The following is a 41,174-nucleotide window of genomic DNA, read 5'->3' on the forward strand; positions in this document are numbered from 1 at the left end:
CCCCGCTGCCCCGGCCACGCCGGCTCCGCAGCCGGGTGCGTCCTACGCCACCCCGGCGGCTGCCACGGAGAAGTCCGACCAGCCGACCCGTACCGAGCAGGCCGCACAGCCGGCGGCCTCGACGGCCACCACCGCCCCCGCCGCCGCCCAGGCGACCGGTGAGGACGCAGCCGGGTACGTCACCCCGCTGGTCCGTAAGCTGGCCAGCCAGCACGGCGTCGACCTGTCGACGGTGACCGGCACCGGTGTCGGTGGCCGGATCCGTAAGCAGGACGTGCTGGACGCAGCGGAGCGGGCCAAGAAGGCCGCCCAGCCGGCACCGCAGGCTGCCCCGGCGGCAGCAGCACCGGCAGCCGCACCGGCCGTCAAGCCGCAGCCGAGCCCGATGCGGGGCCGTACCGAGAAGCTGCCCCGGATCCGCGCCGTCATCGCCCGGCGGATGCAGGAGTCCCTGCACGAGATGGCGCAGCTGACCACCGTGGTCGAAGTGGACGTCACCAAGGTGGCGCAGCTGCGGGCCCGGGCCAAGGACGCCTTCCTGCAGCGGCACGGCGTGAAGCTGTCGTTCATGCCGTTCTTCGCGCTGGCCGCCGTCGAGGCGTTGCAGACCTACCCGATCGTCAACGCCCGGATGGACCTCGACGCCGGAACGATCACCTACCCGGAGGCGGAGCACCTGGGCATCGCGGTCGACACCGAGCGCGGGCTGATGGTTCCGGTCATCCACAACTCCGGTGATCTGAACCTCGCTGGCATCGCCCGGCGGATCGCGGACCTGGCCGACCGTACCCGGACCAACAAGATCAGCCCGGACGAGATCGCGGGCGCGACCTTCACGCTGACCAACACGGGCAGCCGGGGCGCGCTCTTCGACACCCCGATCGTCCCGTCGCCCCAGTCGGCGATGCTCGGCACCGGCGCGGTGGTCAAGCGCCCGGTCGTCGTCACCGACCCGGAACTCGGCGAGGTGATCGTGCCGCGGTCCATGGTCTACCTGGCCCTGTCGTACGACCACCGGCTGATCGACGGTGCCGACGCGGCCCGCTTCCTGGGCGCGATCAAGGAGCGGCTGGAGAGCGGCAACTTCGAGGCTGAGCTCGGCCTGGCCTGATCCGTCGCGTACGCCTGACGAAGGGCGCCCCGGTCACCGACCGGGGCGCCCTTTCGCACCTCACAGTGCACTGGTGCCAGCCGGAGACTCGGCCGCCGTCACGGCTGCCCGTGCGGCCCGGACCCTAGCCCTTGCCGGCGACGGCGGCCGGGGTGGTACGGATCCCGGCCGCGAACCGGAGCAGATCCGGTTCGGTCACCGTGATGTTCGGCGGTACCTGGATGGTGACGGCCCGCTGGTCAGGCTGCTGGACCGAGAGGATCGTGTAGTCACGCTCCCGGCGGAGCACCCCCCGCAGCTGGCCCACCTGTACGGTGCGACCGGGCGTCGCCGCGAGCCGCTCGTCGAGTAGGACCGTCAGCTTGAACTCCGTGCCGGCACCGGGTGGTACATCGACGGGTCGAAACGTGACCATCGACGGTACGACGTTGTCGACCGTCAGGTTGGCCGGCACGTGCCTGAAGGTGAAGGGTTGGACCACCGGGGCCGAGCCGCGCGTCACACCTGCCACGTAGGCCAGCAGATGGTTCACACTGATCGCCTCGGCGCCCCGAACGGTCACCCACTGGCCGGCCCGCTCCGGCCACCACAGCAACCACTCGTCGTCGCCGCTCGACTGTCGGGGTACGTACCGCACGGTTCGCCCGCGTACCTGGAAGGTCTGGGCTGCGCTCACCGACACCTTCGGCTCGGCGGCACCGACCGACACGGTCACCCACCGGGCATCGTCGGTCGGACCGCCATAGCTGAGCATCGGGACGCCGGCCGAGAGCAGCACGGTCTGGTGCAACCCGGGCAGCCCACGGGTCGGTTCGAGGGGGAACGCGTCGACCGTCGGCGGGCCCGGTCGCAGGGCCAACGTGATCGGCGACGGCACCTCCGCCGACGGTGACGGTGACGGTGACGGCTCGATCGATGTAGCGGTGGGTGTCGGCAGAACCGGCGTGTCAGCCTGCTGATACCCGACAGCGGCCGGGGTCTGCCCACCTGGCCACCGCTGCACACCGACGACCACCATCCCGAGTACCACGGTGAGCCCGCAGGCGAGCGCCGTCAACTGCCGTCGCTGCCGTCGGTGGGCCCGGGCCTGAAGTCGGTACAGGAGCTGACCACTGGGTGGTGCCTCCTCGGCGTGCCGGACCAGTGTCCGCTGGAGGAGTTGTTCGAGATCATTCATGACGGACTCCCGCCGTAACCGCCGGACTTCTGGTCAGCGCGGTGCGCAGCTTCGCCAGTGCCTTGAACGCGTGCACCCGTACCGTCGCCCTGGAACAGCCGAGCAGCGCGGCGATGTCGGCATCGGAGAGATCCTCGTAGTAGCGCAGCACGACGACGGCACGTTGCGCGCGTGGCAACTGCCGCAGCAGCAGCCACAACTCGTCGCGCTCCACGACGGCGTCGGTCGGCTGATCGGGCCCCGGCCGGTCGGGCAACTCGGCGAACGGAGCCTCACTGCTCGACCGGCGGCTGCGCCAGGACAGGTACAGGTGGAGGATCGCCTTGCGGACGTACGGCTCGGGGTTGTCGGTGCGCTCCACGGCGGACCATCTCCGATGCGACCGCAGCAGGGCCTCCTGCACCAGGTCCTCGGCGAGGTACCCGTCGCCGGTGAGCAGGTACGCGAACCGGATCAGGGCACGGCCACGCGCCACCACGAACTCCTCGAAGTTGGCCTGCATTCCCATCCTTCGCCACGGCTTACGCAAGATGGACATGCTGGCCCGGGCCGCCTGTTTACCGGCCCGTCGGAGAGTTCAACCGGTCACACCCGGGGCACCGGATCGTCGTACGCGCCGGACCGGCCCGCGTACCGGCTTCCGTCGACGTACGGCCAGGCGTTGGCAACACAGCCGTGCAGGCCCAGCGTCTGCTGCTGCATCACCGGAGCCAGTCTGCCCTTTCCCGGGCACAGCTCGTGGCCCTGCCAGAGCCGGTGCCCGACCTCGTGGTTGACCATGTACGCGCGGTAGACGTCGAGGTCCGCACCGTAGTGGGGTACGCCGACCGCCCAGCGGGCCACGTTGAGCACCACCCGGTCGCCCTTTCGGCAGGAGGTGTACCGGTCGTATCCGTCGGCGCACAGGGCATCACGGGTCGCCGGGGTAGCCAGGTAGACCGTGAAGTCCCGGGGCTCCCCGGGCCCCACCCGTTGGAACCGGAACCCGCCGCCGGCCGTCCAGCCCCGCGGGTCGCCGAGTGTCGCGAACACCTGCGCGGCGAACTGCACTGCGTCGACGCCGCTGATCTCCTTCTCCACCGCCACCTGGAATCGCATCAGCCGCCCGGCCCGCCCACTGATCGTGGTACGTCCGGTGGCGATCGTCCATTTCCCGCCGCCGGCCTGCGGGTAGCTGACCTCCGGTCGGGCCGTCGTCGGCATCGGCTCGGGGGCCGGTGAGGTGGTCCGGCGGACCCCGGTCGGCGTATCCGAGCCGGATACCGACGGCGCGTCCGAGACGAACGGGTCCGGTCTGGCCGCCGCAGAGCCGGACGGATCTCGGAACAGGTCGACCAGTCCGACGGTGGTCACCCCGACACCGAGCAGCAGTACGCCGAGTAGACCCATGATCAGCAGCCGTTTCACCGACATCAGAACCTCGAACCCGTTGAAGCATCGCGAATTGGGCAGGTCGGGCACCCACTGATGAAGGACTCGTTGACGGCATGATCTGTTTATCCGTGCCGTACCGGATCGTCGGTGTGTCCGTACCGGCCCGGTGTCGGGGCCCACGTCGGTGACCGGCCCGGTGTCGGGGCCTACGTCGGTGACCGGCCCGGTGTTCGGCCCGCCGTCGGTGACCGGCCCGGGCGCGGCGGCCAACAAACCGGCACCTGACGGCTAGGTCGGTGCCGGGTGATGGGCGGCGTGGGCGAAGATGGGGCCATGCGGATACTTACCGCCGGCGCGTCCGGCTTTCTCGGCACCCGGCTGTCTGCTCGCCTCCGCTCCGACGGGCACGAGATCACCCGACTGGTCCGCCGTCCGGCCCGGGGCCCCCACGAGGTCCAGTGGAGTCCGTCCGCCGGGCAGCTCGACCCGGCGGCCCTGAGCGGCATCGACGCCGTGATCAATCTTGCCGGCGCCGGTGTCGGTGACAAGCGGTGGACCGCCGGTTACAAGAACGTGCTGCGGTCCAGCCGGGTCGACACCACCACGACCCTGGCCAAGGCGATCGCCGGACGGCCGTCGGACGACCGTCCCGGCGTGCTGATCAACGCCTCGGCGATCGGCTGGTACGGCGACACCGGCAACCGTCCCGTCGAGGAGGACGCCCCGGCTGGCGACGGTTTCCTCTCCGATCTGTGCCGGGTCTGGGAGGCGGCGACCGGGCCGGCGGAGGATGCCGGGGTACGGGTCGTCCGGCTACGCACCGGCCTTCCCCTGCATCGGGACGGTGGACTGCTGAAGCCGCAACTGTTGCCGTACAGGTTGGGCATCGCGGGTCGGTTCGGCAACGGCCGGCAGTGGATCCCCTGGATCTCGATGGTCGACTGGCTCTCCGCCGTGGTGTTCCTGCTCGAACGGGACGACATCGACGGGCCGGTCAACGTGGTCGGGCCGCAACCGGTCACCAACGCCGAGTTCACCCGTGAGCTCGCCGCCGCCCTGCACCGACCGGCGATCATCCCGATCCCGGGCATCGCGCTGCGGATCGTGCTGGGCGAGTTCGCCGTCGAAGCGCTCAGCAGTTCCCGGGTGTTGCCCGGGGTGCTGCAACGGGCCGGCTTCAACTTCCAGCACTCGGATCTGCCCTCCGCGCTGCGCGCCGCCCTTTCGGGTTAGGAAGGGCCCCTTCCACGGCAGAAGCCGACAGAAGGAGCCCTTCCCTACACCTCAGCAGTCGCGGAGTTCCGGTGACTGGTTACGCAACTGGGCCACTGGCGAGATGAAGCGTCGGTAGGTGTCCCCACCGACCGCAGGCAGTTTGAACGCCGCCACCCGGTGGCAGTTCTGGAAGGCCAGCTTCACCATGAAGTGGCGTTCCAGGGCACCCCGGATGGCGTCGCTGGCCAGGGCACGGAGCAACTGACCACGCTCGGCCTCGCTCGGTGGCGGCACGGAGTGGTCGGCGAAGTCGGCGGACGTCGTACGCGAGCGGTTCGCGACCTCGGACACCACTGCCCAGGCGTACGGCAGGGACTGTCGGACGCAGTCGACGAACTCGGCGTCGTCGACCTGTCCGGTCTCGGCTCGCTCGAGCAGGTCAGCGGATACGTCGAGGGACATTCTTCTCTCCTTTGTCACGGGTACGGGTCAACGGACCAGCGGCTCTGGTCCGAGTACGAAGTCCGGATCGACCTGATCGGCGAGGTTCTCGCCGACCCGGTCGTTGGCCCAGGCGGTGGAGTTGCGCAGGTGGAACTCCACCGCCTGCCGGGTGTAGGTGGCCCAGTCCTTGTCGACCGCGTCGACGGTCGCCCGCATGAGTTCGAGGGCGTTCCGGTTGGCCGGCTCCAGCGCGGTGACCGGCTGCGGCGCACCGCGCTCGGCGGCCTTGACGTAGCCGGAGCGGCCGATCCAGGTGAGCAGGTCGGCACCGACGTGGCCGCGCAGGAACTCGACGTCCGAGTCGTCGTCCACCTTGTTGCCGACCACGTACACCCGGACACCGAAGTCACGGGCGTAGCCGACGTACTGCCGGTAGACGCCGACGCTGCGCAGCGTCGGCTCGCACACCAGGAAGGTCGCGTCGAAACGGGTGAAGAGCCCGGAGGCGAACGAGTCGGCGCCGGCGGTCATGTCGACCACGACGTACTCACCGGGTCCGTCGACGAGGTGGTTGAGGATCAACTCCACCGCGCCGACCTTGGAGTGGTAGCAGGCGACGCCCAGGTCCTCGGCGGCGAACGGCCCGGTGACCGCCAGCCGGACGCCACCCACCTCGCGGACCAGCGCGTCGTAGATCGGGTTGGCACCGGTGACCGACAGCAGCCGGGATCCCCGACCCGGCGGGCTGGTCTTGATCATCGCTGCTGACGAGGAGATACGCGGGTTGTCGCCGCGCAGGTAATCCTTGATCTCGCCCAGGTGGTCGCCGAGCGCGGGCAGCCGGGCCGCGTGGTCCTCGCTGGCACCGAGCGCGGTGGCCAGGTGCTGGTTGATGTCGGCGTCGAGGGCCAGCAGTGGCACCGAGCCGTCACTGCCCGGTGGAGCCGTGGCCGCCAGGTGCCGGGCGAAGAGTGCGGCCAGCGTCGTCTTGCCACTGCCGCCTTTTCCAACAAAAGAGATTTTCACGGTACGCGTCCTCCAAGGCGCTCCGAGCTTCAATAGAATTGGTAGTCATTTTCAATAACCTCGTCAAGTTGGGCCATGACATGGGCGTGTCGCCCGACTGTTGGTAACCTCCGGCCCGTGCCGATCCCGCCGTCCCAGCTCGCCAAACCGTCGCCCGAATCCTCGGACGTCCCGGCCACCCCGCCGTGGAACCGCCGGATCGACCTGATCGCCGTGGTCGCGGCCATCGTCCTGGCGCTCTGGGTGACCAGTGGGCTGTGGAGTGCCCCGAACCAACGGGCGATCACCGTCAACTCCAGCGACCAGGCCCTGTTCGAGTGGCTGCTGGCCTACGGGGCACACGCCCTGACCCACGGCGAGAACCCGCTCTTCACGTACCTGCTGAACGTCCCGGACGGGGTCAACCTCGCGGTCAACACCTCGATCACCGTGTACGCCGCGGTCTTCGCGCCGCTGACCTACCTGATCGGCCCGCCCGCCACCTTCCTGGTGGTCCTCACCCTCAACCTCGCCGGCACCGCCCTGGCCTGGTACTGGCTGCTCTCCCGGCACCTGCTGCGCAGCCGGCTGGCCGCGCTGCTCGGCGGGCTGTTCATCGGCTTCGCGCCGGGCATGGTCGCGCACGCCAACGCCCACCTGAACTGGACCGCCGGCTGGCTGGTGCCGATCATCGTCTGGCGGGTGTTCCAGCTGCGGCAACCGGGCCGCTGGCTGCGCAACGGACTCGTACTGGGCGTGCTGATCGCCGTCGCGTTCTCCATCGCCGCCGAGGGGCTCTTCTTCACCGCCCTGGCCCTCGGGGTGTTCCTCGGCACCTGGGCGCTCACCCGGGCGCAACGGGCCGAGGTACGCGCCGCCCTGCCCTGCTTCCTACGCGGTCTCGCAGTCGCGGCAGCCGTGGCGTTCGTCCTGCTGGCGTACCCGTTGTGGTTGCACTTCTTCGGCCCGCAGCGGTTCCACGGCACCGGCTTCGACCCGATCATCCATGCCGAGGACATCGCCGCGTACGGCGCGTTCCCGCAACGGTCGCTGGCCGGTGTGGCCGGGCTGGACACCTCGCTGGCCCCGAACCCGACCGAGGAGAACTCCTTCCTCGGGCTGCCGCTGCTGGTGCTGGCCATCGTCTGCTTCGTCCTGCTGTGGCGCGCCGCTGATCCCGGCCGGCGCGCGACGCTACGCGCGCTCGGCGTCACCGCGCTCGTCTTCACCGTGCTCTCCTGGGGGCCACGCGTGAAGATCTTCGGTGAGCACACCGAGGTGCCGCTGCCGTACGCGCTGCTCGGAAAGCTGCCGGTCTTCAACGCCGCCCTCCCCTCCCGGCTCGCCCTGGTGGTGACCCCGGTGGTGGGGCTGCTGCTGGCGTACGCGGTGGACCGCCTCATCGCCACCGGACCACGCTCCCGCCCGGTCCGTCTCGGCTGGGCAGCCGCCTTCGCGCTGGCGCTGCTGCCGCTGCTGCCCGTACCCCTGCTGACCATCCAACGTGAACCGATCCCGACGTTCATCACCTCGGGCACCTGGCGGGAGTACGTCTCGCCGGGCGGCGCACTGACACCGCTGCCACTCACCCTGGACGTGACACCCGACGGGCAACGCTGGCAGGCGTACGCGCTGGCCCACCGGCAGGGCGAGTTCGCCATCCCGTCCGGGTTCTTCCTCGGGCCGGGTGGTCCGGACGGCCGTGGGCAGATCGGACCGGTGCCGCGCTACACCGACTCGGTGCTGCTGCGGGCAGCCCAGACCGGCATCGTGCCGACGATCACCAACGCCGACCGGGCCGAGGCGCGGGCGGACCTGCGCTACTGGCGGGTCGAGGTGGTGGTGCTGGCCGATCAGGTACACGGCGCGAAGTTCCCGATCCACCTGACGGCGCTACGGGACACCGCCACCGAACTGTTCGGCCAACCCGAACGGGTCGGCGACGTCTGGCTATGGCGGGTCCCACCGGCCTGACCGGGGCACGACCCGCCGGTGACCGTCGTCACCGGCGTCCGTGCCTGTGAACGGGGCTAGGCTGGGCGTCGTGACCAGCACGATTTCCGGCCTGGCGGCCGTACGACTCGGGGTTGTCGAATATCAGGCCGCGTGGGACGAACAGCGCAGCCTGCACACGGCGGTGGTGGCTGGGGAACGACCCGACACCGTGCTGCTGCTGGAGCACCCGAGTGTCTACACGGCGGGCAAGCGCACCGAACCGTGGGACCGACCGATGGACGGCACGCCGGTGGTCGACGTCGACCGGGGCGGCAAGATCACCTGGCACGGCCCTGGGCAGTTGGTCGGCTATCCGATCATGAAGCTCCCGGGGGCGGACAGCGGACAGCCGGTCGACGTCGTCGCCTACGTACGCCGTACCGAGCAGATGCTGATCGACGTCTGCGCCGAGGTGGGCCTGACCGCCGGACGGGTCGAGGGCCGCAGCGGGGTCTGGGTGCCGGAGGACGACCGGGGGCCGGCCCGCAAGGTCGCCGCGATCGGTATCCGGGTCGCCCGGGGCGTCACCCTGCACGGCTTCTCGATCAACTGTGACTGTGACCTGACCGCCTTCGACCGGATCGTCCCGTGCGGGATCCGCGACGCTGGCGTCACCTCGCTCACCGCCGAACTCGGCCGCCCGGTCACCGTTGCCGAGGTGCTGCCGATCGTCGAGCGCCACCTCCCGACACTGGCCGGCTAGCCCAGGATCAGCCCGCCGACGCCGAGTACGGGCCGCCGTTCGATCCGTTCGTGGACAGGGTGGCGGCGCGTCGGTCGGAGCGTGGGGGCGGCGACCGCAGCGCCCGATGCGGACGCCGCACCCCTGGTCGTGGCGGGCGAAACCTCGTTCGGACAGCCCTCACCCGTCCCCGCCGGCACGGTTGCGGTTGCCCGCGTCCCGGCATGGTTGCGGTTGCCCGCGTCCCGGCACGGTTGCGGTGCCCACGTCGCGCACCGCTCGGTCAGCCCGTCCTGTCCATGGGGCGAGGTATGTTCGCCACTTCGGCGGCGTACGGGCCCGGTATCTCCCCCGAGCCGCGCTCGACGAGCTTCGTCGGAACCCTGAGCGTCTCCAGTTCGAGCGGCTTGCGCGCCATCCGCGCGAGTAGGCGCTCGGCCGCGAGCTCGCCCAGGCGATGTGGGTTCTGGGCAACGACGGTCACGCCCGGATCGAGCAGGTCGAGAAGCTCGACATCGTCGAACCCGACCATGGCCACACGGTGCTGGGCGCCACGCTCATGCAGCGCACGCACGACGCCGACGACCAAGCGGTTCTGCGTCGGGAAGATCGCCGTCGGCGGCTCGGGGGCGTCCAGCATGGCGTGCGCCGCCAGCCGTGCCTCTTCCTCGCCGATCAGACCGGTGACGTCGTGGGCCGGTGGGCATTCGATGTTCCAGCGGTCGAGCTCGTCGAGGAAGCCGCGCCGCCGTTCCCGGAGCGTCCAGATCTGCTGGTTGCCGCCGATGAAAGCAAGCCGCCGGTGGCCGTGCTGCAGCATGTGGCGGGTCGCTATGAGCGCACCGTCGAAGTTGCAGGAGACGACCGAGTCGAACGCGACGGACACGGCTGGGCGGTCGACGAAGACGATCGACGTGCCGCGGGCGACTTCGGCCGAGAGGTACGCCTGATCGCGGGAGACGGTGGTGAGGATGAGGCCGTCGACGCGCCGCCGCAGGAAGTCCTTGACGACGCTTCGCTCACGGCCCGGGTCCTCGTCGAAGCTCTCCGCGAGCACGACGATCGAGTGTCGGCGCATCACGGTCTCGACGCCTCGATGGATCGCGGCGGAGAAGGGATTGTCGACGCTCTCCAGCATCAGCCCGATCGCATTGGTACGCGCGCCCGCGCGCCGCAGGCCTCCGGCGTAGACGTTGAGCTCGTAGTTGAGAGCGGCGGCCGCGCGATTGACGCGCTCCCTCAGTTGGTCGGAAACGTTCGGCTCGCCGTTGAGCACCCGCGACACCGTTTTCACGCCGACTCCCGCCAGCGCCGCAACGTCGCGCATCGTCGCGTAGCGGGGCGCCTCGAGTCGCTCTGACATCGATGCCTGTCTCCTCATAGATTCACTCATGGAATCACAACATCGATCCCGGGTGCGACAGTCCATGGTAGCGGCGGAGGCCTCGGGCATCGCAAGCGCCGGTTCGCTGATACCGTTGCCAGACGCGGCGAATTGGACGGTCAGCGGTCGGTCGCATCGCAAGCCTCGATCCTGCTCCGGATGAACCGGTCAGCCCTTGAGCGCCAGATGTACCAACACAGTCGTCGGCTGCTCTGACGTGGACCCGGTGATGAAAAGGCGAATCCACGTGCCGAACCCGTACAGTTCCACGTCGATCAGCGAGCAGTCGCTCGGCATGGTCACCTGTGTGCCGCGGTCCAGCCAGTCCACGCCGTCGGGTGAGACCTGCGCCTGAATGGTCAGCGTGGGATGGGGTCCCTCGGTCCGCACGTAGAACAGCGCCTCGGTGGCCCACCCCGCCTCGTACGGGTGCGTTCCGAAGTCGCCCGTGAGCACCGTGCGCCGCTCGACGAGCGTGGTGGCGGAGGTGAGCATCAGATCGCTCCTCGCTTCGCGGGAAAGGTGGCACCGGTCGAGTAGACGACCGAGTCGATGTACATGTTCACGATCCGGTCCGCTCCCGCCTCGATGTAGAACACCGGATTGATGAGCTGGGTGATGCCGGCGTACCTGGGCGACAGGGTGGCCTTGCGTCCGCGCAGGTCGAAGACCTTGTCGACGCTCTGGAACTCGACGTACTCGCGAGCGACGACGTCGACGGTCAGCCGCATGTACATCCAGTTCAGCTTGTCCGGGCTCTCGTTGTAGACGAGTTGCTGCGCACCGCCCGGGATCCACTGGAAGCCGTCGGCGGAGCCGTCACCGTAGCGACGACCACACCAGAGGGCGTCGATCCCGACCTGCTCCCACCCGTTCTCCAGCCCGGTCCACTGCTGCCGGGTCACACCGTCGGAGACCTGCCAGTACTGCCACTTCTTGACCAGCTCACCGTTGACGGAATTCACGTACCGGACCCCGGGCTGCCAGCGGTGCTCCCCGTCCTGGATGTCGAACCACATCCCGAAGGCGCGGATGTCCTCCTCGCCGAGGCCCTCGCGGTCCTGGTGCGGCGTGTAGCTGTACCACGCCTCGAGCTGCACGTAGCGCGCCTCCGGGTCGTTCAGCGACAGCCGCTTGATCGCTGTGCTCATGCTGCCGGCGATCGGGGGCTGCTCGTACGGGCCGGCAGCCGCCCGGGTGGGGAGCTTCAGCGAGTACGTGCCCTCCATGGAGCCGTGCGAGGCGGCGAAGCGCATCGGTGCGGCGCTGAGTTGGGCCGGGCCCCAGGAGCCGAGGTCGAGTCGCGACTGCTGCTGGTGGAACCCGGGACCGACGAAGTTGGGCGTCAGGTCGAGCCAGCCGTTGAAGCCGAGGTCGAAGTCGTCGTAGACGACGACGTTCTCCAGGGGTTTGAACCTGCTGAGCCCGCGCTCGAACGAGATGACTTTGTGCATGACAACCGCCTTACTCGATGCCGTCGATCAGGGCGTCCGGGCCGCCGCGTTCGAGAAGGTCGGCGGCGCGTTCGAAGGCGGCGACGAAACCCGGGTTCGCGGCGAACGGGGCGAGGGTGGGAACCTGCGTGAGAAAGTCACGCCGGTTGCCGCTGGCAGCGGCGACCAGCGACGGGGCGTCCGTGTCGTCGAGGGTGAAGCGCCCCTGCGCCGCCAGCCGGCACCCGGCTCGCCAGGCCGCGATCACGGCCGCGCCGACCGGGCAGGACGAACCGGCGGCGAGCCGGTCCGCCACGACGGGCAGCACGAACTTGGGGATGCGGTTGGAGGTGTCCACGGACAGCCGCGCGAGCGGGTCGCGTACCTGGGGGTTGCCGAAACGTTCGAAGAGCTGCTCGATGTAGCCGGGCAGGTCGAAGCCATCGGGCACGGTGAGGGTCGGCACCCCCTCGCGCTCGATGTACGCACGCACGAAGCCGGCGAACCGTGGATCGGCGCAGGCCTCGTCCACGTAGGTGAAGCCGGCCAGTTGCCCAAGGTAGGCCATCGCCTGGTGCGCGCCGTTGAGCAGCCGCAGCTTGATCGCCTCGTACGGCTCGACGTCTGCGGTGAGGGTGACGCCGACCTGCTCCAGGGGCGGACGCCCGGTCGGGAAGTGGTCCTCGACGACCCACTGGGTGAACGGTTCGCTGGCCACCGGCCACGCGTCCTCGACCCCGAGCGTCTCCCGGACGCGGTCGAGGTCGGCCGGCGCGGTGACCGGGGTGATGCGGTCCACCATCGTGGCGGGGAAGGCGACCTCGGCAGCGATCCACTCCGCCAGCTCCGGGTCGACCAGGCGCGCGACACCTTCCACGGACATCCGGCACACCTGCCCGTTGCCGGGGATGTTGTCGCAGGACAGCACCGTGAACGGGGCGATGCCCCGGGCCCGCCGTTCGCGCAGCGCCGCGACGATCCAGCCGAACGCGGTGCGCGGCTGCGCCAGGCCGCTGGCGACCTCCGCCGCGACGAGCGGGTCGTCCTCGGGGTTCCTGCCGTTGATCGGGTCGGCGACGTACCCGCCTTCGGTGATGGTCAGCGAGACGATGCGCACGTCGGGGCTGACCAGCTGTTCCAGCACCGCCTCGGGCTGCTCCGGGGCGTACAGGAAGCGGGGGATCGAGCCGACGACCGAGGTCTCGTCGGTACCGTCGGGGTGGCGCAGGGTCAGGGTGTAGAGACCGTCCTGCCCCCGCAGGGCGTCGCGCATCCGCGCGTCGCGCTCCAGCAGGCCCACCCCGCAGATCGCCCAGTCCCGGGCCAGCCCGACGTTCATCAGCCGGTCGAGGTACATGGCCTGGTGCGCTCGGTGGAAGTTGCCCACCCCGAATTGCACGATCCCGACCCGTACGTCCTGGTCGCCGTACTGCGGCACGGCGACGTTGTCCGGCAGCAGGCCCAGCACGGACCTCCCCAGACGCTTCACCGCTACCTCACTCCCTGGTTCACGTTGTCGAAGTCGACGATCGCACCCTGGTCGACGAGCCGCTGCCGGAGTACGCCGAAGTCCACGTCCGACATGCTGTAGCCCTTCTCCACGCCGAGGGCCGCCGCGGTGCCAGCCCCCTGCCCCATCGCCATGCAGGTCGCCATGACGCGCACCGAGCCGAATCCGGGCCCGTCGGCGGAGAGACACCGCCCAGCGGTGACGAGGTTGATGCTGCCCCGGGGCACCAGGCACCTGAGGGGAACGTTGTACTCCTGCTTGGGAAGCACGAGCTCGTTCTGGTCGATGCTGTCGTTCTCGTGGATGTCGATGACGTGCGCGCCCTTGGCGATCGTGTCGGGGAACGCCTTGGGGTTGAGAATGTCGTCCCTCGTGAGCTGGTAGAGGCCCACGATGTGATACGTCTCGCGCACGCCCGTCTGGATGCCCGACTTCGCCAGCCAGCAGTCCTTGAACTCCGGGAAGTTCTCCCGCATGACCTCGATGATCAGGTGCAGGTTCTCGCGCAGGCTGCATTCGGTGCGGGTGAACCACTCGGGATCGCTGGCGTCGGTGGCCTCCCGCAACAGGTTGATGCTGACCATGCCGTCGTGGAAGAACCCGTTGATCCACGGGCCACCGAAGACCGGGATCTTCCCCTGTGCGTTGAGCTCGGCGAGTCTGCCACGGATCACGTCGGAGACCGGCAGGACGCCGTTGACGGCGTCCCCGAAGAGCGGGGCCAGCGCGTCGGTGTCCACGCCACCGAGCTGGAACCACAGGGAGGCGGGCTGCAGCACGTCACCCTTGACGGTCTCGAAGCCGGCGGCCCGCACGATGTCGGCGTCACCGGTGCAGTCGACGACGACCTTGCCCTCGTAGGCGACCCGTCCCGCCTTGTTCTCCACGATGACGTGGGTGACGCGACCGTCGTCCGTGACACAGCCGGACACCCAGGAGTGGTAGAGCAGCGTCACACCGCTGTCGAGCAGGAGCCGCTGCGCCGCGAGCTTCAGGATCTCGTCGTTGATCGGGTAGTTCCCGCTGTCGCGCGAGACGTCGGCGCCGCCCAGCTCGGCCGCGTTCCGCAGGAGTTCGAAGGGGATGCCGCCGATGTGTTGTTTGCCGTTGTGGCGGAACTCGCTGATCGGGGTGACCAGCGCACTGGTCGACATGCCGCCGATGAAGCCGTACCGCTCGATCAGCAACGTCCTGGCTCCGTTGCGGGCCGCCGCCACTGCGGCGGTGAGGCCCGCAGGACCGCCGCCGCACACGACGACGTCGAAGCTGCCGACGACCGGAACATCCCGGGGTGGTTCGGTGATGAACACTCTCACTCCATTGATGCGGTGTGGAACATGGCGGCGATGCCGCCATGTTCCACGGCCTGCTCAGCCCTTGAGATTCACGTGAACGAGCACCCGCGCGGGCTGCTCGCTCGTCGCACCGGTGATGACGACCCGCAACCAGTTGCCGAACGACGCCACCGGCACGTCCACGAGCGACTGCGAGGCATAGAGTGTCGCGCCCGCCCGGCGGACCCAGTTGACGCCGTCCGGCGAAACCTCCACCGCGATGGTGAGGTCGGGATGGTCGCCCTCGGTCTGCACGAAGAACACCGCTTCGGTCGCCCAACCCGCTTCGTAGGCAAGCGTCGCGAAATCGTCGGAGATCCTCACCCGCCGGGCGAGAACCGATGTGTTGGTTGTCTGCATTTTTCCTGTCTCTCAGAGGTGACGGTCCGGACCCTGCATCACTCGGTCGAGTACACGACGGAGTCGATGTAGAGATTGACGGAGCGGTTCGTGTCGGTCTCGACGAAGAAGACAGGGTTGATGAGGTTGTCGATCGAGTGGTAGCCCGGCACGAGGGTGGGCGAGATTCCGCGAAGGTCGAAGACCTTGTCCATGCTCTGCAGTTCGACGTACTCGCGCTTCTCGACGTCCACCGTCAACCGCAGGTAGAGCCAGTTGATCTTGTCGGGGCTCTCGTTGTAGAGCAGGTCCTGCTCGCCCCCCGGCACCCACTGGTACCCGTCGGCGGAGCCGTCGGCGAACCTCCGGCCGTACCACTGGTTGTCGATGCCCGGAACGCACCAGCCGTCGGCGACACCGAAGTTCCAGTCCTCTGGCGTCACGTTCGGGCCTACCTGGTAGAACTGCCACTTCTTGACGAGCTCGCCGCCGAGCGAGTTCACGTAACGCACGCCCGGCATGTACCGGTACTCGGGATCCTGCACGTCGAAGAAGAAGCCGATCGCGCGGATGTCCTCCTCCCCCTTGCCCTCGCGGTCCTGTACGGGCGTGTACGAGTACCAGGCCTCGATCTGGATCAGCTTCGGGTTACCGAAACTCGAGAGCCGCTTGATGGCGTGCCCCATCGAGCCCGGTGCCGGCGGTTCGGTGTGTGGCCGTCCGGTCGGCGCCGTCGTGAGCTTGAGGGAGTAGGTGCCCTCCATCGAGCCATGCGACGAGGCGAACCGCATCGCCCCTGAGCTGAGCTGGTTCGGTGCCCAACTCGAAAGGTCCACGACACTGGGGAACGACTCGTAGTTGTCGTAGACGTAGTTCGGCGTCAGGTCCAACCAGCCGTTGAACCCCGTGTCGAAGTCGTCGTACGTGATGACGCGAGCGAGCGGGTTGAAGCGCTCGAGGCCGCGGTCGTAGCTGAGAAATTTCTGCATCGAGAGGCTCCACGTTCAGGATCTGACTGCGGGACAGTTGGAGACTGCGGCCGGGTGGGCGTGGGGACGGTGGCGGGTCTGCTCGTCCCCACGCCCACCGGTCGGACTACTTGGTCAGGTAGACCGTGCTCCAGTCGTAGTTCTCCGTCGGTGTGAGGTTCAGGCCCTGCACCGTCTTCTTGGCCGCCACGTTGATGTTGTTCTCGAACAGCCCGATGCCGGGCACGTCCTCGGCCAGGATGTTGGCGATCTGCTGGTACAGCGGCTTGCGCTGCTCCAGATCGGTCGTCCCGCGGGCCTTGGCCAGCAGCGCGTCCAGTTCCGAGTTGCAGTAGCCGAGGCGCTTCGCGCTGCACGGGTACAGGCGGTTCAGGGTGAAGTCCGCGTCACCGGTGGTGGTCAGGTTCGAGTTCACGATCATGTCGAAGTCGCCGGGGCTGGCGATGTTCTTCAGGAAGGTCGCCTGGTCGTCCGACTTCGGGGCGACGGTGACGCCGATGGCCTTCCAGTCGGAGATCATCGCCGCGATGATCTGGTCGTAGCCCGTGTTCGCGACGCTGTAGTCGATGGTGGTGCTGAACCCGTTCGGGTAGCCCGCCTCGGCCAGCAGCTTCTTCGCGTTCTCCGGGTCGTGCTTCGGAGCGTTCGTGGGCGACACGCAGCCGAAGGCCGCGGACGGGCAGAGCGCGGTCATCGTGTCCGCCGTCTCGCCCAGGAGCGCCGTGACGATCTTCTCCAGGTCGAGCGCCTGCCAGAGGGCCTTACGCACCCTGACGTCGTTGAACGGGGCGCGGTTGTTCTGGAACCACAGGAACGTGTACGTGTAGCTGGGGATCTGCGAGAAGGTCACGTCCGACATCTCGCGCACCGTCGGGATCTGGTCGTTGGTCACGCCGGCGACCACCTGCGCCCCACCGTTCGCCAGCGCCGTGATCCTCGCATTCGTGTCGGTGACCACCTTGAACGTCAGCGTCTTGAGGTTCGCCTTGGTGCCCCAGTAGGTGTCGTTCCGGGTCAGCGTGATGTGGTCGTTCGCGACGAAGTCGCTGATGACGAACGGCCCGGTGCCGATCGGCTTGGCCCAGTAGCTGTCTTCGCTGGCGCGCCCCTCCTGGCCGATGAAGATCATCGAGAGGACGCCCAGCAGCGTGCCGGTCGGAGCACTGGTGCGAATGGTGAAGGTCGTCGGGTCGTCCGCGGTGTAGGACGAGACGACCGCCAACTGCGTGGCGAGCACCGACTTCATGGCGATGTAGCGGTCGAAGGTGGCCTTGACGTCGGCGGAGGTGAACGGCGTGCCGTCGCTGAAGGTCACCCCCGTACGGAGCTTGAACTGCAGCGTGGTCGGGTCCGTCCACGTCCAGGAACTCGCCAGCTTCGGCTGGGGCTGTGACTTGCTGTCGAGCGTCACCAGCGTGTCGAACACGTTGGTGCTCATCTGCATTCGACAGTTGTCGAAGTTCTCGGTGGGGTCGAGGCTCGTACATCCGTAGTTCAGGACGTAGGTCAGGTTCTGCTGGTCGTCCGGCAGCCGCGCGCCGGGCGTAGCGTCACCGCTGCCGTCGCCGCTGCTGCATCCGGCAAGTACCAGGGCGAGGGCGGTGGCCGCCGCAGCGAGCCCCGCCAATCCCTTGCGGGAGCGCACCATTGCTTCTCCTTAGTGAATATGCCTTTACTTCTGACCGACCTGGGCTGGGGGTTCGCCGGTGGGGTGACGGCCTTGGTGGGCCCGCTCCAGCCATGGGCGCACGACTGGCACGGCGGCCAGTAGTGCTCTGGTGTATTCGTGTTGGGGATGTTCGAAGATCTCGCGCGCATTACCCTGTTCCACGACGTGGCCGTGGTGCAGGACGAGTACGCGGTCGCAGAGGTGCTCGACGACGGACAGGTCGTGCGAGATGAAGAGGTAGGCCAGTCCGAGTTCTTCCTGCAGGTCGTCGAGCAGGTTCAGCACCTGCGCCTGGACGGACACGTCGAGCGCGGAGACCGGCTCGTCGCAGATGATCACTTTGGGCCGCAGGGCGAGCGCTCGGGCGATCCCGATGCGCTGTCGCTGGCCGCCGGAGAACTGGTGGGGATAGCGATCCGAGTAGTCGGGGTTGAGACCGACGCGATCCATCAGCTTCTTGACCTCGGCCGTCCACTGGTCGCGCGGCACGATGTCGCGGTGCACCCGCCATCCCTCGGCGATCAGGTCGCGGACCGTCAGCCGGGGGTTCAGCGAGGCGTACGGGTCCTGGAAGACCATCTGCATGTCACGTCGGACGGACTTCAGCTGCTTTCGCGAGTAGCCGGTGATGTTCCGTCCTTCGAACTCGATCACGCCGTCGTCCGGCTTCACCAGGCCGATCACCGCGCGCGCGACCGTCGACTTGCCGGAGCCTGACTCGCCGACGAGCCCGACCGTCTCGCCCGGGTTGATGTCGAAGGTCACGTCGCTGACGGCGACGTTCGCACCGATCTGACGCTGTAGCAGCGACGACCGGATCGGGTAGGCGACCTTCAGGTGCGCTACGCGCAGCAGCGGGGCGGACTCGGTCTCAGCCATGAGTCAGCACCTCCTCGGAAACGTGGCACGCGGCCTCGTGGCCGGCTGGCCACGTCGTCGGTGTGCGCAGTACCGGCACCTGCTCCCGGCACAGGTCAGCCGCGAACGGGCACCGCGGGTTGAAGGCGCAACCGCTCGGCAGGTCCAGGAGGTTCGGTGGTGACCCGACGATGGGCTTCAGCCGTCCCCCGATGCTCGTCTGGCTCGGGATCGACTCGAGCAAACCCTTGGTGTACGGGTGCGCCGGGTGGTCGTACATGTCCCGCACCGTGCCGGTCTCCACGATCCGACCGGCGTACATGATGGCCGCGCGGGTGGCCACGTCGGCGACCACTCCGAGGTCGTGGCTGATCAGGATCATCGCCATGCCGGTCTCCGCCTGGAGGTCGGCGAGGAGCGACAGGACCTGCTTCTGGACGGTGACGTCCAGCGCCGTCGTCGGCTCGTCCGCAATGAGCAGCTTCGGCCCGAGCGCGATCGCCATCGCAATCATGATCCGTTGCCGCTGGCCCCCGGAGAACTGATGTGGGTAGTCGCGGATCCGGGTCTCGGCATCGGGGATGCCGACGCGCTTGAGCAGTTCCAGGCTCTTCGCCCAGGCCTCCCGGCGACCCATCCCGAGGCGGCGCCGGAACGGCTCCGCGAGTTGGGCGCCCACGCGGAACACCGGGTTCAGCGAGCTCAGCGGGTCCTGGAAGATCATGGCGATCTCCGTACCGCACAGTTCGCGCACCGCAGGGACGCGCTCGGCAGCCAGGTCGCGTCCGCCGTAGAGGATCCTGCCACCGACGATCGAGCCGGCCGGCTTCGGCAGCAGCGCCATGATCGACTGGGCGATGGTCGACTTGCCGCAGCCGGACTCGCCGAGGACGGCGAGCGTCTCGCCGGCCCGGACCTCGAAGCTGACGTTGTGAAGTGCGCGGGCCACACCCGCCGCGGTGGAGAACTCCACCGTCAGGTCCTGCACGCTCAGCAGGGGCGCGTCCGTGGGCGCGGCGGACGGGGCGCTGCCCGGTTGGGTCTTCGTCATCATGCGCTCCGCAGCCTGGGGTCGAACTTGTCTCGCAGGGCGTCGCCGAGGATCCCGAAGGCCAGCATGAGGATGACCAGCACGATGCCGGGAAGGGTCGAGATCCACCAGGCGGTCGAGAGGTACTGCGTGCCGTTGTAGATCGTGCTGCCCAGGCTCGGAGTGCCGAGCGGCACGCCCACACCGAGGAACGACAGCGACGCCTCGGTGAGGATCACCTGGGCGAACTGGGTGGTCGCCACCACGATGACGGGCGCCATGCAACCCGGCAGCAGCGTACGGAACATCAGGTGCCAGTTGCCGGCACCCAGGGTGCGGGCCGCCTCGACGTACTCCCGGTTCTTCAGCCCGAGGACCTGGCTGCGGGCCACCCGGGCGAACACGACCCAGTTCGAGATCGACAGCACGATGATGATGTTCCCGACGCCCTGGCCGAGCACCGAGGCGACGAGGATCGCCAGCAGGATGGACGGGAACGCGAGCTGGATGTCCGCGATGCGCATGAGCGCCGCGTCGAGCCAGCCACCGAAGTGTCCGGCCAGCAACCCCAGCAGAACCCCGATGACGCCCGAGATGACGAGCGTCGCCACACCGACGAGGAGCGAGACACGGGCGCCGGCCATGATCTGCGCGAAGAGGTCCGAGCCGATCTGGTCGGTGCCCAGGATCGCGGTGCCGCCCGCCGACGTCACCGTCCCCGGCGGCTTCAGCCGGGACAGGAGGTCTGCCTGCAGAGGGTCGTACTGGTAGAGGAGCGGAACCACGATGGCACCGACGACGATCAGGCCGATGACGACCAACGGCACGACGATGCGGACGGTGACGCCCCGGCGGGCCCGGCGGGCGCGCCGCATCGTCGCGTTGACGGCGGGGGCGGGTGCGGTGGCGGTCACTTTGCGAGCCTCACTCGTGGGTCGAGGAACCCGTAGGTCAGGTCCACTACGAGGTTGATGAACACAAAGACGGCTGCGATCACGAGGACACAGGCCTGCGCGACGTTGTAGTCCCGCTCCTGCAGGGACGTGACGAGCAGCCGGCCGATGCCCGGGAACGTGAAGACGGTCTCGGTGACGGCCGCACCGCCGAGCAGCGTGCCGAACTGCAGGCCCACGATCGTGACAACGGGGATCGCGGCGTTCCGGATGGCATGCGGGAAGATCACGATCCGTTCCGACAAGCCCTTCGCCCGCGCCGTCTGGATGTAGCCCTCGCCCATCACCTCGAGCAGACCGTTGCGGATCATCCGGGTCAGCACCGAGACGAACGGCAGCGCCAGCACGATCGTGGGCAGGATCAGGTTCTTCCAGTTGTCGAGGCCGACGCTGGGCAGCCACTTCAGCTCCCGCGAGAAGACCAGCAGCAGTACGACGCCGATCCAGAAGTTGGGCAGCGCCTGGGTGAACAGCGACCCGGTGGTCACGGTCCGGTCGACCGGACCGTTCACCCGCAGCGAGGCCAGCAGCCCGAGGGGGAAGCTGAGCACCAGGGCGAGGACGCAGGCCAGGACGGCGAGGAGGGCGGTGTTGGGCAGCACCTGCACGATCAGGTCCATCGCCGGGACCCGCTGCTGGAACGAGTCGCCGAAGTCGCCGGTCGCGGCGCCGCCGAGGAACTTCCCGTACTGCACGAGTATCGACTCGTCGAGCCCCAGTTTCTGGCGCAGCGCGGCGAGCTGCTCGGGGGACGCGTCAGAGCCGGCGATGAGCAGGGCCGGGTCAGCCGGGACGAGCCGGACGATGACGAAGACCGCGGTGGCCACGCCCCAGAGCACGAAGACGGCGAGCACCAGACGCCGGATCACGTAGCCGAGCACTACTCACCACCTCTTCCTCGAAATCCGGACCGATCCCGAACCCGCCGGACGTCCCTGACCCCGGGTCTCGTCGCCCGCGCAACCCCGGTCGTCGTGACTGGACCTGAGCGCTGGATTGACAACGGTGTCACGGCCGGAACAGTAGCCGACCGCATGCCGCAGCAAAAGCACTGATGCTGAACTGAGATATTGCCTTGACTCGAGGCCGGCACGTCGGGGGGCCCGGTCATGACAGCGATGTCATGCGTCTAGCCTCTCCGGTTATGGAGCGATCCCGGGACCGTCTGGTTGCCGTTGAGTGCCGCCGTCACGGTGTCCAACACGGTGACGGCGGCCACCCCCTACCCCCGGTGCGTCGCGAGTCCACTACGCGGTGTCACGAGAATCTTGCCCACGCTGCCGTTGGCCGCAGCCGCAAAGGCCGCGGCGGCCTCCTCGACCGGAAAAACGGTGCTGACGATCTGTTCGCTGGGAAGTCCCCCGGCCGCAGCAATCGCGATCGCGGTCTGCATGTCCACAGCGGTGTAGTTGGCGCAGCCCTGGATGCGCATTTCCCAGTCCTGCACCTCCGGCAGCGGCACGTTTCCCACCCGCGGCGGCACACCGACGACGAGCAGCGTCCCCGCACGCCGCAGCACGTCGAATGCCTGACGGATCGACGCCTCCGTGGCGACGCAGTCGAACACCACGTCCGCGTGCCCGCCGTCGTACGCCCGGCGGACCGCCGTGGCGAACTGCGGATCGGCGGCGTCCACGGCCGCGTCGGCGCCGAGCTTCAGCGCTCGCTCGCGCTTGGCGGGCTCGAGGTCGGTGACGACGATGGTGGCGGCGCCCGCCGCACGGGCCGCGACGACGCAGAGCATCCCGACCGTGCCGGCGCCGAGAACGGTGACGTTCGCGCCGTGCAGGTCGCCGGCGATCCGGGCCGCGTGCACGGGCGTGGCGAGGCACTCGACCAGCGCGGCGTCGAGGTCCGAGACTCCGTCGGGCACCGGAATGATGTTGCGCCCGGGGGCGACGATGTAGGCGGCCATGCCACCGGCAAGCTTGCCCGAGGAGTCACACCCGATCCAGGCAAGCTGCTGGCAGGCGTTGATGCGGCCAGCCCGGCAGTTGACGCACTCGCCGCACTCGACGTTCGGCCTGACGACGACCCGCTGGCCGACGAGGGACGGGTCCGCCCCCGCGCCGACGCGGTCGACGACGCCGCACAGCTCATGCCCGGGCAGGTACGGCGGGTGCAGGAACGGGTGATGACCCGCGATGGCATGCGTGTCCGAGCCGCAGATGCCCGCATAGGTCACCGCCACTCGCACCTGCTCTGGTCCGACGTCCGGGACGGGCGAGTCGACGACCGTCACGTCGTTCAGTCCCGCCACCCGCACCTGGCGCATCGTCGCGCTCGTTCCCACGGCTCCGCCTTCAGTCCCTCGCACTACCAGGGCTTTCGACCCTGGTCCCGGTCCTCGTTTCTCGGGCTGGGCACCACTCTCCAGCGGGCGGGCCGGCCAGGGTACGACTTCGCAAACCGAGTTCTGATACTTTCTTGCGGGCATCGGCGGTCAGATCGGGTCCGTCGTGCCAGATGGGACCAGGGCACCGGATGGAATGGGCCAAATGTCCGAAAATAGCACCGCAACCATCGCCAAGGCGAAGCTCCGTCGTCCCGCGTCCCGCGAAGTAATCACGCTGGACGGCACCTCGTCGTTTCGGTTCTACGTGCACGACGAGCCCCACCCGTTCGCCTCGTGGAACTACCACCCCGAGTACGAGGTGCATCTGATCCTCAGGTCATCGGGCCGCTTCATCCTCGGCGACGTCATCAGTTCCTACGATCCCGGTCAGCTCATGCTGATCGGCCCGAACCTGCCGCACTCCTGGATCGCCGACCGGGAACCCGACGAGCACCTGACGGACGCCCACGCCGTACTCCACTTCACCGACGGCTGGATAAGGGCATGCCAGGCGGCGATGCCGGAGCTGCGGGTGCTCGACTCCCTCCTGCGGCGCTCCGGCCGGGGGATGGAGTTCCACGGCGCGGCCCGCACCCGCGCCACGGAGGCACTCCTCGCGATCCGAGACGCCGCCGAGGGCGCGGAGCGTGTTGTCCGGGCCCTGGACCTCCTGCGAATCCTCGCCGAGGCGTCACTCGAGGACGCGACGCCCGTCGTACGAGCCTGGGTGCCCCAGTTCGACGACGGAGGTCCATCCGAACCCATGAGCCGCGCGATCGACTACATATTCGAGAACCTCGCCACCGGCGTGCGACTCCACGACGCCGCCAGGATCGCGACGATGAGCGACTCGGCGTTCTCTCGATACTTCAAGGCGCGCAGCGGCCAGAAGTTCACCGACATGGTGCGCCAGTTGCGTCTGACACAGGCCTGTCACCTGCTGAAGAGCACCGACAAGCCGATCACGACGATTGCGACGATCGTCGGCTACTCAAATCTGTCCAACTTCAACCGGCAGTTCCTCCGGACCTACGGCAAGACGCCACGTCAGCAAAGAGCGGAGTCACAATGACAGCAGACCCGAAGGTGAATGGGCTGACGAGGAAACGGCTCGCAAGCGCTGTGCTCGAGTTGCGGCCAGTCATGGCCTTCCCACACGCGACCGACCTGCTCGAACACGGTGGCGCGGACGCGCTGATCGGAGACCTGCGGTGATGCCGTACGCGGTGGTTCTGGGTGAGGCACTGGTCGATCTCTTCGAGGTCGAGGTTGCCGGCGAGCGGGTCTTCCGGCCGATGGTCGGCGGCGCGCCCCTCAATGTGGCCTGCGGGATCGCGCGGCTCGGAGCCGAGGCCAGGTTCGTCGGTTCGCTGGGCTCCGACGCGTTCGGCGACCGGATCCGCGCCCTGCTCACCGAGCAGGGTGTCGATCACACCGGCTGCGTCAGCGTCGACGTGCCGACCACACTCGCGGTGACGAGCCTGCATGGGGCGGAGCCGGAGTTCGCCTTCTACGGCAACCCACCCTCGTACGGGTTGCTCGACCCGGTGGACCTCGATGTGATCGCCGGGGCCGGGACGCTCTACTGCGGGTCGATCGCCCTGCTGCAGCCGACGACCCTGGCCGCGGCGAAGGCCGCGTGGGCGACCCCGGGTCCGTTGCGCACCATCGACCCGAACGTACGGCCCGACCTGCTCGACGACCCCACGGCGCTGCGGGCGACCGTCGAGTGGTTCGCGTCCACCGCCGACCTCGTAAAGCTCAGCGAGCCGGACGCGCGACTACTCTTCGGCCTCGACGCCACCGCCGCAGCGAAGCACCTGCTCAGCCTCGGCGCGGGAGCCGTGGTGGTGACCCTCGGCGCGCGGGGCGCGCTCGGTTTCGTCGACGGCGCCGAGTTCTCGGTTACTCCCCCGCCCGTCGACGCGATCGACGCAACCGGCGCCGGGGACGCGACCATGGCGGCGCTGAACTTCGCCCTTCTCACCGGTGGCCTACCGGCAACCGAGGAGCAGTGGCGCAGCGTCGTCGCGTTCGCCGTCCGCGCGGGCTCGCTGGCCTGCGAAACCAGGGGCGGTGCCACCGCGATGCCGCCCCTGTCCCGGCTACAGGAACCCGCCGCCGCAAGCTGACCAGGACGGGGAGGGAACACCCCAGTCCGTACGTTGTGGAACATCCGCGCAGGGTGCCATGCGCGGATGTTCTGACGGCGGAGGTGGATGATGCCCGCGCTTGCCCTGCGCAAGCTGAAGGACGTCGCGGTGGTCGTCAGGGCGGCCCGCGAGGACCGGGGCCTAAGCCGGAGTGAGCTGGCTGGGCGCCTCGCATTCTCGCGGGACTGCCCGATCGACCCCGAGTCCGGCAGGCGCCAAGGTCGCACCTCCAGCCTGACGATGCGGGGTGGGCCAGCTTCACCGGCATGGTGGAGTACAAGGCCGCCCGGTACGGGCCGTTCGCCCGGGTGGACCGGTTCTTCCCGTCCACCCGGACGCCGCGTGTTCCACACACGGCGTGGAAGGGAATCCCCGCCCTTCGGGGCGGAGAGAGGATGTCAATCGCTGGCGACAGGACGTCCGATCCGTACCCGCCAGGTGCTCGGCCCCGCCTCCAGGTAGTCCCAGCTGAACTGTCCCGCGTGCTCGGCCGCGAACTGGTAGTAGAGCGGCTTCGGATCGTGGTCGTTGACGAGCACGAACGCCTCCCCCAGTCGCAGTGCGGCGTAGGTGCTGAAGATCAGGTCGTGACGCCTCGCGGGAACCTCGGTACGGACGTCGAGCTGTCGGTCCTCATTGGCCATGGCGGATCTCCTCGATTCCCTCCGGTGCCCGTCGACCGGGGACTGGCAACCGGGTGGTGCTGGTACGGCGGCCAGGGTCGGCCCTTCGATCATTGTTTACACGAAGAAGTCTCGTGAAAACAAGCCGAGACCATCACGCCGCCACGGGACCCAATGGCCGCCACCCACACCGGACACTTCTCCCCCTGCCTGGCATTTCGCCAGCTAACAGCCGGCCGCCACCACCCTGCCACCGACTCGCCAACCGATCGAAAAATGAGGGTTGTCACAAGCCGGTTTGTTATTACTACAATCCATCGTAGTCTACGGCTGCCCTGCTGACATCCGGGCCGCGCGAACAGCACCCGCAGCCCGGCGCACGCCGAGGAGGACGTATGGCGAAATCGGCCACCCCACCGCCACCCCGGAATTCCCCGGACCAAGCCACACCACCGGCCGAGCCCCCCGGCACCAAGCGACCGCGCATCATCGGCCGAGGTTGGGTGCAGGCGGCGATCCTGGTCACGCTCGGTGGCTTCTTCGTCCTCGGATTCCTGGCCATCCGCACCTACCAGGCTCAGCCGCCGATCCCCGAGCAGGTGGTCACCGCGGACGGGAAGGTCCTGTTCACCGGCGAGGACATCCGGCAGGGACAGGAGACGTTCCTGCGCAACGGCCTCATGCAGTACGGCTCCATCTACGGCCACGGTGCCTACCTGGGGCCCGACTTCACCGCGGACTACCTACACCGCGCCGCCACGATCGTGCAGGACCAGTACGGCGGTCCCGAGGCCGGACACGCCCGTACCGTCGAGGACTTCCGAACCAACCGGTACGACGACGCCACCGGCACACTGCCGTGGAGCGACGCACAGGCGTTGGCGTTCAACCAGTTGACCGCCCACTACGCCGAGTTGCTCGGCTCCCCCGAAGGCAAGCAGGGGCTACGCCCCAACGCAATCACCGATCCGGCGGAGATCCACGACCTGACGGCGTACTTCGGCTGGTCGGCCTGGACGGCTGCGGCCCTGCGCCCCGGCGAGACGTACTCCTACACCAACAACTGGCCGTCGGAGCCACTGGTCGACAACGAGCCGACCGGGCACACCGTACTGTGGAGCGCACTTTCGTTGATCTTCCTGTTGGTCGGTGTCGGCGCGCTCTTCGCCGCCTTCGGCCGCTGGAACTTCCTCGGCTGGCACGGCCGCGACCAGCGACAACTGCGCTTCCACTCACCCCGTGACGTACAACTGACCCCGGGGCAGCGGGCCACCGCCTGGTTCTTCCTCATCATGTCCGGGCTGTTCCTGGCCCAGACCCTGCTCGGTTCGGCCACCCAGCACTACCGGGCGGACCTGCAGTCGTTCTTCGGTTTCCCGCTCGACGAATGGTTGCCGTACAACCTGACCCGCACCTGGCACGTCCAGCTGTCGATCTTCTGGGTGGTCGCCTCCTTCCTCGCGATCGCCATCTTCCTGGCACCGCTGATCAGCCGGGGCTGGGAGCCCCGCCGGCAGGCGCTGCTGACCCGGCTGCTGCTCGGCGCGCTCGTCGTGGTCGTCGTCGGCAGCCTGCTCGGCGAGTTCGCCGGCATGCGCGGTTGGCTGGGGCCGCTGTGGAGCTACTTCGGCAACCAGGGCTGGGAGTACCTCGACCTCGGCCGGGTCTGGCAGGTGCTACTCACCCTCGGCATGGTCATCTGGGTGGGGATCCTGTTCCGTGGGCTGCGCAAGCGCCTGCGCACCGAGCACATGGCCAACATGCCGTGGCTGTTCTTCCTCGCCGCCCTCGCCCTGCCCGCGTTCTACGCCGTGGGGCTGCTGGCCCGTACCGACTCCAGCTTCGTCACCGCCGACTTCTGGCGGTTCATCGTGGTGCACCTGTGGGTCGAGGACTTCATGGAGTTGTTCACCACGGCCACGGTCGCCTACCTGTTCGTGCTGCTCGGCGTCGTACGCGAGCGGGTGGCCCTGGCAGTGATCTACCTGGACATCGTCCTGTACGGCGCCGGCGGCGTCATCGGCACCATGCACCACCTGTACTTCTCGGGTGAGCCGGCCGAGCACCTCGCCCTCGGTTCCGTCTTCTCGGCCCTCGAGGTGGTGCCGCTGCTCTTCCTGACCGTCGAGGCGTGGAGCTTCCTGCAGCTCGGTGCCCGGCGGCACAGCCCGTCGAAGACGCCGTTCCCGCATCGCTGGGCGGTGATGTTCCTGGCCGCGGTCGGGTTCTGGAACTTCCTCGGTGCCGGCGTGTTCGGCTTCCTGATCAACCTGCCGATCGTCTCGTACTACGAGATGGGCACCGGGCTGACCGCCAACCACGCACACGCCGCGATGATGGGCGTGTACGGCATGCTGGCCGTCGGCTTCGCCATGTTCGCGCTGCGCTACTTCATCCCCGAGGAACGCTGGTCGGACCGGCTGGCGGCGATCTCCTTCTGGTCGCTCAACCTGGGCCTGGCGTGGATGTCGTTCGCCACGCTGCTGCCCGCCGGGGCGCTGCAGCTGTACGAGGTGCTCGAAGCCGGGTATGCCGACGCCCGCAGCCTCGGCTATCTGCAGGGCGGCACGAACGTGTTCCTGGAGTGGATGCGGCTGCCCGGTGACGTGGTGTTCATCGCCGGCGGGGTGCTGCCCCTGCTGTGGATGACCTGGCAGGGCGTCCGATACCGGAGCAAGCAGACGCGGTCGCCCGAGGAGCCGGCACAGGTCCTGCTGTTCACCGAGGTCGTCGAGGAGGACGGCAACGGCCCGGACACCGACCACCTCGTCGGTGCCGACACCGACGGCAGCTCCGACCGGGACGGCGGTGGGTCCGGCGGCCTGGCCGACACGCCCCCGAAGGCCCACCCCGCCCAGCGGACCGCACCGTGAGCGGCGAGGCAGGCTTCGCCGCCGGGTACGCCCTGGTGCTACTCGCCGTAGTGGGGGCGCTGGAGGCGTACGGGCGGCAGTCGACCAGCGCGTGGGCGTCCCGGGTGTTCGCCGGCTACCGCCGCGCGGTGCCCGATGCGCCGCAGCCGGCCGAACCGGACGACTGGCCGCATTCGGAGGTGGGCCGGTTCCACCGGGTGCTCTCGCTGTCGGTCTCGGCCGTCGCGGTCGTACTGCTGGTGGCGGAACTGGTCCGTCACCACCGGCCGGTGGAGATCGCTGTCCTGGTGGCGGTCGCAGTCCCGCACTGCCTGCTGCTCGGCCGGTTGGCCCGGCGCCTACGCCGGATGTCGATCCCCCCACCCAGCTGACTCCCACCCGGTGGCCCCACCACCCCCTTCGTCCTGATGCCTGCCGACCCCGGCCCGGGTCGGCAGGCATCAGGCTATGCCCGGCTGGTCGTCGACAGCGCCGTTCCGTACCGCGAACACCGCGCACCCCGAACACCTGCGCGCTCGACCGACTTGAATCGATCGACGGTAGTTTATACCAACAGCTCTGGAGTAAAATGCCCTCATGGACAGGGGGCAGTGGGTCGACAAGCGTACCGGGACACCCCTTGGCGAGCGCCGTACACAGGTCCTCGACCTGCTTCGGGCAGCGCAGGCACCACTGGGCGTACAGGAGATCGCCGAACGTACCGGACTACACCTCAACACGGCCCGGTTCCACCTGGACGGGCTCGTCGAGGCCGGCCTGGCCGAACGCGAGGCCGAAAACCGTGAGCAGCCCGGCCGCCCGAGGGTGGTCTACCGCGCCGTGGCGGTCGACCCGGGCACCGGCGCCCGCAGCTACCGACTGCTGGCCGAGATCCTCACCGTGATCGCGGCCCGGGCCACGCCCGATCCGTCGGGCACCGCAGTCGAGGCCGGGCGGGCGTGGGGGCACTACCTCACCGAACGTCCCGCCCCGTTCCAGCGGATCACGAGTGACGACGCCGTCGACAGGCTGACCTCGGTGCTCACCGATATCGGGTTCAACCCGGCAGTGGTTCCGGCCGGAACGCAGCCACAGATACTGCTGCGGCACTGCCCGTTCCGGGAGATCGCCGAGCACAGCCGGGAGGTCGTCTGCGCCGTACACCTCGGGCTGATGCAGGGGGTGCTGGCCGAGCTCCGGGCACCGGTCACCGCCGACCGGCTCGAGCCCTTCGTCGAGCCCCGGTTGTGCCGGGCCCACCTGACCGTCGACGACCCGGCCGGCACCGACGGGGACAGCGAGGCCAACCGGCTCTCCGGTTAGGAGAGGCCCTTCTCGAACAGGCACGACAAGAAGGGCCCCTCCTTTCGTCATCAGGGGGTCAGGCGGTGCAGGTCGCGGGGGAAGGCGGTCACCTCACGGACGTTGGCTGCACCGGTGAGCCGGGCGACGAAGCGTTCCAGCCCGATGGCGAACCCGCCGTGCGGCGGCATCCCGTGCCGGAACGCATCCACGTACGACGCGTACGGCTCCACCGGCTCGCCCCGGGCGGCCAGCGCCGCCAGGTAGTCAGCGTGCCGGTGCAGCCGCTGGCCGCCGGTGACCAGCTCCACGCCCCGGAACAGCAGGTCGAAGCCGTTGGAGTACGCCGGCCGGTCCGGGTCCGGATGGGTGTAGAACGGCCGTTTGACCATCGGGTATCCGGTGACGAACAGGAAGTCCGAACCGTGCTCGGCCCGGGCCCACTCCCCCAGTGCCCGCTCGTCGGCCGGCGCGAGGTCCGGCTCGTCGGGTGCCGCACCGGCGATGGCCAGTGCCTCGGTGAAGTGCACGGCCGGAATCCGGGCCGGTACGGTCGGCAACTCGACGCCGAGCGTGGCCAACTCGGGTGCGGTCCGCTTCGCCACCGTGGCCAGCATCCCGGCCAGCACCTCGCGCAGCATCGCCATCACGTCGCGGTGGTCGGTGCCGAAGCCGAACTCGACGTCGAGGGAGGTGTACTGGGCCAGATGTCGGGTGGTGTCGTGTGGTTCCGCCCGGAACACCGGTCCGACCTCGTAGACCCGTTCGAGCACCCCGACCATCAGCTGCTTGTAGAACTGGGGTGACTGGGCCAGGAAGGCCGGCGTGCCGAAGTAGTCGATGGCGAAGACGTTCGCCCCGCTCTCCGTCGCCGAGGCCACGATCTTCGGAGTGTGGATCTCGGTGAAGCCGAGCCCGTCGAGGGTGGCCCGGAAGCCGGCGACCGCCGCAGCCGAGATCCGCAGGGCGGCGCTGCGGGTGCGATGACGCAGGGCCACCGACGCGTGGTCGAGCTGCGTCGGCAGGGCCGCCGTCAACGCCGGGCGGTACAGGTCGAACGGTGGTGGCACGGCCGGCTCACCGAGCAACCGTACGGTGGGCTCGGTCACCTCGACACCGGCGGGCGCGGCGGGATTGGCGACGACCGTACCGACGATCTCGACGACGGTCTCCTCGGTCAACGTGGCGAGCCGGGTCCGGGTGTACGGGTCGGTGACCACCACCTGGGCCAGCCCGCCGGCGTCCCGCAGGATCAGGAACGCCACCGACTTGAGCAGCCGGCGACGGTGCACCCAGCCAGCCAGCGTCACCGTCTCGCCGACATGTTCGGGCAGGGTCTTGGAAAGGATGCGTTGCATGGGGCGTACCTCCTCGTCGAATCGCAACGCGATCCCGGGAGGTGCGGGCGAGCGGGTCCTCGCGGTACCACCGCACCTTCGTGTCCGGCCGTCGGCCGGGCACCTCATTCGTCGCCCGATCACGGGGGCCGGCCGGCGGGGTCTAGTCAGCGCCGAAACGCCGTTCTTCCCGCAGCTCGGGAGGGTCTTCACGGGCCGGTGCCAGGCCACCTTCACAGCTACCGGTGGCTCTCTGTGCTGGCGGTGCGGCGCGCTACTCGGCTCCGTCATCGCTGTTGCCAGCCACGGTAGCAGCGAACCACCGACGCCGAAACCGAATAGGGCCCGTCGATGATCAGGCGTGGTAGGGCTCGTCGGTGTGGCTCACCTCAACCAGCCGGCTGCCACTGATCCGCATGATCGCGGTACGCCGGACGTTCACCACCGCCGTCGGAGCGTCCGGCGTCCGGGTCAGGTAGACCACGGTCGCCTGCCGGGTCGAACTGTTGATCCGGATGGACTGGACCGGGGTCCGGTCACCCAACGCCTTGGTGGCGACGAGCCTGGGACGACCGGCGTCACTGGTCCACGCAACGACGGTGAAGAAGTTTCCCGTGCCGCCGGTGTTGATCTTGATTACGCCAATCGCGTCGGACACCCCGTCCCCGTTGAGGTCACCGAGGCCGCACTGGTCCTGCAGCTCGATCTGGGTGCCGTCCTCGGCCGACCAGAGGCCGCCGGCAAGCCGAATCGAGTCGAACGGGTAGTCCTCCAGTTGGACCGCCGCGTTCTCCACCTCGGCGTCGGCGATCGACGCACAGCTCAATGGCTTGCCGACGGGCCGGCTGGTGGACGGCTTCTTCGTGGTCCCCACGGACGGTGTCGCGGCTGGCGCGGTGGCCTCGACGGTGGGTGGCGCGGACTCACGCGTTCCGAGACCGGCCTCGGTCGTCGGTGGTGCCGCGACGTCATCGCCGGATGAGCCGCCGCAGGCGCTCAGACCAACGACGGCAAAGGCCGCCATGGTGATCGCGGCCAACGTCCGTTGCCTCATCTGCCGCGCCTCTCCCGTTGACCGTCATCGACAAGTGCGCAAGATGCTAGCAACGGCCGGCACGGCAATCCGTGAACGATCAGGTTCCCGACGTTTGCTGGCCGGGCCGACTACTGCCCGATAGTGAGCCTCGTCGCGAGGTCGATCCGGGGTGGCGGGACGGACACCCACCGTGATGGACTTCGATGATGATCGATGTATTGTTGAGCGTGACGCAGGATGCCCACACCCTGGCCCGGCAGGCTGCGGCGCGCCTCGCCGACGCGCCCCTGGCCGAGGTCGGCGTCGACCGCGAACCGGACGGCCGTCCCGTCCTGACCGGTGCCGGCGCGGGGCTGGAGGTGTCGATCAGCCACTCGCACGGGATCGCGGTCGTCGCCGTGACGGCCGAGGGGCCCATCGGGGTCGATGTCGAGCAGGTACGCGACCTGCCATCGGTCGAGTTGGCCGCCCGATGGTTCGCGCCGCAGGAGGCCGCCTGGGTGGCCCGCCACCCGGACGACTTCCTCCTGCTCTGGACGCAGAAGGAGGCGACCGGCAAGGCGTACGGTCGAGGGCTGCGGGACGGCGGGCTGCGCCGGCTCATGCCGTTGCCGCCCGCCGCCAACCAGCCCGCAGCACTCCCCCAGCCCGGCAGCTCGCCGGGGATCGTGCTCACCTCATGGTCGTACCGGGTGGTCACCCAGCCGGCGACGGAGGTGGTGATCTCGGTAGCGACGGTCGGTACACCGGTGGCCGGGCAGGTACGGGTCGACTTCCGCGACGTCAGCCGTACCACGTCGACTTCCGCGATGTGAGCCATGCCGCCGTCAGTGCCTCATCGGCCGTACCACCGGCCGTACCCGGGCCGGTCCCGCCGCGACCGGCCAGGTCAGTCGGGCAGCACCTTGACATCGGGCCAGACCAGCGCCGCCGCACCCCAGGTGGCACCCGCCCCGAAGGCGGGGGTCACCACCCGATGCCCCACGCCGAGCCGACCGGTCGTCACGCCGTGGTGCAGCGCCAGGGGTATGGACGCCGCCGCGGTGTTCCCCACGGCGTGCAGGTGCACGATCGCCGCCGACTCCGGCAGGCCGAGATGCTTCACCAACGACTGTAAGATCCGGACGTTGGCCTGATGCCCGACGACGCGGTCGACGTCGGACAGGTGCCACCCCACCTCGTCCACGGTCTGTCGGGTCACCGCCTCCATGTGCGAGACCGCCGCCACGAAGGTCGAGCGTCCCCGCATCCGGATATGGGCCGGTCGGTCGTCACCGGCGGCCCGCGCGCGGGCTCCACCACCGGCAACGGTGATCAGCTCGGCGAGCGCCCCGTCACTGTGGAGGTTCACCGCCCGTACCGCCCCGGGCTCGTCGGGGTCCCCGGCTCGGAGCACCACGGCACCCGCCCCGTCACCGAAGATCGGGCGGGTGTTCCGGTCCTCCGGATCCACCAGGGTGCTGAAGCTCTCCGCCCCCACCACCAGCACACTCTCCGCCAAGCCGGACAGCACCAGCGCCCGCCCCATCTGCAACCCGTACAGGAAACCGGAGCAGACCGCAGACAGGTCGAAGGCGGGAATGGTGCCGAGTCCCAACCGGGTGGCCACCTCCGGTCCGGTGGCCGGGCAGAGCCGGTCCGGGGTGGTGGTGGCAAGCAGCAGATAGTCGACCGTGCTCACCCCCGCGCTCGCCAGCGCCCGGCGGCCCGCCTCGACGGCGAGGTCACTGGTGCACATTCCCGCGCTGATGATGTGACGCCGGCCGATTCCGGTACGAGTCCTGATCCACTCGTCGGAGGTGTCGAGTTCAGCGGCAATGGTCTCGTTCGTGAGGGTGCCCGGCGGCACCCAGGCACCGAGGCCGGACAGGACCGCGGCTCTACGCATCTTGCTCCCCCGTTCTGTCGTCGCTCTAGAACTCCCCGTTCTGTCGTCGCTCTAGAAGCTGAACTCCCGGCTGGCCTCGACGATCAGCGCGACGAGGCGTTCACATTCCTCGGTGGTGTGGCCGGCGGTGATACCGATCCGGAGTCGTCCGGTGTTCTGCGGTACGTGCGGGTAGACGAAGGTGGCGGTGAAGACGCCGCGCTCCATCAGCCAGTTGGCGACGGCCACCGTCTTGTCCTCGTCGCGGACCAGCACCGGGACGATGTGGCTGCGGGTGTTCATCAGGTCCACGCCGGCGGCACGCAACCCGGTGAGCACCAGTTGGACGTTGGCGTCGAGGCGGCGACGCAGGTCCGCACCGGATTCCGCCAGCAGCCGCAGCGAGGCGAGGGTCGCCCCGGCCGCCGCCGGGGCCGAGCCGCGCGAACTCGTGTACGACGGGGCCATGTAACGCAGTTGACGTTCGAGTTCGGCGTTGGTCAGCACGAACCCGCCGGTGCTGCCGAGCGCCTTGCTCATCGTCGCGACCACCGCGTCGACCCGATCCAGCACACCGTAGTACTCGGCGACACCCAGGCCGTTCGGGCCGACCACGCCGAAGGAGTGCGCCTCGTCCACGACGATCCGCGCGTCGTACCGGTCGGCCAGGGCGGCGATCTGGTCCAGCGGTGCGAAGTCACCGTCGGCGCTGTAGAGACCGTCGACGATGACGATGCGCCGGCGTTTGTCGTCCGACCGTTGCAGCAGACTCTCCAGTTTGGCCATGTTGTTGTGCGGGAAGGTACGCACCTCGGCTCCGGAGAGCTGACTGCCCATGAAGATCGAGACATGGTCGGTTCGGTCGTTGATGATGACGTCGTCCTTCGAGGCCATGGCGGTGATCACGGCCAGGTTCGCCGCCATGCCGGAGGGGAAGAGGATGGCGGAGTCCAGCGGTGACATCGCCCGGAGCGTGGCCTCGACGTCGTGGTGCAGCCGGGTGTGCCCGCAGAGCAGTTGTGCTCCGTACGTGTTGGTGCCGTACCGCCGGACCGCGTCGATCGCGGCCTCCTTGAGTACGGGGTTCTGGGACAACCCCAGGTAGTCACAGGAGCCGAACATGGTCAGCGCGGGATACCGGTCGGTGGCGACGAGGTTGCCGTCGTTGGATTCGATCACTGGGAAGAACGGCGAGACGCCCGTCCGCTCCCACTCCTGGTACAGGTCTTGCAGCGCCGTGGTCCTGGTGTCGACGGTCATGGTCAAACCTTTCCGTTTGCTACCGGTTCAGAGCTTGTCGGAGATGGCGCGTAGCAGGTCGGCGACGGTCGTGTCCCGGTTGATCTCGAAGGTCTCGACCAGGTCCAACTCGACGCCCAACTGCCGCTCCAGGTTCATCAGGACCTCGGAGAAGGTCAGCGAGTCCATGTCGAGTTCGTTCAGCTTTCCGGCGAGGGTGACGTCCTCGTGGCCCGTCTCCTCTTCGATCTGCTTGGTGAGGAGTTCTTCGAGGGTGCCGAGATCCGTGGGCACAGTGGTCATGCGTGCTCTCCTTACTGAGATTCGGGCAGGGTGTGGCACGAGTGCGGCGCTGCACTCGTGGGAAGGAGGGGGTTCGGTCTAGCGGATGGACCGGTCGAGGGGGCGGTCCGCTGCGGGCGCCTTCTTCTCGCTGGCACCGCCGATGAGCCCCTGGCTGAGCATGATCCCCGCGATGACGATCACCGCACCGACCGGCTGGTTCCACGACAGGCTCTCGTCGAGCGCGATGATGCCCAGCGCGACCCCGACGAGAGGTGAGACGTAGGTGACGGTGGAAGCCGGGGTGGCACCCCACCGGTTCACGATGAGGGTGTTCCAGATGTAGGCGATGCCGCTGGCGAGGACGCCCAGCACCACCAGGCTGAGCACGATGCCGGTGTCGAAGCGCATCGGCGTGGCGATGAAGAACGGGGAGACGACCAGCATCATCCCGGCCGAGAGCGTGACCTGGACGGCGGCGACGGTCGCGGCGTCACAGTCGTACCTGCCGGTGACGAAGCGGCGTAGGTAGGTGAAGGCGAGCCCGTAGCTGGCCGTTCCGACGAGGCAGGCCAACTGGGCCAGGCCGGTGCCGGACAGTTCGTTCAGCTGCTGCAGCAACTGCCAGGGCGCCAGCACGATCAGGATGCCGACGGCACCGACGAGGATGCCGGCGGATCGTAGCGGTCCCATCTTCTCGGCGGGCAGCACCGCGACTCCGATCGCCATCGTCATCAGCGGCGTGGTCGCGTTGTAGATGCTGGACAGGCCGGAGGGGATGTGCTGGGCCGCCCAGGCGAAGAGCAGCAGCGGCAGTACGCAGAGCAGGAAACCGACGACGGCGAGGTGCCGGACGAGGGTGAGGTCGCGGGGCCAGCGGCGTCGGGTCACCAGCAGTATGAGGTTGAGGGTGACGGCACCGAGGACGAGTCGGCCGAGCACCAGTTGCTGCGGCGAGAGGCCGTTGACGGCGATCTTTATGGAGAAGAAGCTCGACCCCCAGGTCAGGGAGAGCGCCACGTAGGCGGCAAGCACGGCGAGACCCGAGCGCGATACCGAACGCAGCCCGACAGCTTTGGACATCGACTTCCCCCGTTGAACGTGGCTTTCTCACCGTGGGTACCCGAGTTCCCACGAGTGGTCATTGACGTGCTTCAACGTTCGCGGAAGAATCATGCGGTCCGCAAATTAGATCGACTCATGGACCCATGAGCGGTCTTTATCGTCGATGATCAGGGCTGAAGAAGGTTCGTGGGCTGTTTTCGGGTCTTCATGCGGCTGTTCACGAGGTCGAAGGACACCTGGTGGAACGGGTTGTCCGGTTGCCTCTGCCTGCCGATCGGCCCGAGCTCCACTCGCAGTGCGAGACCGGCGAGACGCCCCGAACGGTGAGGGGGAAACATGCCGGACGGAGCACGGGCGAGCGGGCGGTCCAGTGATCGACACCAGGGAGCGCAGCCGGCCGGTGACGCCCTGAAGATCACGGTGGCCCAACTGAGGGCCTTCGTCGCCGCTGTCGACTGCCGAGGGTTCGGGCGCGCGGCGACTGCACTGCGGGCCACCCAGCCCGCTGTCTCGCACGCGGTGACCAGCCTGGAACGCATCCTCGGCGCTCCGGTGCTCCGCCGCCACCCCGACGTGATACCGGCCCTGCTGGGTCACCAGCTGCTACCGCACGCACGGACCATCCTGTCCTCACTGCATGCGATGGCGGTCGTGGCCGAGAACCATGTCGACCGCTACACCGAGGTCGTCCGACTGGCCGCGCCCGCGACCGCCTGCCACTCGATGGTCCCCGGATGGGTCGCCAGTTGGCGGGAGTACCTGCCGGAGATCACCGTGAAGGTCTTCGAGGCGGACGACAGCGAGATGGTGCCCTGGCTGGAGGAGGACATCGTGGACGCCGCAGTGCTGATCAACCCCGACCCGTGGCCGGACGGGGGTGTGGTGGTGATGCGGGACGCCTACGAGGCCGTGGTCCACAAGGACCATCCGTACGCGGGCGAGCCGGCCATCTCCATCCACGACCTGCTCGACGACCCGGTGGTCGTCTCGACCGGGGGATGCTACGGCGACGTGATGCGAATCTGTCGCGAGGCGGACCGCAACTTCCGGCCCGCACACCGGGTACGCGAGTTGCGTGCACTACTCGGCATGGTCGCCGACCACGTCGGTGTGACGATCCTGCCTTCCCTGGGCAGACCGCTGCTCACCCCCAACCTCACCATGGTGCCGCTCGACCCGGTGGTGCGCCGGACCCTGGTCTTCACCGGCCCGACGGGGCGACCGTGGAACCCGGTCGTGACCGTACTGCGGGACCATCTCGGTCGGCAGCCGGCACCGAACTGGCATACGGCCGATCCGATGCCCGCAAACCTGGCGGAGCCGGAACCCAACCGGTGATGGTGGTGTGGCGGGACGTGAGCGGTGTCACGACCGGCAGCAGGGTGAGCCGTGTCGCCTCTGTTCATCGACCAGCGCCGTCAGGCGTACGCTCGGCACTGTGACGATTGCTCCCGAGGGTCGACGACTGCTGCGGATCGAGGCGCGCAACGCCGAGACACCGATCGAGCGCAAACCGCCGTGGATCAAGGTCAAGGCCAAGATGGGGCCCGAGTTCACCGAAATGCGCGGCCTGGTGTCCCGGGAGGGTCTGCACACGGTCTGCCAGGAGGCCGGCTGCCCCAACATCTACGAGTGCTGGGAGGACCGGGAGGCGACCTTCCTCATCGGTGGTGACCAGTGCACCCGCCGGTGCGACTTCTGCCAGATCGACACCGGCAAGCCCGCCGAGTTCGACGCCGACGAGCCGCGCCGGGTCGGTGAGTCGGTCGCCACGATGGGCCTGCGCTACGCGACCGTCACCGGCGTGGCCCGCGACGACCTGCCGGACGGCGGGGCCTGGCTCTACGCCGAGACGGTACGCCAGATCCACGCACTGCAGCCGGGCTGTGGGGTGGAGTTGCTGATCCCCGACTTCAACGGCGACCCCGCGCAGTTGGCCGAGGTGTTCGCCGCCCGGCCCGAGGTGCTCGCCCACAACGTGGAGACCGTGCCCCGCATCTTCAAGCGGATCCGCCCCGCGTTCCGCTACGAGCGCTCGCTCGACGTGATCACCCAGGCCCGCGCGGCCGGGCTGGTCACCAAGTCCAACCTGATCCTCGGCATGGGCGAGGAGCGCAGTGAGATCTCGCAGGCGCTACGGGACCTGCACGACGCCGGCTGCGAGTTGATCACCATCACGCAGTACCTGCGCCCCACTCCCCGGCACCACCCGGTGGAGCGCTGGGTCAAGCCGGAGGAGTTCGTGGAGTTGCGCGAGGAGGCCGAGCAGATCGGTTTCGCTGGCGTGATGAGCGGACCGCTGGTGCGTTCGTCGTACCGGGCGGGCCGGCTCTACCGGCAGGCGATCGACGCCCGTGAGGCGGCGGGGGTGGCGACCTCCCGATAGGGGGCAGCCGCCTGTCGTCCACTCATCCCGCCGGGAACATCACCGCGATCCCGCCGGGAGCATCACCAGCGTCGACACCGGGCACTGACAGCGGCGAATCGCCCATCAGGGTGGTACCCGTGCTAAATTCCGCCCGTCTGACGCTGGCGGTGCGGCAAGGTGTTGCCGACATTACCTCGAAGGTGATGAATTAAAGCATGACGATATCCCCCCACACCGTTGTCATCGGCGCCGGACCGGCTGGTCTGACCGCAGCGTACGAGCTCACCAAGCGCAACGCCACGGTCCAGGTCTTCGAAGCCGACGATGTGGTCGGGGGGATCAGTCGTACCGTCGAGCGGAACGGCTGGCGGTTCGACATCGGCGGGCACCGCTTCTTCACCAAGGTTTCCCAGGTCGAGGCGTTGTGGCACGAGATCCTGCCGGACGAGGACTTTCTGTTGCGGCCCCGGATGAGCCGGATCCACTACCGCGAGAAGTTCTTCGACTACCCGCTGAAGGCCGGCAACGCGCTGGGCAACCTGGGCATCGTCGAGGCGGTCCGGTGTGTCGGCTCCTACCTGTGGGCGCAGATCCGGCCGCCCAAGGACCAGAGCCACTTCGAGGGCTGGGTGACCGCGCGGTTCGGCAAGCGACTCTATTCGATCTTCTTCAAGACCTACAGCGAAAAGCTGTGGGGTATTCCGGCCAACGAATTGCAGGCCACCTGGGCGGCCCAGCGGATCAAGAACCTCTCGCTGTTCAACGCGGTGGTCAACGCCCTGATGCCGAAGCGCAACCAGAAGGACATCACCAGCCTGATCGAGGAGTTCCAATACCCCAAGTACGGGCCGGGCATGATGTGGGAACGGTGCACGGAGAAGGTCGCCAAGGCCGGCGGAGTCGTCACCATGAACACCTGGGCGAAGACCGTCCACCGGGCGGACGGGCGGGCGGTCGCGGTGACCGTGGCGGACGTCGACGGGGAACGCCGTGTCGAGGCCGACCACGTCGTGTCGACCATGCCGTTGTCGCAGCTCGTCCAGGCCATGGACCCGCCCGCACCGGAGCGGGTCCGCGCCGCCGCCGACCAGTTGCGCTACCGCGACTTCCTCACCGTGGCGCTGGTCGTCCCGCAGGAGGCCGGCTTCCCCGACAACTGGATCTACGTACACACGCCCGGGGTCAGGGTCGGCCGGATCCAGAACTTCGGCTCGTGGTCGCCGTACCTGGTGCAGGACGGCTACACCTGCCTGGGGTTGGAGTTCTTCGTCAACGAGGGTGACGACCTGTGGGATTCCACCGACGAGGATCTGATCGCCCTCGGCACCCGAGAACTCGAGCAGCTCAGCCTGGTCCGGCCGGGCGCGGTGAGTGCCGGCTTCGTGGTCCGGATGCCCAAGGCGTACCCGGTCTACGACGAGGGCTACGAGGACTCGGTCGACACCATCCGGCGCTGGCTGGCGGAGGCGGTGCCGAACGTGCACCCGGTCGGACGTAACGGCATGCACCGCTACAACAACCAGGACCACTCGATGCTCACCGCCATGCTCACCGTGGAGAACATCCTCGACGGGACCGGTCACGACGTCTGGCAGGTCAACGTCGAGGAGGAGTACCACGAGGAGAAGCGCCCCGGCCAGCAGGGCGCGGGCGAACACGGCACCGGCCGGGCCGCCCCGGTCCTGCCGAAGAAGGCCGTACGGTGACCGCCGCCGGCCTGCGGTGAGGTCCTGGGCCGTACGGTGAGTGAGCGCCGCCGGCATGCGGGTGGGCACCCGCCGGCTCGCTGCTCTCGCCGATCAGGCGGTCCGTCCGGTCCCCTCGGGCGCGTCGATCAGACCGAGGCGGTGTGCGACCGCCGCCGCCTCGACCCGGTTGGTGACGTCCAACTTGGCGATGATCCGGGACACGTGGACGCTGGCCGTCTTCGGCGAGATGAAGAGCTGCTCGGCGATCCGGCTGTTGCTGTGTCCCTCGGCCACCAGTCGCAGCACCTCCCGCTCCCGGCCGGTGAGCAGGTCCGGCCCGTCCCGTCCGGTGCCGGTCAGTCCGACCCGCCGGGCCAGGGTCGCCGCCTGCTCCCGCAGCAGTACCGCCCCCAGGTCGTCGGCGATGGCGGTGGCCTCCCTGATCGAGGCGGTGACCGTCGCCCGGTCGCCCGGTGCGGCGGCGGCACCGGCCAGACCGAGCAGTGCCCGCGCCAGTAGGTACGG

The 41,174-nt window shown here is 68.7% G+C and carries 40 protein-coding genes; 14 read left to right on the plus strand and 26 right to left on the minus strand.

The annotated features are described in order from the left end of the window. Window positions 1-1,111: 2-oxoglutarate dehydrogenase, E2 component, dihydrolipoamide succinyltransferase (sucB, locus tag ACFQ4H_RS27200; RefSeq protein ID WP_377575973.1), on the plus strand; the 1,111-nt coding region annotated here is incomplete at its 5' end. Between the two features lie 124 nt (window positions 1,112-1,235). Here the strand turns inward: sucB and ACFQ4H_RS27205 are convergent. From ACFQ4H_RS27205 to ACFQ4H_RS27215, 3 genes are all read right to left on the minus strand, one after another. After that, window positions 1,236-2,288: a hypothetical protein gene (locus tag ACFQ4H_RS27205; protein WP_377575975.1), complete on the minus strand. Its 1,053-nt coding sequence runs from the start codon at window positions 2,286-2,288 to the stop codon at window positions 1,236-1,238. Beyond that, complete coding sequence (locus ACFQ4H_RS27210) at window positions 2,281-2,790, minus strand: SigE family RNA polymerase sigma factor (RefSeq protein ID WP_377575977.1); 510 nt, start codon at window positions 2,788-2,790, stop codon at window positions 2,281-2,283. The genes ACFQ4H_RS27205 and ACFQ4H_RS27210 overlap by 8 nt, the downstream gene beginning before the upstream one ends. A gap of 83 nt (window positions 2,791-2,873) precedes the next feature. Further along, a complete protein-coding gene (locus tag ACFQ4H_RS27215; protein WP_377575979.1) occupies window positions 2,874-3,695 on the minus strand; it encodes a DUF3152 domain-containing protein in 822 nt (273 codons plus the stop codon). Between the two features lie 300 nt (window positions 3,696-3,995). On the opposite strand from ACFQ4H_RS27215, the gene ACFQ4H_RS27220 reads away from it, so the two are divergent. Continuing rightward, complete coding sequence (locus tag ACFQ4H_RS27220; protein ID WP_377575982.1) at window positions 3,996-4,895, plus strand: TIGR01777 family oxidoreductase; 900 nt, start codon at window positions 3,996-3,998, stop codon at window positions 4,893-4,895. Between the two features lie 51 nt (window positions 4,896-4,946). On the opposite strand, the gene ACFQ4H_RS27225 is transcribed toward ACFQ4H_RS27220, so the two are convergent. Further along, on the minus strand, window positions 4,947-5,339 hold the full coding sequence (locus ACFQ4H_RS27225; protein WP_377575984.1) for an SCO5389 family protein: 393 nt from the start codon (window positions 5,337-5,339) through the stop codon (window positions 4,947-4,949). A gap of 27 nt (window positions 5,340-5,366) precedes the next feature. Continuing rightward, the gene (locus tag ACFQ4H_RS27230; protein ID WP_377575986.1) at window positions 5,367-6,347 is read right to left on the minus strand and encodes an ATP-binding protein; all 981 of its coding nucleotides are present in this window, start codon (window positions 6,345-6,347) and stop codon (window positions 5,367-5,369) included. Between the two features lie 117 nt (window positions 6,348-6,464). On the opposite strand from ACFQ4H_RS27230, the gene ACFQ4H_RS27235 reads away from it, so the two are divergent. Both ACFQ4H_RS27235 and lipB read left to right on the plus strand, forming a co-directional pair. Continuing rightward, window positions 6,465-8,300, plus strand: a complete 1,836-nt coding sequence (locus ACFQ4H_RS27235) for a DUF2079 domain-containing protein (RefSeq protein WP_377575988.1) — start codon at window positions 6,465-6,467, stop codon at window positions 8,298-8,300. Between the two features lie 70 nt (window positions 8,301-8,370). After that, on the plus strand, window positions 8,371-9,024 hold the full coding sequence (gene lipB, locus ACFQ4H_RS27240) for a lipoyl(octanoyl) transferase LipB (RefSeq protein WP_377575991.1): 654 nt from the start codon (window positions 8,371-8,373) through the stop codon (window positions 9,022-9,024). Window positions 9,025-9,286: 262 nt separating this feature from the next. On the opposite strand, the gene ACFQ4H_RS27245 is transcribed toward lipB, so the two are convergent. The 13 genes from ACFQ4H_RS27245 to ACFQ4H_RS27305 form a co-directional block, all read right to left on the minus strand. Beyond that, window positions 9,287-10,366: a LacI family DNA-binding transcriptional regulator gene (locus tag ACFQ4H_RS27245; protein WP_377575993.1), complete on the minus strand. Its 1,080-nt coding sequence runs from the start codon at window positions 10,364-10,366 to the stop codon at window positions 9,287-9,289. A gap of 189 nt (window positions 10,367-10,555) precedes the next feature. Beyond that, window positions 10,556-10,882 carry a DUF6385 domain-containing protein gene (locus ACFQ4H_RS27250; protein ID WP_377575996.1) on the minus strand — a complete coding sequence of 109 codons (327 nt, stop codon included), beginning with the start codon at window positions 10,880-10,882 and terminating at the stop codon, window positions 10,556-10,558. Next, window positions 10,882-11,841, minus strand: coding sequence for a DUF6772 family protein (locus ACFQ4H_RS27255; protein WP_377575999.1), 960 nt, complete (start codon window positions 11,839-11,841; stop codon window positions 10,882-10,884). Before ACFQ4H_RS27255 ends, ACFQ4H_RS27250 begins: the two co-directional genes overlap by 1 nt. 10 nt (window positions 11,842-11,851) lie before the next feature. Further along, window positions 11,852-13,309: a mannitol dehydrogenase family protein gene (locus ACFQ4H_RS27260; RefSeq protein WP_377576002.1), complete on the minus strand. Its 1,458-nt coding sequence runs from the start codon at window positions 13,307-13,309 to the stop codon at window positions 11,852-11,854. Window positions 13,310-13,311: 2 nt separating this feature from the next. Continuing rightward, complete coding sequence (locus tag ACFQ4H_RS27265) at window positions 13,312-14,640, minus strand: FAD-dependent oxidoreductase (protein WP_377576004.1); 1,329 nt, start codon at window positions 14,638-14,640, stop codon at window positions 13,312-13,314. A gap of 60 nt (window positions 14,641-14,700) precedes the next feature. Further along, a complete protein-coding gene (locus ACFQ4H_RS27270) occupies window positions 14,701-15,024 on the minus strand; it encodes a DUF6385 domain-containing protein (protein WP_377576006.1) in 324 nt (107 codons plus the stop codon). Window positions 15,025-15,062: 38 nt separating this feature from the next. Then, complete coding sequence (locus ACFQ4H_RS27275) at window positions 15,063-15,992, minus strand: DUF6772 family protein (protein ID WP_377576008.1); 930 nt, start codon at window positions 15,990-15,992, stop codon at window positions 15,063-15,065. A gap of 106 nt (window positions 15,993-16,098) precedes the next feature. Next, the gene (locus ACFQ4H_RS27280) at window positions 16,099-17,640 is read right to left on the minus strand and encodes an ABC transporter substrate-binding protein (protein ID WP_377576010.1); all 1,542 of its coding nucleotides are present in this window, start codon (window positions 17,638-17,640) and stop codon (window positions 16,099-16,101) included. A 24-nt stretch (window positions 17,641-17,664) separates the two neighbouring features. Then, the gene (locus ACFQ4H_RS27285) at window positions 17,665-18,540 is read right to left on the minus strand and encodes an ABC transporter ATP-binding protein (RefSeq protein WP_377576013.1); all 876 of its coding nucleotides are present in this window, start codon (window positions 18,538-18,540) and stop codon (window positions 17,665-17,667) included. Then, on the minus strand, window positions 18,533-19,573 hold the full coding sequence (locus ACFQ4H_RS27290; protein WP_377576016.1) for an ABC transporter ATP-binding protein: 1,041 nt from the start codon (window positions 19,571-19,573) through the stop codon (window positions 18,533-18,535). Before ACFQ4H_RS27290 ends, ACFQ4H_RS27285 begins: the two co-directional genes overlap by 8 nt. After that, on the minus strand, window positions 19,570-20,463 hold the full coding sequence (locus ACFQ4H_RS27295) for an ABC transporter permease (protein ID WP_377576018.1): 894 nt from the start codon (window positions 20,461-20,463) through the stop codon (window positions 19,570-19,572). The genes ACFQ4H_RS27290 and ACFQ4H_RS27295 overlap by 4 nt, the downstream gene beginning before the upstream one ends. Further along, window positions 20,460-21,383, minus strand: coding sequence for an ABC transporter permease (locus ACFQ4H_RS27300; protein ID WP_357704010.1), 924 nt, complete (start codon window positions 21,381-21,383; stop codon window positions 20,460-20,462). The genes ACFQ4H_RS27295 and ACFQ4H_RS27300 overlap by 4 nt, the downstream gene beginning before the upstream one ends. A 341-nt stretch (window positions 21,384-21,724) precedes the next feature. Next, on the minus strand, window positions 21,725-22,795 hold the full coding sequence (locus ACFQ4H_RS27305) for a zinc-dependent alcohol dehydrogenase (RefSeq protein ID WP_377576021.1): 1,071 nt from the start codon (window positions 22,793-22,795) through the stop codon (window positions 21,725-21,727). A gap of 205 nt (window positions 22,796-23,000) precedes the next feature. Here ACFQ4H_RS27305 and ACFQ4H_RS27310 point away from each other — a divergent pair, with 205 nt between their 5' ends. From ACFQ4H_RS27310 to ACFQ4H_RS27320, 3 genes are read left to right on the plus strand one after another with little or no spacing between them, the layout of a single operon-like run. Beyond that, complete coding sequence (locus ACFQ4H_RS27310) at window positions 23,001-23,909, plus strand: AraC family transcriptional regulator (protein WP_377576023.1); 909 nt, start codon at window positions 23,001-23,003, stop codon at window positions 23,907-23,909. Then, window positions 23,906-24,052 carry a hypothetical protein gene (locus ACFQ4H_RS27315; protein ID WP_377576026.1) on the plus strand — a complete coding sequence of 49 codons (147 nt, stop codon included), beginning with the start codon at window positions 23,906-23,908 and terminating at the stop codon, window positions 24,050-24,052. The genes ACFQ4H_RS27310 and ACFQ4H_RS27315 overlap by 4 nt, the downstream gene beginning before the upstream one ends. Continuing rightward, on the plus strand, window positions 24,052-24,969 hold the full coding sequence (locus ACFQ4H_RS27320; protein WP_377576070.1) for a carbohydrate kinase family protein: 918 nt from the start codon (window positions 24,052-24,054) through the stop codon (window positions 24,967-24,969). Before ACFQ4H_RS27315 ends, ACFQ4H_RS27320 begins: the two co-directional genes overlap by 1 nt. A gap of 419 nt (window positions 24,970-25,388) precedes the next feature. Here ACFQ4H_RS27320 and ACFQ4H_RS27325 read toward each other — a convergent pair whose 3' ends face one another. Further along, on the minus strand, window positions 25,389-25,634 hold the full coding sequence (locus tag ACFQ4H_RS27325) for a DUF2249 domain-containing protein (protein WP_377576029.1): 246 nt from the start codon (window positions 25,632-25,634) through the stop codon (window positions 25,389-25,391). A 374-nt stretch (window positions 25,635-26,008) separates the two neighbouring features. On the opposite strand from ACFQ4H_RS27325, the gene ACFQ4H_RS27330 reads away from it, so the two are divergent. The 3 genes from ACFQ4H_RS27330 (at window position 26,009) to ACFQ4H_RS27340 (ending at window position 29,788) form a co-directional block, all read left to right on the plus strand. Next, the gene (locus ACFQ4H_RS27330; RefSeq protein WP_377576032.1) at window positions 26,009-28,486 is read left to right on the plus strand and encodes a nitric-oxide reductase large subunit; all 2,478 of its coding nucleotides are present in this window, start codon (window positions 26,009-26,011) and stop codon (window positions 28,484-28,486) included. Next, window positions 28,483-28,857, plus strand: a complete 375-nt coding sequence (locus ACFQ4H_RS27335) for a hypothetical protein (protein WP_377576035.1) — start codon at window positions 28,483-28,485, stop codon at window positions 28,855-28,857. Before ACFQ4H_RS27330 ends, ACFQ4H_RS27335 begins: the two co-directional genes overlap by 4 nt. Window positions 28,858-29,062: 205 nt before the next feature. Continuing rightward, window positions 29,063-29,788: a helix-turn-helix transcriptional regulator gene (locus ACFQ4H_RS27340; protein ID WP_377576037.1), complete on the plus strand. Its 726-nt coding sequence runs from the start codon at window positions 29,063-29,065 to the stop codon at window positions 29,786-29,788. A 50-nt stretch (window positions 29,789-29,838) separates the two neighbouring features. Here the strand turns inward: ACFQ4H_RS27340 and aspS are convergent, their stop codons facing one another. Together aspS and ACFQ4H_RS27350 are read right to left on the minus strand one after the other, a co-directional pair. Further along, window positions 29,839-31,125 (minus strand): aspartate--tRNA(Asn) ligase, encoded by a 1,287-nt coding sequence (aspS, locus tag ACFQ4H_RS27345; protein WP_377576040.1) that lies wholly within the window; start codon window positions 31,123-31,125, stop codon window positions 29,839-29,841. A gap of 334 nt (window positions 31,126-31,459) precedes the next feature. Then, window positions 31,460-32,158 (minus strand): hypothetical protein, encoded by a 699-nt coding sequence (locus ACFQ4H_RS27350; protein WP_377576043.1) that lies wholly within the window; start codon window positions 32,156-32,158, stop codon window positions 31,460-31,462. Between the two features lie 188 nt (window positions 32,159-32,346). Between ACFQ4H_RS27350 and ACFQ4H_RS27355 the strand changes: the two genes are divergently transcribed. Beyond that, complete coding sequence (locus ACFQ4H_RS27355) at window positions 32,347-32,955, plus strand: 4'-phosphopantetheinyl transferase family protein (RefSeq protein WP_377576045.1); 609 nt, start codon at window positions 32,347-32,349, stop codon at window positions 32,953-32,955. Window positions 32,956-33,029: 74 nt separating this feature from the next. Here ACFQ4H_RS27355 and ACFQ4H_RS27360 read toward each other — a convergent pair whose 3' ends face one another. The 4 genes from ACFQ4H_RS27360 to ACFQ4H_RS27375 all read right to left on the minus strand — a co-directional run bounded on the left by ACFQ4H_RS27360 (window position 33,030) and on the right by ACFQ4H_RS27375 (window position 36,611). Beyond that, window positions 33,030-34,028 (minus strand): beta-ketoacyl-ACP synthase 3, encoded by a 999-nt coding sequence (locus tag ACFQ4H_RS27360; RefSeq protein ID WP_377576047.1) that lies wholly within the window; start codon window positions 34,026-34,028, stop codon window positions 33,030-33,032. Window positions 34,029-34,079: 51 nt separating this feature from the next. Then, window positions 34,080-35,267, minus strand: a complete 1,188-nt coding sequence (locus tag ACFQ4H_RS27365; protein WP_377576050.1) for an aminotransferase class I/II-fold pyridoxal phosphate-dependent enzyme — start codon at window positions 35,265-35,267, stop codon at window positions 34,080-34,082. Window positions 35,268-35,294: 27 nt separating this feature from the next. Then, complete coding sequence (locus ACFQ4H_RS27370) at window positions 35,295-35,549, minus strand: acyl carrier protein (RefSeq protein ID WP_377576053.1); 255 nt, start codon at window positions 35,547-35,549, stop codon at window positions 35,295-35,297. A gap of 78 nt (window positions 35,550-35,627) precedes the next feature. Continuing rightward, window positions 35,628-36,611: a DMT family transporter gene (locus ACFQ4H_RS27375; protein ID WP_377576055.1), complete on the minus strand. Its 984-nt coding sequence runs from the start codon at window positions 36,609-36,611 to the stop codon at window positions 35,628-35,630. Between the two features lie 318 nt (window positions 36,612-36,929). Between ACFQ4H_RS27375 and ACFQ4H_RS27380 the strand changes: the two genes are divergently transcribed. The 3 genes from ACFQ4H_RS27380 to ACFQ4H_RS27390 all read left to right on the plus strand — a co-directional run bounded on the left by ACFQ4H_RS27380 (window position 36,930) and on the right by ACFQ4H_RS27390 (window position 40,667). Further along, window positions 36,930-37,931 (plus strand): LysR family transcriptional regulator, encoded by a 1,002-nt coding sequence (locus ACFQ4H_RS27380; RefSeq protein WP_377576058.1) that lies wholly within the window; start codon window positions 36,930-36,932, stop codon window positions 37,929-37,931. Window positions 37,932-38,031: 100 nt separating this feature from the next. Further along, window positions 38,032-38,979: a lipoyl synthase gene (gene lipA, locus ACFQ4H_RS27385; protein ID WP_377576061.1), complete on the plus strand. Its 948-nt coding sequence runs from the start codon at window positions 38,032-38,034 to the stop codon at window positions 38,977-38,979. A gap of 197 nt (window positions 38,980-39,176) precedes the next feature. Next, complete coding sequence (locus tag ACFQ4H_RS27390; protein WP_377576064.1) at window positions 39,177-40,667, plus strand: NAD(P)/FAD-dependent oxidoreductase; 1,491 nt, start codon at window positions 39,177-39,179, stop codon at window positions 40,665-40,667. Window positions 40,668-40,760: 93 nt separating this feature from the next. On the opposite strand, the gene ACFQ4H_RS27395 is transcribed toward ACFQ4H_RS27390, so the two are convergent. Then, a partial coding sequence (locus tag ACFQ4H_RS27395; protein WP_377576067.1) for a helix-turn-helix domain-containing protein occupies window positions 40,761-41,174 on the minus strand: 414 nt, incomplete at its 5' end.

Source organism: Micromonospora sonneratiae (assembly GCF_042679305.1).
Taxonomy (GTDB): domain Bacteria; phylum Actinomycetota; class Actinomycetes; order Mycobacteriales; family Micromonosporaceae; genus Micromonospora_H; species Micromonospora_H sonneratiae.

What these genes read in the sequence shown, in the direction of transcription:
- ACFQ4H_RS27205 (WP_377575975.1), bottom strand. Translation starts at nt 2,288, where the DNA reads ATGAATGATCTCGAACAACTCCTCCAGCGGACACTGGTCCGGCACGCC.
- ACFQ4H_RS27210 (WP_377575977.1), bottom strand. Translation starts at nt 2,790, where the DNA reads ATGCAGGCCAACTTCGAGGAGTTCGTGGTGGCGCGTGGCCGTGCCCTG.
- ACFQ4H_RS27220 (WP_377575982.1), top strand. Translation starts at nt 3,996, where the DNA reads ATGCGGATACTTACCGCCGGCGCGTCCGGCTTTCTCGGCACCCGGCTG.
- ACFQ4H_RS27225 (WP_377575984.1), bottom strand. Translation starts at nt 5,339, where the DNA reads ATGTCCCTCGACGTATCCGCTGACCTGCTCGAGCGAGCCGAGACCGGA.
- ACFQ4H_RS27245 (WP_377575993.1), bottom strand. Translation starts at nt 10,366, where the DNA reads ATGTCAGAGCGACTCGAGGCGCCCCGCTACGCGACGATGCGCGACGTT.
- ACFQ4H_RS27250 (WP_377575996.1), bottom strand. Translation starts at nt 10,882, where the DNA reads ATGCTCACCTCCGCCACCACGCTCGTCGAGCGGCGCACGGTGCTCACG.
- ACFQ4H_RS27255 (WP_377575999.1), bottom strand. Translation starts at nt 11,841, where the DNA reads ATGCACAAAGTCATCTCGTTCGAGCGCGGGCTCAGCAGGTTCAAACCC.
- ACFQ4H_RS27270 (WP_377576006.1), bottom strand. Translation starts at nt 15,024, where the DNA reads ATGCAGACAACCAACACATCGGTTCTCGCCCGGCGGGTGAGGATCTCC.
- ACFQ4H_RS27275 (WP_377576008.1), bottom strand. Translation starts at nt 15,992, where the DNA reads ATGCAGAAATTTCTCAGCTACGACCGCGGCCTCGAGCGCTTCAACCCG.
- ACFQ4H_RS27280 (WP_377576010.1), bottom strand. Translation starts at nt 17,640, where the DNA reads ATGGTGCGCTCCCGCAAGGGATTGGCGGGGCTCGCTGCGGCGGCCACC.
- ACFQ4H_RS27285 (WP_377576013.1), bottom strand. Translation starts at nt 18,540, where the DNA reads ATGGCTGAGACCGAGTCCGCCCCGCTGCTGCGCGTAGCGCACCTGAAG.
- ACFQ4H_RS27290 (WP_377576016.1), bottom strand. Translation starts at nt 19,573, where the DNA reads ATGATGACGAAGACCCAACCGGGCAGCGCCCCGTCCGCCGCGCCCACG.
- ACFQ4H_RS27310 (WP_377576023.1), top strand. Translation starts at nt 23,001, where the DNA reads ATGTCCGAAAATAGCACCGCAACCATCGCCAAGGCGAAGCTCCGTCGT.
- ACFQ4H_RS27315 (WP_377576026.1), top strand. Translation starts at nt 23,906, where the DNA reads ATGACAGCAGACCCGAAGGTGAATGGGCTGACGAGGAAACGGCTCGCA.
- ACFQ4H_RS27320 (WP_377576070.1), top strand. Translation starts at nt 24,052, where the DNA reads ATGCCGTACGCGGTGGTTCTGGGTGAGGCACTGGTCGATCTCTTCGAG.
- ACFQ4H_RS27325 (WP_377576029.1), bottom strand. Translation starts at nt 25,634, where the DNA reads ATGGCCAATGAGGACCGACAGCTCGACGTCCGTACCGAGGTTCCCGCG.
- ACFQ4H_RS27330 (WP_377576032.1), top strand. Translation starts at nt 26,009, where the DNA reads ATGGCGAAATCGGCCACCCCACCGCCACCCCGGAATTCCCCGGACCAA.
- ACFQ4H_RS27340 (WP_377576037.1), top strand. Translation starts at nt 29,063, where the DNA reads ATGGACAGGGGGCAGTGGGTCGACAAGCGTACCGGGACACCCCTTGGC.
- aspS (WP_377576040.1), bottom strand. Translation starts at nt 31,125, where the DNA reads ATGCAACGCATCCTTTCCAAGACCCTGCCCGAACATGTCGGCGAGACG.
- ACFQ4H_RS27350 (WP_377576043.1), bottom strand. Translation starts at nt 32,158, where the DNA reads ATGAGGCAACGGACGTTGGCCGCGATCACCATGGCGGCCTTTGCCGTC.
- ACFQ4H_RS27355 (WP_377576045.1), top strand. Translation starts at nt 32,347, where the DNA reads ATGATCGATGTATTGTTGAGCGTGACGCAGGATGCCCACACCCTGGCC.
- ACFQ4H_RS27360 (WP_377576047.1), bottom strand. Translation starts at nt 34,028, where the DNA reads ATGCGTAGAGCCGCGGTCCTGTCCGGCCTCGGTGCCTGGGTGCCGCCG.
- ACFQ4H_RS27365 (WP_377576050.1), bottom strand. Translation starts at nt 35,267, where the DNA reads ATGACCGTCGACACCAGGACCACGGCGCTGCAAGACCTGTACCAGGAG.
- ACFQ4H_RS27370 (WP_377576053.1), bottom strand. Translation starts at nt 35,549, where the DNA reads ATGACCACTGTGCCCACGGATCTCGGCACCCTCGAAGAACTCCTCACC.
- ACFQ4H_RS27375 (WP_377576055.1), bottom strand. Translation starts at nt 36,611, where the DNA reads ATGTCCAAAGCTGTCGGGCTGCGTTCGGTATCGCGCTCGGGTCTCGCC.
- ACFQ4H_RS27380 (WP_377576058.1), top strand. Translation starts at nt 36,930, where the DNA reads ATGCCGGACGGAGCACGGGCGAGCGGGCGGTCCAGTGATCGACACCAG.
- ACFQ4H_RS27390 (WP_377576064.1), top strand. Translation starts at nt 39,177, where the DNA reads ATGACGATATCCCCCCACACCGTTGTCATCGGCGCCGGACCGGCTGGT.